Origin of the sequence: Rhodobacter ferrooxidans, from assembly GCF_000176015.1 — a bacterium.
GTDB classification, from domain to species: Bacteria; Pseudomonadota; Alphaproteobacteria; order Rhodobacterales; family Rhodobacteraceae; genus Pseudorhodobacter_B; species Pseudorhodobacter_B ferrooxidans.
In genome coordinates this window covers 1-53,420 of the sequence record NZ_ACYY01000014.1, presented here as the reverse complement: position 1 = coordinate 53,420, position 53,420 = coordinate 1, and the positions used below count along the sequence as shown (strand labels likewise).

Below are 53,420 nucleotides of genomic sequence, written 5' to 3'. Positions count from 1 at the left end.
CTGCGGGTGCTGAACAAGACCATCCCCGAAACCGCCAAGGGCTTTGCCGCGATTTCGGCGGGGGTGAAGGCGGGTGGCGCGCTGGATCTGAAGGCGCTGGAGTTCGTGGCGCTGGGCATCGCCATATCGCAATGCTGCGAGCCTTGTATCGGCCTGCATGTCGAGGCGCTGATGAAGGCCGGTGCGACGCGGGCGGAAATGGCCGACGTGGCGGCGATGGCGGTGCAGATGGGCGGTGGCCCGGCGCTGATGTATGGCGCCAAGGCGCTGGCCGCCTGGGACGAATTCGCCGCCCCTGCCGCCTGACATTTTTTTCGCGAAAATCTGGAGGCCCGCGACGGAAACTGCGGGCCTTCAGCGTTAGAAATACATGCTGGAAATGGAATTTGAGAGGAAAGATCATGAAAACCACTGCATCCCTGACCGCCGCCCTGTGCCTGATCGGCGGCATGGCCATGGCGCAAGACGTCGTTCCGGGCGAGACCTTCATTCTGAACTGGGATCTGGACAGTGACGGCATCGTCACTCTGGCCGAGGCCACCGAGCGGCGCGGCGACATCTTCACCACCTTCGACGCCAATGAAGACGGCACGCTGGACGCCACGGAATTTGTCGCACTCGACGAGATGCGCGCGATGGACATGGAAGCCAACGGCATGCAGCAGGGCATGGGCATGGGCCGCATGAAAGGCCGTGGCATGGGGCAAGGCATGGGCCAGGGTCACGGGCGCGGTCGTGGCATGAGCATGGGTTTCGGCCCCGACGACAAAGGCATGCAGCGCGGCTTTGTCGATGGCAATGGCGACGGCAATGTCACCCGTGAAGAATTTGTCGGCATGGCCGAGACCTGGCTGGGCCGGATGGACCGCAACAGCGATGGCAAGGTGACGATCGCGGACTTCCAACGCTGATCTGTTGAACGCGCCCGGCGGATCCCCTGCCGGGCGCGGTTTTGCCTGAAGCGTGGTTTCGGGGGTGACAACGGCTTGCGCATTGCGCAACGTGGCGCAAACCAAAGGTGCCCCGGATGCGTTCTGCGCTGTTGCCGATCCTGCTGCTTGCCAGCCTTGCCGCCTGCGGCAGCCCCGCCCCGCGCGATCAGGCGGCGCCGTCCGTTTCGGTGCAGCCCGCCGATTTCGGTGACGTTGACCCGACCGACTGGCAGGGCAACGGGCCATCCGGCCACCCGGTGCACGGCATTGACATCTCGCGCTGGCAGGGGGCGGTGGATTGGCCCACGGCCCGCGCTGCCGGGGTGAACTTTGCCTACATGAAAGCCACCGAGGGCGGCGACGGGCTGGACCCGATGTTCAAGGAAAACTGGCGAGCGGCGGCACGGGCCGGGGTGCCGCGCGGCGCCTACCACTTCTTCTACCATTGCCGCCCGGGCGTCGAGCAGGCCCGCTGGTTCATCCGCAACGTGCCGCGCAGCGCCGGTGCCCTGCCGCCAGTGCTGGACATCGAATGGACGCCGTTCTCGCCCACCTGCACCCGCCGCCCGCCTGCCGCCGAAGTGCGCGCCGAGGCCGAGGCCTTCATGACGGCGCTTGAACGCCACTACGGTCAGGCGCCGCTGATCTACACAACCCCGGATTTCTATCAGGAAAACGAGCTGTGGCGGCTGCGGGGCCATGAATTCTGGCTGCGCTCGGTGGCGGCGCATCCGTCGGAAACCTACGCCGGGCAGCACTGGACCTTCTGGCAATACACCGGCACCGGCACCGTGCCCGGCATTGTCGGCAAGACCGATATCAACGTCTTTGCCGGAACCGCGCCAGCGTGGGGCGAATGGCTTGCCGCCCGGGCGCAATAGATCGCCTTGACCTGCGCGCACCGGCGGCCAGGGTCAGGCAGACGGGCTGCGCGCACTGGCAGATCGGGCCGATGACCTGCGATTGCGGCCCCAATGTCCTGGCCAGGGTCCTAGACTGCCAGCGCCGTGGTCTTGAACACTGTCCGCAGCGCGAAGCTGGAATGCATCTGCGCCACGCCGGGCAGCCGGGTCAGATACTGCCGGTGGATGCGGGCGAAATCTTCGGTGTCTTGCGCCACCACTTTCAACAGGTAATCCGCCGTTCCCGCCATCAGGTGACATTCCAGAATATCCGGCACCCGCGCCACCTCGCGTTCAAAGGCGTCCAGCACCTCGTCGGCCTGGCCTTGCAGGGTGATTTCCACGAAAACCACGGTCGGCCGACCCAGGCGGCGGGCGTCCAGCAGGGCGACATAGGCCGCGATGAACCCCTCCTCCTCCAGCCGCTGCACCCGGCGGTGACAGGCGGAAGGCGACAGGTTCACCAACTCCGAAAGCTCGGCATTGGTGATGCGGCCCTGCTTTTGCAGCACGTTCAGGATACGGCGGTCTGTCGCGTCAAGGTCCATGGATACGGTGACTTCTTCGAAGATTTATCCGAAACTGCGAAGAACCTACCACATATCCCAGCATTGGCACGCCATTATTCAAAACAATTGCACCAGTTCTGCGACACTCTGAAAGGATAAGGCAAAATGCCGCAGCCAACGGGAGATATGCATGAAAATCGGTTGCCCAAAGGAAATCAAGCCGCAGGAATTCCGCGTCGGCATCACGCCGAACGCCGCCCGCGAGGCCGTGGCGCATGGCCATGACGTGCTGATCGAAACCAATGCGGGCGTCGGTTCGGGCTTTGCCGATGCCGATTACATCGCTGCCGGTGCCAAGATCATCGCCACCGCCGAAGAGGTGTTCGCCAAGGCCGAGATGATCGTCAAGGTCAAGGAGCCGCAAGCGATCGAACGCGCCCGGCTGCGCAAGGGGCAACTGCTGTTCACCTACCTGCACCTGGCCCCCGACCCGGAGCAGACCGCCGACCTTTTGAAAAGCGGCGTCACCGCGATTGCCTATGAAACCGTGACCGACGACCGGGGCGGCCTGCCACTGCTGGCACCGATGTCCGAGGTCGCCGGACGGCTGGCACCGCAGGTTGGCGCCTGGACCTTGCAGAAGGCCAATGGTGGCCGCGGCGTGCTGCTGGGCGGCGTGCCGGGGGTTGCTCCGGCCAAGGTGCTGGTGCTGGGTGGCGGCGTTGTCGGCACTCATGCGGCCAAGGTTGCGGCGGGCATGGGGGCGGATGTGACAGTGCTGGACCGCTCCATCCCGCGGCTGCGCTATCTGGATGACGTGTTCGGCGGCAGCTTCAAGAACGGCTTTGCCAGCGCCGGTGCCACGATGGAGCTGGCCCGCCATGCCGATCTGATCATCGGTGCCGTGCTGGTGCCGGGGGCCGCGGCGCCCAAGCTGATCAGCCGGGCGCAGTTGAAGGAGTTGAAGCCCGGTGCGGCGCTGGTGGACGTGGCCATCGACCAGGGCGGCTGTTTCGAGACCAGCCACGCCACCACGCATCAGGACCCGATCTACGAGGTTGATGGCATCCTGCACTATTGCGTCGCCAACATGCCGGGCGCCGTGGCCCGCACCTCGACGCTCGCTTTGGGCAATGCCACCATGCCGTTCATGCTGGCCTTGGCCGACAAGGGCTGGCGGCTGGCCTGCGCCGAGGACAAGCACCTGCTGGCGGGGCTGAACACCCATGCCGGTCACCTGACCTATGCCGCCGTGGGCGCTGCCCTTGGCCTGCCTGTGATCGACGCGGCTGCTGCGCTGAACATGTGACGCAAAAGAAAATGGCCCCCCGGATCGGAGGGCCATTTCCGCTTTTCCTTGAAAAGCTTCAGGTGCGGGCCTTCAGCAGGTCGCGGATGTCGGCCAGCAGTTGTTCCTGCGTCGGGCCGGCCGGTGCGGCCACTGCGGCCTTTTCCTTGGCAATCGCCGCGTCTTTCACCCGGTTGACCATTTTCACCAGGATGAACACCACGAATGCGATGATCAGGAAGTTGATCACCGCCATCACGAACGAGCCATAGGCGAACACCGCCGCCCCGCCGTCGCGCGCCGCCTGCAGGCCGGTGCCATCGGCCACCGTGCCCTTCAGCACCACATACATGTTGGAGAAATCAATCCCGCCGATGATCAGGCCGATGATCGGGTTGATCAGATCACCCACAAGTGATGTCACGATCGCGGTGAAGGCCGCGCCGATGATGATGCCGACAGCCATGTCCATGACATTGCCCTTGGCGATGAAAGATTTGAACTCGTTGAGCATTTTTCGTATCCCTTGATGGCTGGCCGCCCCCGGGGCTGGCCACTTCCTGTATTCCGTGCACAGGCACGGCGAGATCATTGCACATGTTAGCATCTTTTTGGATGGGAATTTAGCGCCTGGCTTCCCTGACAGCATGAAAGGACCCACAATGACCACGCTTGCCGATTTTCCGATCACCCGCCGCTGGCCGCCGCGCCACCCGCAAGCGATCCAGCTTTATTCGCTGACCACCCCGAACGGCGTGAAAGTGTCGATCGCGCTGGAGGAGATGGGTCTGGCCTATGACGCGCATCTGGTGGATTTCGCCAGCAACGACCAGATGACGCCGGAGTTCCTGTCGCTGAACCCCAACAACAAGATCCCCGCCATCATCGACCCGCAGGGGCCGGGGGACGTGCCACTGGCGCTGTTCGAATCCGGGGCGATCCTGATCTATCTGGCCGAGAAGTCGGGAAAGTTGCTGCCCGCGTCCAACCGTTATCAAGTGCTGCAATGGCTGATGTTCCAGATGGGCGGCATCGGCCCGATGTTCGGGCAACTGGGCTATTTCCACCACTTCGCCGGCAAGGAAATCGAAGACCCGCGCCCCAAGGAACGCTATCGCGCCGAGGCCGCCCGGCTGCTGAAAGTGCTGGAGGGTGCCTTGACCGGGCGTGACTGGATCGCCGGTGACTATTCCATCGCAGATATTGCCATCGGCCCCTGGCTGCGCGTCCTGCGCGACTACTACAAGGCCGCCGATATCGCCGGTTGGGCCGATCTGCACGCGGTGCCGGCCTATCTGGACCGTTTCCTCGCCCGCCCCGCTGTCCAGCGCGGCCTGCTGATCCCGGCCCGGACCTGAGGCTTTCATCCGAGCCCAGATATCCCCCGCGGAGCGTCGGTGCCGACAGCGGAAGCCTCCGGCGGGGATATTTGAGAACAGATGAAAGCCGAAAGATCAGGTGCGCGGGGCGGCTGCGCGGCGCAGGCGGTCGTTGATGGCGCGGCCAAGGCCGGTTTCCGGCACCGGGGCAAAGGCGATGGCACCATTCGGCCCGGCCAGTGCATCGGCGCGGCGCAGGATGTGGAACAGGGCGGCGGCGGCTTCCACCAGATCGCCGTTGGGCGAAAGGGTCAGGGCGGCGCCGGGGCAAGCAGGGCCGAAGCCGACCCAGACCTCGTCCGGCAGCGGGCTTGTCACATTCAGCCGCACCGCTGCCGAAGGGGCGTAATGCGAGGCTAGCTGGCCGGGGGCGGTGATCTTGGCAGGGTCAGCCGCGGTCACCAGACGACTGCCCAGCGCCGCCTCCAGTGCCTCCAGCGGGATGCCGCCGGGGCGCAGCAGGGTGGCGGGGCCGGTCAGGCCGACGATCGAGGATTCGACGCCCACTTCACAGGCGCCGCCGTCGAGGATGGCGTCGATCCTGCCGCCGAGGCCGTCGCGCACATGCGCCGACGTGGTCGGGCTGACCCGGCCCGAAGGGTTGGCCGAAGGGGCGGCCAAAGGCCCGCCGAAGGCCGCCAGCAACGCCCGTGCCACCGGATGCGCGGGCAACCGGAGCGCCACCGACGCCAATCCGGCGCTGACCAGCGGCGACAGCCCGGCATCGGCCCGCCGCGGCAGCACCAGCGTCAGCGGCCCGGGCCAGAACGCCTGTGCCAGCGCCTCGGCCCTTGCGTCAAACACTGCCAACTCCCGCGCCTGCGCCAGGTTTTCCAGATGCACGATCAACGGGTTGAAGCCGGGCCGCCCCTTGGCCGCGAAGATCCGCGCCACCGTGGCATCCAGCCGGGCATCGCCCGCCAGCCCATAGACCGTTTCGGTTGGCATCGCCACCAGCCCACCACCGCGCAGGATGGCGGCGGCGCGGGCAATGCCCGCAGGCGTGGCAAAAAGCGCTTCGGTGTTCATCATCGGTGACGCAGCGTTGGCCTTGAAGGGGCATGCCCTTGCGTTACCCTTGCGGCAACACCGCCCACATAGCCGCGCGCCCAGGCTTTGCCAAGCGCGCCGAGGAGGATTGATGCCCTACCGCGCCCCGGTTCGCGAGTTCCGCTTTCTGTTCGACCATGTGGTCGGGCTTCCGCAGGTGGCCGCCACCGACCGCTTTGCCGAGGCCACGCCGGAAACCGTCGATGCCATCCTGACCGAGGCCGCGCGGCTGTCGGAAACCGAGCTGGCGCCGTTGCAGCGCGCGGGCGACACCCATCCGGCGCGGCTGGAGGCTGGCCGCGTCATCGCCTCGCCCGGCTTTGCCGAAGGCTATCGTGGCATTGCGGCGGGTGGCTGGGTCGGCATTGCCGCCAGCCCGGAGTTTGGCGGCATGGGTCTGCCAATGGCGCTGACCTCGGCGGTGAACGAGATGATGGGCTCGGCCTGCCTGGCGCTGCATCTGAACCCCTTGCTGACCCAAGGCCAGATCGAGGCGCTGGAGCATCACGCCAGCCCCGAGATCAAGGCGCTTTACCTGCCGAAGCTGATTTCCGGCGACTGGTGCGGCACGATGAACCTGACGGAATCGCAGGCGGGCAGCGATGTCGGTGCCTTGCGCGCCAAGGCCGAGCCGAACGCCGATGGCACTTATGCGGTGACCGGGCAGAAGATCTTCATCTCTTGGGCCGATGCCGATTTTGCCGCCAATATCTGCCATCTGGTGCTGGCCCGGTTGCCCGATGCCGCCCCCGGCACGCGGGGTATCAGCCTGTTTCTGGTGCCGAAATTCATCCCCGATGCTGCCGGCAACCCCGGCGCGCGCAACAGCCTGTCGGTGGTCAGTCTGGAGCACAAGATGGGCCTGCACGGCAGCCCGACGGCGGTGATGCAATACGATGCCGCGAAGGGCTGGCTGATCGGCGCGCCGCACAAGGGCATGGCGGCGATGTTCACCATGATGAACAACGCCCGCCTCGGCGTCGGCGTGCAGGGGATTGCGGCGGCCGAGGGGGCCTATCAACTGGCACTCGATTACGCGATGGACCGCAAGCAGGGCAAGACTCCGGTGCCCGGTGCCGGGGCGATCATCGACCATGCCGATGTGCGCCGCATGCTGGTGCAGATGCGGGCCGAGATTTTCGCCGCCCGCGCCATCGCGCTGTCTTGCGCCGTGGCCACCGACATGGCCCGCGCCACCGGCAGCGCCGACTGGCAGGCCCGCGCCGCCCTGCTGACACCGATCGCCAAGGCCTGCGGCACCGATACCGGCGTCAATGTGGCCAGCCTGGGCGTGCAGGTGCATGGCGGCATGGGCTTCATCGAGGAAACCGGTGCGGCGCAATATCTGCGCGACGTGCGGGTGACGGCGATCTACGAGGGCACCAACGGTATTCAGGCGATGGATCTGGTGGGCCGCAAGCTGGCTGATGGCGGCGAGGCGGCGTTCCGGCTGCTGGAGGAGGTCGAGGCCCAGGCCGAAGCCGCGCGGGGGGCTTTCCCGAACATGGCCACCGCGGTGTGGAACGCCGCCGAGACGCTGCGCGAGACCACGGAATGGTTGCTGGTGCAAGAGATGAACCAGCGCTTTGCCGGGGCGGTGCCTTATCTGCGGGCCTTTGCCCTGGTGCTGGGGGCGCATTTCCAGTTGCGGGCGGCGCTGGCCGATGCCGGGCGGGTGGCGCTGGCACGGGTGGCGATCAAGCGGCTGTTGCCGGAACATGCGGCGCTGCTGGCCGAGGTGCGCTGTTCGGTGGACGAGCTTTACGCCGTGACGCCCGAGGATCTGCGGGCGTGACCCACGCGCCTCTGCACATGCCGTTCGCGCCCCCTGCCGAGGGCGAAGCCGTTGAAATTGCAAGCGGCGTGCTGTGGCTGCGGCTGCCGTTGCCGCCACCCTTGGGCCATATCAACGTCTATGCGCTGGACGATGGCGATGGCTGGACGGTGATCGACACCGGGCTGGACAGCCGCCGTGGCCGGGCGATCTGGCAGGCGCTTCTGGCGGGGCCTTTGCAGGGTCGGCCGGTGAAGCGGGTGGTGGTGACGCATCATCACCCCGATCATGTTGGCCTGGCCGGTTGGTTTCAGGAGATGGGGGCCGAACTGGTGACCACCCGCACCGCCTGGCTTTACGCGCGGATGCTGCGGCTGGACGAACAGCCGCTGCCGGTGCCGGAAACCCTGGCGTTCTGGCGCGGGGCCGGGATGGATGCCGACCTTTACGCCCGTCGCGCCACCGAACGCCCGTTCAACTTCTGCGACGTGGTGGCACCGATGCCGCTGGGCTTTACCCGCATTGCCGAAGGCTGTCAGATCACCATGGCCGGGCGGCGCTGGCAGGTGCGGATGGGCGACGGCCACGCCGCCGAACACGCGACGTTCTGGAGCATGGAGGACAATCTGGTGCTGGCGGGCGACCAGCTTTTGCCGACCATCTCGGCCAATATCGGGGTTTACCCGTCGGAACCCGATGCCGACCCGCTGGAAGACTGGCTGCAAAGCTGCCGCAGCTTTCAGACCCACGCGCGGGAAGATCATCTGGTTCTGCCCGGCCACAAGCTGCCGTTCACCGGCCTGCCGGGGCGGCTGCGCCAGATGATTTCGGACCACGAAACCGCGCTTGACCGGCTGCGTGACCACCTCAAAACCCCCCACACCGCCACCGGCTGCTTTGCCGCACTTTACCGCCGCCCGATCAGGGACGGCGAATACGGGCTGGCGCTGGCCGAGGCGGTGGCGCATCTGAACCACCTTTTGCGCAGCGGAGTGGTGCAGCGTTGCATGGGTGCCGACGGCGCGTGGCTGTGGCAGGCGCTGCCCGCGTGACAGCCGCCGGAATCTCGGCTATGGCGGCGGAAAGACGCGCATCCCCGGCGATTGCGCAGGATTGAGTGCGCTTTGCACTGCCTGCCTTTTGGCGGAAATTCAGCGTTTGCCCACAGTCTGACCTTTGAAGGATCGCCGATGCGTCGCCTGTTTCTGAGCCTTGCAATCGTGTCAACGCTTGGTGCCTGTGGTGCCGACCCGGTCTGGGCGCCCGACGCCGATGTTGCCGCCGCCCGCTATGTCTCGGAGGCGCCGCCCAGCGTTACCCTGTTCACCGTGCTCAGGGTGAACGGCGACAGCGGTGCACATTCCGGCCTGATGATCAACGGCAGCCAGCGGGTGATGTTCGATCCGGCCGGCACCTGGCACCACCCCAGATTGCCCGAACGCAACGACGTGCATTTCGGCATCACCGACAAGATGGTGAACTTCTACATCGACTACCATGCCCGCGAAACCTACTATGTCGTTGAACAGACGCTGCCGGTTTCGCCGCAAGTCGCTGATCTGGTGATGCAACGGGCGCTGTCGCATGGCGCGGTGGCCAAGGCGATGTGTTCGAATTCCGTGACCGACGTGCTGCGTGGCGTGCCGGGGTTCGAGGCCATCCCTGCCACCTGGTTTCCGCGCAACCTGATGAAGGCGTTCGGCGAATTGCCCGGCGTGACCAGCCGCACCATCACCGACGATGACGCCGACGACAACCATGGCGTGCTGATGGTGCAGATGGGCGACCCGCGGGCGCAGTAAGTATTTGCCGAGCGGCAGCCCGAACGGCCCGATCACCACCTTGAGGCGTGCCGAGGCCAGCACCCCGCGCCAGAAGGTGCGGCGACGGCTGGGCAACAGATCCGATATCGCTTGGGCCTTTCCCGGCTGCGGCCTTTACGCACCATCGCGCAGGGCTTAGGCAATCGTTGCGGGCGATGCAATTTGCGGCAGAGGCGAGGTTTGCGGATTTTCGGGGTAATCCTGGCCGGCGGGCAAGGGCGGCGGATGGGCGGGGCCTGCAAGGCGCTGCTGCCGCTGGCCGGGGTGCCGCTGCTGGCGCATGCCGTCGCAAGGCTGGAGCCGCAGGTCGAGCGGCTGGCGCTGTCCGCAAATGGCGATCCGGCGCGCTTTGCCCGCTTTGGCCTGCCGGTGCTGGCGGATGCTGACCCGCTGGGGCCGCTGTCGGGCGTGTTGGCAGCGCTGGATTGGGCGGTGGCGCTGGGGGCGGATGCGGTGGTCAGCGTGGCGGTGGATACGCCGTTCTTTCCCTGCGATCTGGTGCCACGGCTGCACCTTGCCGCCGAAACCGCGCCGGAAGGTCTGGCCATCGCCAGCCATGCCGGGCGGGCGCATCCGACCTTCGGGCTGTGGCCGGTGGCCCTGCGCGCCGATCTGCGCGCCACGCTGGCCCGGGGCGATGCGCGGGTGATGGGCTTTGCCACAAGCCACGCCGCCGCCGAGGCGGTGTTTGCCCCACAGACCCCGGACCCCTTCGCCAACCTCAACACCCCCGAAGACCTGGCCTGCGCCGAGGCGCATCTGGCGGGCCAGCCATGAGCCCGCGGTTCGACACCGTGGTGGTGGTGGATTGGTCAGCCGCCGCCACCCCCTCGCCCGCCAGCCCATCAGCCAACGCGATCTGGATCGGCACGGCGGGGGCTGGCGCGACCCAGCCGCTGTATTGCCGCACCAGAGCCAGCGCCGAAGCCGCCCTGACCGCCCTGCTGGATGCCGAAGCGACCATGGGGCGGCGGGTGCTGGCGGGCTTCGATTTCCCTTTGGGCTACCCGCAGGGCTTTGCCAGGGCGCTGACCGGGCAGGCCAGCGCGCGCGCGGTCTGGAACTGGCTGGCAAATGCCGTGCAGGACGGCCCGGCCAATGCCAACGCCCGCTTCGCGCTGGCGCAGGATATCAACCGCCGCTTTGCCGCCCCCGGCCCGTTCTGGGGCCGCCCGGCAAGCCTGAACCTGCCCGATCTTCCGCTGACCAAGGCGGTGGACTACCCCGCCCTCGGCCTTGCCGAACGCCGCCGGGTCGAATTGCTGGTGCCAAGGGCGCAATCGGTGTGGAAGCTTTTCACCACAGGTGCTGTGGGTTCGCAGGCGCTGATGGGTCTGCCGATGCTGGCCCGGCTGGCCGCCCGCCCCGGCACCGCGGTCTGGCCGTTTGATGCACCCGATACCGCTTTGGTGCTGGCCGAGGTTTACCCAAGCCTGATCGACCCCGCCGTGGCCCGTGCCGTTGCGGGCGGCGCGATCAAGGATGCGGCGCAGGTCAGCCTGCTGGCGCAAGCCCTGTGGCGGCTGTCGCAATCCGGCGACCTTGGCGCGTTGCTGGACGCCGTGCCCGACTGGCCCGGCCAGGCGGAGGAGGGCTGGATACTCGGCGCCACCGCCGGTGCCACCCTGCTGGCGGCGCTGGCATGAACGTGCAGATCCAGCATGGCCTGCCGCTGCACCTGCGCAAGGACGCGGCGGTGATCTACTGGCAGGCCTTCGGGGAAAAGCTGGGCCGGGTGATGGGGCCGCCCCCGCGGGCGCTGGCGTTTCTGGACCGGGTGATCCGCGCCGACCATTGCATTGCCGCCCTTGATGCCAAAGGCACCCTGCTGGGCATCGCCGGATTCAAGACCCCCTACGGCGCCTTTGCCGACGGCGACCCGCAAGACCTGCGCGCGGTCTATGGCCGGTTTGGCGCGGGCTGGCGTGGCGGCGTGCTGCGGCTGCTGCAAAGCGAGGTCGATAACCTGCGGTTTCTGGTCGATGGCATCTGCGTCGCCCCGGAAGCGCGCGGCCATGGCATCGGCACGCTGCTGATCGACGCCCTGTGCGACGAAGGCCGCAGCCGCGGCTATGGCGCGATCAGGCTGGATGTGATCGACAGCAACCAACGCGCCCGCGCCCTGTATGAGCGGCTGGGGTTCGAGGCCACAGGCACCGCCACCATTGGTCCACTGCGCCACGTCTTCGGCTTTGCCGCCGCCACCACCATGGTGAAGGCACTGGACTGAGGCTTTCATCTGTTTTCAAATATCCCCGCCGGAGGCTCTCGCTGCCAGCACCGACGCTCCGCGGGGGATATTTTCGCAAAGGAGAAAGCCTTAGTCGAAGGTTCCCGTCACCCGGCCGAACAGCATGAAGGCGCGGGCGGTGCGGGTTTCCGACAGGTCGGAAAGCTCGGCGTCGCTGGCGCTTTTTTCGAACTCGGCAAAGATCTTGTCGAAGGTGCGCAAAAAATGGTGGGCGGCGTCGCGGAACACCGGGTCTTCGCGCATCCGGCTGGCGGTCAGCGCCAGGCTGGAGCGGTCGCGGATGCCGCCAAGCCCGGCCACAGCCCGTCCCCGCTCGCCGGTGGCAAAGCGGCGCCAGATTTCCGGGCGGGCGCGGTCGGGTTTCAGGTCATCCATATAGATGCCCTCCTGCGCCAGCAGCGTCAGCACGTCTTGCGCCGAGCGGATCAGCTTGGCGACGTTGCGATCCTCCAGCGCCAGCCGCAGCGCGCGAAAGCCGTCCTTGTCATCGGGGTTTTCGGGGAATTGCAGCGCGCGGATGAAATCGGTCACCGACAGCGGCGCGCGCATGTCCTCGGCGGGGGTGCCCAGCGCCAAAGCGGGTTGTTCATCGGTCTGGGTAGCACGAGACGGGACCAGCGCCGCCTTGCGATCGGCGGAAGGCACGCTGAGCGCGCCATCGCGGCGGGTGCTGAAGCGGGCCAGCGCGGTTTCGGTCTGCCGTTGCGCTGCGGCAATCTCGTCCAGCTTCTTTTCGACCGAGGGTTTCAGGCCGCCCGCCCCGCCCTGCTGGCCCGCGACATAGGCGTGGCGCATCGCCTCGACCGCCGCCTGCAACCGCGCCGCCTCGGCCCGCAAGCCGTGCACCGTGCGCAGCGTCGTCACCGCCACCCAGATCAGCGCCAGCGGCAGGAACACCACCAGAAGCGCCATCACCAGCCCCAGCACGCCCTCGCCCTCGGCGCGCGGCGACAGCAGCACATAGGCGATCACCGCCACCACCCAGATCAGGCTGAGCAGCGCCGCCACCAGTTCTGTGGCACCAAAACCGCTGTCGGGCTTCGGCGTCAGGACAAGCGGTTTGACCTTCGGTTTCTCGGACGGCTCGGCCATCGGCTTACCTGCTGCTTTCCGCATTCATCAGACGAAGCGGATGCTCAGCACCTCGTAGCTGCGCTGACCGCCCGGTGTTTTCACATCGACACTGTCGCCTTCGGCCTTGCCGATCAGCGCCCGTGCCAGCGGCGAGCGGATGTTCAGGAAACCGCCCTCGATATTGGCCTCGGGTTCACCGACGATCTGGTAGGTGCGTTCCTCGTTGGTGTCCTCGTCCACCAGCGTCACCGTGGCGCCGAACTTGATGGCGCCCGACAGCTTGGCGGGGTCGATCACCTCGGCACGCGAGATGATGGCCTCCAGTTCCTTGATCCGGCCTTCGATGAAGCTCTGCTTTTCGCGGGCGGCGTGGTATTCGGCGTTTTCCGACAGATCGCCATGCGCCCGCGCCTCGGCAATCGCCCGGATCACCGCCGGACGTTCCACCGATTTCAGCAGCTTCAACTCGTCATCCAGGGCGACAAAGCCGCCACGGGTCATCGGAATTTTTTCCATCAGCCTCTGCACCAAATAACAAAGCCACGGCCATTGCCAGCCATGACCTTCCGTAGGGATCCATATCCGCACCTGAACCGACAGCGGCGCCAAATGCAAGAGCCACGCAACCGCACCGTGCGGAAAGCCGCAAAGGCTGGCGCAATGGCCGCCGCCGCAATGCCGCATTGCGGATGCGCAACCATGCGTTACGATTGCTCAGAGGACTGTGTTGCGATAACTCAGGGCGCGGGCGGAACAGGGGAAGAGAAGACATGACCGATGTGATCCGGGAATCCATGGATTTTGATGTCGTGATCGTCGGTGCGGGGCCATCGGGGCTTTCCGCCGCGATCCGGCTGAAACAGCTTGATCCCGATCTGTCGGTGGTGGTGCTGGAGAAGGGCTCCGAGGTGGGTGCCCATATCCTGTCCGGCGCGGTGCTGGACCCGGTCGGCCTTGATGCGCTGATGCCCGACTGGCGCAAGCGCGGTGCGCCGATCACGACCGCGGTCGCCAAGGACAACTTCTACATGCTGGGGCCGGCGGGGCAGCTTCGCATCCCCAACTGGCCGATGCCGCCGCTGATGAACAACCACGGCGCCTTTATCGTGTCGATGGGCAATGTCTGCCGCTGGATGGCCAGCCAGGCCGAGGCGATGGGGGTCGAGATTTTCCCCGGCATGGCGGCATCCGAGCTGATCTTTGGCGAGGCGGGCGAAGTGCTGGGCGTGGTGGCGGGCGAGTTCGGCAAGCTGGCCGACGGCACGCCGGGGCCGGCCTACGAGCCGGGGATGGAGTTGCGCGGCAAATACGTCATGCTGGCCGAAGGCGTGCGCGGCAGTCTGGCCAAACAGGTTATCGAAAAGTTCAAGCTGGCGCAGGGCAAGGGGCCGCAGAAATTCGGCCTCGGCATGAAGGAAATCTGGCAGATCGACCCGGCCAAGCACCGGCTGGGCACCGTGACACACACCATGGGCTGGCCCTTGGGCAAGAACGCCGGCGGCGGCTCGTTCATCTATCACGCCGAGGACAATCAGGTGTTCATCGGCTTTGTGGTGCATTTGAACTACAAGAACCCGCATGTCTCGCCCTATCAGGAGTTCCAGCGCTTCAAGCATCACCCGATGATTGCCGACCTGCTGGCGGGCGGCAAGCGGGTGGCCTATGGCGCGCGGGCGATCAGCGAGGGGGGCTTGCAGGCAATGCCGCGGCTGGCCTTCCCCGGTGGCGCGCTGCTGGGCTGTTCGGGGGGCATGGTCAACGTGCCGCGCATCAAGGGCAACCACAACGCCATGTTGTCGGGCAAGGCTGCCGCCGAGGCTGCCCATGCCGCCATCAAGGCCGGGCGCACCTCCGATGTGCTGGACGGCTATGACACCGCAGTGCGCAAGGGACCGATCGGCGACGACCTGTGGAAGGTGCGCAACGTCAAGCCGCTGTGGTCGAAATACGGCATGATGGTTTCGCTGGCGGCGGGCGGCCTCGACATGTGGACCAACAGCCTGTTCAAATTCTCGCTGTTCGGCACGCTGAAACATGGCGCCTCGGATGCCGAGAGCACCGGTCGCGCCTCGGCCTATGCGCCGATTGCCTATCCCAAGGCCGATGGCGTGCTGTCGTTCGACCGGCTGACCAATGTGGCGTTTTCCTTCACCAACCACGAGGAAAGCCAGCCCTGCCACCTGCAGCTGGCCGACCCTGCGGTGCCGATCACGGTCAACCTGCCGAACTTTGCCGAACCCGCGCAGCGCTACTGCCCGGCGGGGGTTTACGAGGTGGTGGCCGAGCCGGGCAAAGACCCGCGCTTCGTGATCAACTTCCAGAACTGCCTGCATTGCAAGACCTGCGACATCAAGGATCCCAGCCAGAACATCACCTGGACCACGCCGCAGGGTGGCGACGGGCCGAATTATCCCAACATGTGACCGCCCGATTGCGACGGGGACGGCGGATGACATTTGCGCGATGTGTCGCAGGCGGCGGCGCGAACTGGGGTGGGCTGCATTGCTTTGTGCGCGGCACGGCCCTAGGTTGACCGCCACCTGACCGGAGATCGCGCATGACCGCTTCGTTGCACCGCCCGTTTCTTGCCCTGGCTTTGGCCGGGATGCTGGCCGCCACTGCCGCCCCGGCGCAAGACGCTGCTGCCGAAGCCATGACCGAATCACCGATGGATTCAGGTGCCTATCTGGCGGCACGTGTGGCCGGTATGCAGGGCGACTATCGTGCCGCGGCCAGTTGGTTCACCCGCACGCTTTTGACAGACCCGACCAATCCCGGCCTGCTGGAAGGCGCCATCGTCGCCAATATCGGTCTGGGCGAGTTTGGCGCCGCCGTCACCATCGCGCGGCAGATGCAGAAGTCGGGCATCGTGAACGGCTCGGCCGATCTGGTTCTGCTGGCCGATCAGGCCAAAACCGGCGATTTTGCCGGAATCCTTGCAGCCGCCGCCGAGGGTCGCAATCTTGGGCCGCTGCTGGACGGGCTGGTGCTGGCCTGGGCCGAACTGGGCAATGGCCGGATGTCCGAGGCGCTGGCCGCCTTTGACACCGTGGCCAAGACCGAGGGCATGCAGGCGTTCGGGCTTTATCACAAGGCGTTGGCGCTGGCCTCGGTCGGGGATTTCGAAGGCGCCGACGATATCCTTTCGGGGCGCGCCTCTGGCACCCTGCAGGCCACCCGGCGCAGTCTGGTGGCCTTTGCCGAAGTTCTGAGCCAGCTGGAGCGCAACGCCGACGCCATCGAATTGCTGACCAAGGCCTTCGAGGCCGGTCAAGACCCGGCAATCGACGCCATGGTGGCACGGCTGACCGCGGGCGAAACCCTGCCGTTCGATGTGGCGCGCAACGCCACCGACGGCATTGCCGAAGTGTTCTTTTCGGTGGCCGCCGCCATGCAGGGTCAGGCCGACCCGGCCTTTGTGTTGCTGCACACCCGCGTTGCCGGTGAGTTGCGCCCCGATCATACCGAGGCGTTGCTGCTGACCGCCGGGTTGCTGGAGGAACAGGGACAGCACGATCTGGCCACCGAAACCTTCGCGCAGGTACCAGCCACCGACCCCGCTTTCTATGTGGCCGAGATGGGCCGCGCCGCCGCCCTGTATTCCGCCGACAAGAAAGACGCCGCCATCGAGGTGTTGCAAGCCCTCAGCCGCAGCAACGCCCAGATCATCGCCGTGCAATCGACGCTGGGTGACATGCTGCGCCGCGAGGACCGGTTCGAGGAGGCAGGCAAGGCCTATGACGCCGCCATCGCGCTGATCACCAAGCCCGAGGCGCAGCACTGGGTGCTGTATTACGCCCGCGGCATCTGCCACGAGCGGCAGAAACGCTGGGAACTGGCCGAACCCGACCTGCGCCGCGCGCTGGAGCTTTCGCCGGAGCAGCCGCTGGTGATGAACTACCTGGGCTATTCCTTCGTCGAGATGAACCAGAACCTTGACGAGGCGTTGACGCTGATCGAACGCGCGGCAAGCCTGCAACCCGACAGCGGCGCCATCACCGACAGTCTGGCCTGGGCGCTGTTCCGGCTGGGCCGCTATGATCAGGCGCTGGAACCGATGGAGAAGGCCTCGCTGCTGGAGCCGGTCGATCCGGTGGTCACCGACCATCTGGGCGACGTTTACTGGGCGGTCGGGCGCAAGCTGGAGGCGCGGTTCCAGTGGCGGCGGGCGCTGTCGTTCGATCCGGTGGAAAAGGATGCGGTCCGTATCCGCCAGAAGCTGGAACAGGGGCTGGACGCAGTGCTGGCCGCCGAAGGGGCGGCACCGTTGCCGACGCAAACCGCCGATGGCAACTGAGTTCGCGGCCGCCAAGATCAACCTGACGCTGCATGTCACCGGCCAGCGGGCCGATGGCTATCACCTGCTGGACAGTCTGGTAGTGTTCGCTGATGTCGGTGACCGGATCAGCGTGGCGGCGGGCGATGCGCTGTCGCTGCGGATCACCGGGCCAATGGCCGGGGCCTTGCCGGTCAGCGACGACAATCTGGTGCTGCGCGCCGCGCGGGCGTTTGGTGCCGCGCAAGGCGTTGAAATCACGCTGGAAAAGCATCTGCCTGTGGCCTCGGGCATCGGTGGCGGTTCTGCCGATGCGGCGGCGACCTTGCGGGCGCTGGCGGCGCTGTGGCACCTGCCGTTGCCCGATGCCGCAGCGGTGCTGAAGCTGGGCGCCGATGTGCCGGTCTGCCTGACAGGCCGGGCGGTGCGGATGGAAGGGGTGGGCGAGGCGATCACGCCCCTGGCGCATCGCTTGCCCGCGGGCTGGCTGGTGCTGGCCAACCCGAATGTCGGCGTGGCCACCCCGGCGGTGTTCCGCGCCCTGACCCGGCGCGACCATCCGGCGATGCCGCGCGAGTTGCCAAAGCTGGCCGATGCGGCCGAACTCGCCGCTTTCCTGCAGATGATGCGCAACGATCTGGAAGCCCCTGCGATCCAGTTGGCGCCGGTGATTGCCACAGTGAAGGCCGGGCTGTCGGCGCAGCCGGGTTGCCTGATCGCGCGGATGTCGGGATCGGGGGCCACCTGTTTCGGCCTGTTCGCCGACCCGCTTGCCGCCAGCGCCGCCGCCCGTGCGCTGCAAGCCGCGCAGCCGGGTTGGTGGGTCGCCGCGGCCGAGATGCGCGGCTAGCGGATACGCTCCACCACGAAATCGGCCAGGTCTTCCAGCATGGTGCGCAACGGATGCGCGGGCAGCACGGCCAACGCATCGCGTGCGGTGGCCGCCCAATGCAGCGCATCGACCCTTGCCGCCTGCAACGCGCCGTGGCGGGCCAGCAGAGCCTGCGCCTGCTCCAGATCGCCCTCGGCCTGATGGCCCTTCTCGATCACCCGCACCCAGAAGGCGCGCTCCTCGGCATCGGCTTTCGCCACCGCCTTGATCACCGGCAGCGTCAGCTTGCGCTCGCGGAAATCGTCACCGACATCCTTGCCGATGGTCGCCGCCACGCCGCCGTAATCCAACAGGTCATCGACGATCTGGAACGCCACGCCCAAGGCATCGCCATAGGTGAAAAGCGCCTTCACCTGATCGGCAGGTGCCCCGGCAATCACCCCGCCCACCTCGGTCGCCGCCGAAAACAGCGCCGCGGTCTTGCCGCGCACCACTTGCAGATAGATCGCCTCGGTGGTCGCCAGATCCTGCGCCGCGGTCAGTTGCAAAACCTCGCCCTCTGCGATCGAGGCGGAGGCATTGGCCAGAATGTCCAGCACCCGCAGGTTGCCCGGCTCGACCATCAACTGAAAGCTGCGGGCAAACAGATAGTCGCCCACCAGCACCGAAGATTTGTTGTCCCACAATAGGTTGGCGGTCGGCCGCCCACGACGGCGCGATGATTCGTCCACCACATCGTCATGCAGCAACGTGGCGGTGTGAATGAATTCCACCGTCGCCGCCAGATGTACATGGAAAGGGCCGCCATAGCCGCACAGCCGCGCCGCCGCCAGCGTCAGCAAGGGCCGCAACCGCTTGCCGCCAGCCTCGACCAGATGGGCGGTCACCTGCGGGATGCGCGGCGCGTGTTCCGAGGCCATGCGTTCCCGGATCAGCACGTTCACCGCCAGCATGTCTGCCGCCAGAAAGGCAGCCAGACGGTCATGCGGCTGTTGCGAAACCTCGTCCAAACCCATCACTTCCCCGTCACTGCCCTCGACAGACCGCCGGCCAGCCGATTATCTCGTTGCCATGAAAGAACTTCTGCGCAGCGCTGACCCCACGATCATCGCCTTTGCCTCGGCCCTGCTTCAGGGCGAGGATATAGCGGTGTTTGTGCTGGACGTCCACATGAGCATCCTGGACGGCAGCCTTGGCATATTGCCGCGCAGATTGATGGTGGCCGACCCTGATCTGTGGCGGGCGCGGATCGTGCTGGCCGACAACGATATCGCGACGGGGCTGTAGGTGTTTGCCGAAACCGACCTCAGCGATGATGCCTTTCTGGGGGGTCGTCTGCATCTGTTGCAACCGCGGCGGGGCTATCGCGCGGCCTCGGACCCGGTGCTGCTGGCGGCTTGTGTGGGGGCCAGTGCGGGGCAGTCGGTGCTGGATCTGGGCTGCGGCGCGGGCACGGCGGTGTTGTGCCTTGGCGCCCGGGTGCCGGGGTTGGCGCTGGCCGGGCTGGAATTGCAGGCCGATTATGCCGATCTGGCCCGCCGTAACGCCGCCCGCAACGGGTTGGCGCTGGAGGTGGTGGAGGGCGATCTGGCGCAGATGCCCGGCGTGTTGCTGCGCGATTTCGACCATGTGATCGCCAATCCGCCGTATTACCCGACCACCGGCAGCGCCTCGCCCGACGCCGGCCGCGACATGGCGCTGCGCACATCGCAACCGCTGGCGCTGTGGATCGAGTCCGCCACCCGCAGGCTGGCCCCCGGCGGCTGGCTGACGCTGATCCTGGGCACCGACCGGCTGCCCGAGGCGCTGGCGGCGATGGATGCGCGTCTGGGATCGGTCGCCGTGCTGCCGCTTGCCCCGCGCGAAGGCCGCCCGGCGCTGCGGGTGATTGTGCAAGCCCGCAAGGGAGGGCGCGCCGCCTTCCGGTTGCTGCCGCCGTTCATCATGCACGCAGGGGTGGCGCATGACATCGACCGCGACAGCCACAGCCCACAGGCCCGCGCCGTGCTGCGCGATGGTGCCGACCTTTGCGACCTCTGGCGCTGATTTCACCATCGGAGGCGTCATTTTATGCGACGGTCTCGTGACAAGGTTCGGGATATGTGATGGAATGACGGGGAACGGACCAATCTCAGGAGGATGAACATGACCGTCGCCGCACATCTGGCTGAACTTCGGCGCAAGCATGAGGCCCTCTCGGAACAGGTAGAGAAAATCCAGCGCAGCCCGGGTTCGGACGATCTTGAAATCGCCGAACTCAAGAAGCAAAAGCTGAAGATCAAGGAAGAGATCGAACGGCTGGCGCAGGTCTAAGCTGTTCAGTTTGCATCAGGATTGCGCGATGCTGCACTGGCGCGAGCCGCCAGTGCAGCGCCTGCGGTAATCATGACCGCGGCGATGGCGATGCTGCGCGACGCCTGCGCGTTGCCCGAAAGCACCAACGCCAGCGTTGACAGCAGCGGCGCAGCATAAGACGCCACCCCAAGCATCTGGATGTCGCCGCGCTTCATGCCGATGTCCCAAGTGAAGAACGCGATGCCGACCGGGCCAACGCCCAACGCCAGAACCGAACCCCAGCCCAGGGCCCCCACTGGCCAAACGGTGGTTTCCAGCGCCAGATGGGCGACCAAAGACAGCGCTGCGGTGGCCAGACAGAACACCGCCACCGCCTCGGTCGGCACGGCGCCCAGCCGACGTGAGGCCACCGAATAAACCGCCCAGGTGATGGCGCACAAGAACGCCAACCCCAGCCCCGCCGCCGCACCTGCCGGAAACGCAGCGCCGCCGCGCAGCACGATCAGCGCCACCCCGGCGAAGGCCAGCAGCGCACCAAGGATGTGCTGTGCCGTCAACCGCTCGCCCGGCAGCAGGCCCGACAGCAGCACGATGAACAAGGGCCAAAGATAGGAAACCAGACCGGCCTCGGCGGCGGGCGCCATCCGCAAGGCACTGAAATACAGGAAGTGATAACCGAACAGACCGGCGGTGCCGAAGGCATAGACCTTCCACGACACGCCGCGCAGCACGCCGATGCCTGCGCCGGACAGCATCCAGAGCAGGCCGATACTGCCGCCGATGCCGAAACACAGCGCGTTCAAAAGGAACGGCGGCACCGGGGCCGAGCCGACGGTGAACAGCGCCAGGAGCGACCACAGCAGGATCGCGGAAAAACCGATGAGCGTGGCACGGGCGCGGGTCATGGCGGCAAGCCATGGCCCGAAACGCGCCGCTCTTCAAGCCTTGGCGGCTTTCATCGCTGATCCACCGATGCGCGCCCGCAAGGAAGCAAAGAGGGCGCGCGCCGCTTTGTCAGACCACGAACTGCCCGCCGTTGGCCGAAATCGTCGAGCCGGTGATGAAGCCCGCGTCATCCGAGGCCAGGAACACCACGCAGCGCGCGATTTCCGTCGCCTCGCCCAGACGCCCGACCGGGATCTGCGCGATGATCGATTCGCGCACCTTTTCCGGCACCGCCATCACCATCTCGGTGCCGATATAGCCCGGGCAAATGGCATTCACGGTGATGCCAGCGCGGGCACCTTCCTGCGCCAAGGCCTTGGTGAAGCCCAGATCGCCCGCCTTGGCCGCCGAATAGTTGGCCTGCCCGGCCTGCCCCTTCTGGCCGTTGATCGAAGAAATATTGATCACCCGGCCGAACTTGCGGTCGCGCATGCCGGTCCACAGCGGATGGGTCATGTTGAACAAGCCGTTCAGGTTGGTGTCCATCACCTCTTGCCACTGCTGGCGGGTCATGCGGTGGAACATCGCATCGCGGGTGATACCGGCGTTGTTGACCAGCACCGACACCGGCCCCAGATCGGCCTCGACCTGGGCAATCCCGGCGGCGCAGGCGTCATAATCGGCCACCGACCATTTGTAGGTCTTGATCCCGGTCTCGGCGGTGAACTTGGCCGCGGCCTCGTCGTTGCCGGCATAGTTGGCGGCCACGGTATAGCCCGCCTCCTTCAGCGCGACCGAGATCGCCGCCCCGATTCCACGCGACCCGCCGGTGACCAAAGCAATTTTCGACATGATTCCTCCCTAAGGCAATACTGTTGAAATGCTGTTACCCAAAATGAAACCGGGGCGCAACATTGTTGCGTCCCGGTTTTTGCATTTGCAGAAATAATCGCGGATTACGGCCGCTCGAGGCAGAGCGCCACACCCATGCCGCCGCCGATGCACAGCGTCGCAAGACCCTTCTTGGCGTCGCGGCGACCCATTTCGTGCAGCAGCGTGTTCAGGATGCGGCAGCCCGAAGCGCCGATCGGGTGGCCGATGGCAATCGCGCCGCCGTTGACGTTAACGATATCCGGGTTCCAGCCCATGTCCTTGTTCACGGCGCAGGCCTGGGCGGCAAACGCCTCGTTGGCCTCGACCAGATCCAGATCGGCAACGCTCCAGCCGGCCTTGGCAAGCGCCTTGCGGCTGGCCGGAATCGGCCCCGAGCCCATCAGCGCCGGGTCCACCCCCGCCGTCGCCCACGACGCAATCCGCGCCAGCGGCGTCAGCCCGCGCCGCAGCGCCTCGGCTTCCGACATCAACAGCACCATCGCCGCACCATCGTTCAGCCCCGAGGCGTTGCCCGCGGTCACCGTGCCATCCTTGGCGAAGGCCGGGCGCAGCTTGGCCATCGCATCCAGCGTGGCGCCGTGGCGGATGTATTCATCCTGATCCACCGTCACATCGCCCTTGCGGGTCTTGATCACGAACGGCACGATTTCGGCGGCGAACTTGCCGGCGTTCTGTGCCGCTTCGGCCTTGTTCTGGCTGGCCACGGCGAAAGCATCCTGCTGTTCGCGGGTGATCTGCCACTTGGAGGCGACGTTTTCCGCCGTAACCCCCATGTGATAGCCGTTGAACGCATCCCACAGCCCGTCGCGGATCATGCTGTCGATGAAGTTCAGATCGCCCATCTTCTGGCCGGCGCGCAGATGCGCCACATGGGTGGACAGCGACATGCTTTCCTGACCGCCTGCAACCACCACATCGGCGTCGCCCAGCATGATGTGCTGCGCGCCCAAGGCCACCGTCCGCAGGCCCGAGCCGCAGACCTGGTTGATGGTCCAGGCCGAGGATTCGATCGGCAGACCGGCGCGGATATGCGCCTGACGCGCCGGGTTCTGGCCCTGACCCGCGGTCAGCACCTGGCCCAGAATGGTTTCGGACACTTCGGCCTTGTCCACCCCGGCCCGCTCCAGCACCGCCGAGATCACCGCAGCGCCAAGTTCGTGCGCAGGCGTGGCGGCAAACGCGCCGTTGAAACTGCCGACGGCGGTGCGCCCCGCCGAAACGATCACGACATTGGTCATTTGTGGTCCTCTCCCTTGGTCGAAGCTGCGCGAAGGCCGCCTTCGCCGCTTTGCAGCATGGCTAAGCATCCTTGGCCGCAAACGCAAGGATTTTGCACGCAATCGCGCCGCTGGAACGGCAATTTGCGCGAGGCTCCGCCGGCTTAGCCGGTGCGCTGTCCATCCTTGGCGTCGATGGCAAAACCCGGGCTGGCGGTGGGCGCTCCGAAAAGATAGCCCTGCAGGCAATCAATCCCGACAGACCGCAGGTATTCGGCATCCTCGACCGTTTCCACCGATTCAGCCACGGTGAACATGTCGAACTGCCGCGCAATCTGCGCCAGCGCCGCTGTCAGCACCTGATTGTCGCGGTCGCGGTGGATTCCACGAATGAACTGGCCATCTATCTTGATGATATCAAAGAAAAAGTCCTTCAGATGACGAAAGGCAGTGAAGCCCGCGCCAAAATCGTCCAGGGCAAAGGCGATGCCCTCGCGCTGCAGGTCGTCCATGAAGGCCATCACCAGTTCCGGCACCAGCATGGCCGAGCTTTCGGTGATCTCCAGGATCAGCCGCTCGCCGATGGTGGGCGACAGTTGCAGCCCGCGTTTCAGCGTTTTCATCCACCGCGGATAGCCGATGGAGCGCGCCGACATGTTGATGGCCAGCCGGATATCGGTCTGCCGTGCCAAGGTCGAAAGCCCCATTTCCAGCGCGGCACAGTCGATCAGACGGCCCAGTTCCTGCGTTTCGATCGCCCCCATGAAGTCGCGTGCCGGAATCACCCGGCCGGTCACGTCAAGCACCCGGATGAAGCCTTCGTAGAACGCCACCTTGTCGGGGTCGGCGGCCAATACCACCGGCTGGAATGCCAGCCGCAGCCGCCTGGTTTCCAGCGCCGCCTGCACCATGGCAAGGGTTTCGGCGTCGTTCTGCGAAATGACGTAAGCCAGCGGGTTGGCGTCGCCCGCCGCCACCGCCAGCCGCTGCTTGCGCTCTGGTGCTTTCATCGCCGACCCTTCCCGGATGCCCCTGAAACCATCGACATATTGCCGCCGCAGAGGTAAATTCCGGGTGAAATTCGGCATTTTCCATCAATTGTCCGCACAAAGAAGGCCGCCGCGATGCAAGACGCCAAAACCCGCTGCCCCTGGTGCGGCACCGACCCGCTGTATGTGGCCTATCACGATCGTGAATGGGGCGTGCCGGAACACGACAGCCGGGCGCTGTGGGAAAAGCTGATCCTCGACGGTTTTCAGGCGGGGCTTGCCTGGATCACCATCCTGCGCAAGCGCGAGGCCTTTCGCGCCGCCTTTGACGGCTTTCACCCCGAAACCATCGCCCGCTGGGGTGATGCGGAAGTCACGCGCTTGCTGGCCGACCCCGGCATCGTGCGTCACCGCGGCAAGATCGAGGCCGCCATCGCCTCGGCCCGCGCCTATCTGGCGGTGCAGGAACGGATGCCCTTCGCTGATTACCTCTGGCGCCACCTCGATGGCCAACCGTTGCAGAACAACTTCGCCACCCTCGGCGAAATCCCGACGGAAACCGAGCTTTCCCGCCGCATCTCGCGCGATCTGAAATCCGATGGCTTCAAGTTCTGCGGCCCCACCATCACCTATGCCTTCCTGCAAGCCACCGGTCTGGTCAACGACCACCTGACCAGTTGCCACCGCCACAAGGCCCTCTCCCCGCCCCCCTGATTTCTTCTCTGCACAAATATCCTCGGGTGGTTGGGGGCAGACAGCCCCCCGCTCTGCCCCCAACCACCCCTTGCAGTCCCCCGCCAATCGCGGCACTCTGCCCGCAGGGTCAGCAGTTCACCCAGGCGTCACCGGTCCGCAAGGACAGCTAAACCTGCCACGGACGCGCATACCTCTTTCCCATCGCGTGCCTGTTCGCAAGCCGGTGACCAGCGACCCCGCCCGGCACGCCATGAGGACAAGATGACCCGGACCCTGCATCCCTTTCAGGTCGATGACCTGTCGGCCCTGACCCGATCACTGCACCAGCAACTGCAGCACGCCGAAACCCTGCCCGGCCACCTTGGGCTGATGAACATGCTGGCGCGCGGCGCGGGCTTTCGCAATCTTCAGCACCTGCAAGCCTCGGCCCGGGCGGGCGACCGGCTGGCCACCCCTGCGCCCGCATCTGCCGACATGACCCGCGTGGCGCAGGTGCTGCGGTATTTCGACGGCCAGGGCCGCCTGCAAAGCTGGCCTGCCCGCACCTCGCAGCAGCAACTGGCGCTGTGGGCACTGTGGGCCCGCCTGCCGCCGCGCGAAAGCATGACCGAGCGCCAGATCAGCGCCCGCCTGAACGATCTGCATTGCTTCGGAGATGCCGCCATCCTGCGCCGCACCCTGTGGCAGATGAAACTGATCAGCCGCACCGAGGATTGCCGCGACTACCGCCGGATCGAGCAACGCCCGACGCCCGAGGCTGCGGCGCTGATCCGCCACCTGAACAGCGGCTGATCAGCCCCCGGTCAGCGCCGTCAACACGGCCCTTGCATTGTCGCTGTCCCAGTCGGCCTCGCCCAGCATCCGGCCGACCTCGCGGCCTTCGGGGTCAAGGATCACCGTCACCGGCAAGCCCATCACCGCCATGGCCCGCCCCAGTTCCGACTTGGGGTCGCGCAGTGCGGTCAGATGCGTCACACCGACCTCTGCCAGGAATTTCTGAATGGCAGGCAGCGGGTTGCGCCCCGTCGCCACCGTCACCACCTGCAACCGCTCGTTGCCCATCGCCGCCTGCAACCGCTCCAGCCCCGGCATTTCGGCGCGGCATGGCGGGCACCAGGTGGCCCAGAAGTTCAGCACCACCCATTTGCCGCGAAACTCGGCCAGCGTCCGCGGCGCATCGTCCAGCCCCAGCAGCCCGACCGCGGGCAGCGGCTTGGCCTCGGGGCTGAACACCAGCTTGCGCATGTCGCCCTCGCGCAGCGCATCGGCCAGGGCGATATCCGCCGCCACGGGATTTGCACCAAACAGCAAGGCCGTATAGAGAACAGCAAATCCGAACCGCACCATCATTCCTCCAAAGGCCAGCGCATGACCCGTTCCGTTTCCCAAACCGCCCCCCAGACGGCCAATGCCATGTGGGGCGGCCGCTTTGCCGCCGGGCCGGACGCGATCATGCAGGCGATCAACGCCTCGATCGGTTTCGACCGCAGGCTGGCCGCGCAAGACATCGCAGGCTCGCGCGCCCATGCCGCCATGCTGGCCGCCACCGGTATCCTTTCCAATACGGATGCCGAGGCCATCGGGGAAGGCCTGCTCACGGTGTTGTCAGAAATCGAGACCGGAAGTTTCACCTTCCGCACCGATCTGGAAGACATTCACATGAATGTGGAAAACCGGCTGAAGGAAATCATCGGCGAACCGGCGGGGCGACTGCACACGGCGCGGTCGCGCAATGATCAGGTGGCGGTGGATTTCCGGCTGTGGGTGCGTGATCAGTGCGATGCGGCGATTGCGGGGATCGAGGCGCTGATGCGCGCGTTTCTGGCGCAGGCCGAGGCGGGTGCCGATTGGGTGATGCCCGGCTTCACCCATCTGCAAACCGCGCAACCCGTCACCTGGGGCCATCACATGCTGGCCTATGTGGAAATGCTGGCCCGCGACGCCTCGCGCTTTGCCGATGCCCGCGCCCGGATGAACGAATGTCCGCTGGGGGCGGCGGCGCTGGCGGGCACCTCGTTCCCCATCGACCGCGCGATGACCGCTGCGGCGCTGGGCTTTGCCCGCCCCACCGCCAACAGCCTCGATTCGGTCAGTGACCGCGATTTCGCGCTGGAGTTCCTGTCGGCCTCCAGCATCTGCGCCATGCACCTGTCGCGCTTTGCCGAAGAGCTGGTGATCTGGTCCTCGGCGCAGTTCCGCTTCGTGCGGCTGTCGGACCGCTGGACCACCGGCTCGTCGATCATGCCGCAGAAAAAGAACCCCGATGCCGCCGAGTTGCTGCGCGCCAAGCTGGGCCGCATCCTTGGCGCCACTGTGGCGCTGTTCACCGTGATGAAGGGCCTGCCGCTGACCTATTCCAAGGACATGCAAGAGGACAAGGAACAGGTGTTCGACGCCGCCGACACGCTGATGCTGGGGCTGGCCGCGATGACCGGCATGGTGGGCGACATGACGGCGCTGCGCGAAAACCTCGCCGCCGCCGCCGCCTCGGGCTTTTCCACCGCCACCGATCTTGCCGACTGGCTGGTGCGCGCGCTTGGCCTGCCGTTCCGCGAGGCGCATCATGTGACCGGAACGCTGGTGGCGCTGGCGGAACAGCAAGGCGTCGATCTGCCCGACCTGACGCTGGATCAGATGCAATCGGTCCACCCCGGCATCCGCGCAGAGGTTTTCGCCGTGCTCGGGGTGGAAAATTCGGTGCGCAGCCGCACCTCCTATGGCGGCACCGCCCCCGATCAGGTGCGCGCCCAGATCACCCGCTGGAAGGAGAGACTCTGATGCCCAAAATCCTGCTGATATCCGCCCTGCTGCTGGCCGCCTGCGGCGTTGACGGTGCGCCCGAACCCGCCCCGGCCCCCGGCCTGAGCGTCACCGGCGAAGCGACATTCGGGCTGGAGTTGTGATGATCTCGCCGCTGCGGCTGCTTTACCTCGCCCTTGCCACCTGGGGCGCCATCCACCCGATGTATTACTTCCTGCGCTACATGCGGGAAAACGACGGCGGCTTCGGTGCGATGATCGACGCGTGGTATGTCAACGCCTCCACCACCGGTCTGACCTGGGATCTGACGATTGCCGCCATCAGCCTGACCGTCTGGATCGTCGCCGAAACCACGGTGCGCAAGAACTGGCTGGCGCTGATCGCCATCCCGGCCACCTTTGGCATCGGCGTCTCTTGCGGCCTGCCGCTCTATCTGTTCCTGCGCAGTCGCCCCGTCACCTGATCCACCTTTCATCTGTTCTCAAATATCCCGGGGGTCCGGGGGCTGGCCCCCGGCTCCTCCCCCGCAACGAAAGCCCGGCCATGGACCATTTCCTTTACCGCAACGGCAGCCTGCACGCCGAAGACGTGGCCCTGACCGAGATCGCGGCCAGCGTCGGCACGCCGTTCTATTGCTATTCCGCCGCCACCCTGACCCGGCACTACGCCCTGTTCACCGAGGCGCTGAACCCCCTGCCGCACCTGGTATGCTTTGCCATCAAGTCGCTGTCCAACCTTGCCGTGCTGAAACTGCTGGGCGATCTGGGCGCCGGGATGGATGTGGTCTCGGGCGGTGAATACCGGCGGGCGCGGGCTGCGGGGGTGCCGGGCGACCGCATCGTGTTTTCCGGCGTTGGCAAGACCCGCGACGAGATGCGTCTGGCCCTTCAGGGCGGCATCCGCCAGTTCAACGTCGAATCCGAGCCCGAACTGCGGGCGCTGTCGCAGGTGGCGACCGAGCTTGGCCTGACCGCCCCGATCGCCCTGCGCGTCAACCCCGATGTCGATGCCCGCACGCATGAGAAAATCGCCACCGGCAAGAAGGAAAACAAGTTCGGCATCCCGATCAGCCGCGCGCCGCAGGTCTATGCCGAAGCTGCCCGCCTGCCCGGTCTGCAGGTGGTCGGCATCGACGTGCATATCGGCAGCCAACTCACCGAGCTTGAACCCTTCGAGCAGGCGTTCCAGAAGATCGCAGACCTGACACAAACCCTGCGCGCCCAAGGCCATGACATCCGCCGTCTTGATCTGGGTGGCGGCCTTGGCATCCCCTACACCCGCTCCAACGAGGCCCCGCCCTTGCCGCTGGACTATGGCGCGATGATCCAGCGCACGCTGGGCCATCTGGGCTGCGAGATCGAGATCGAGCCGGGACGGCTGATTTCCGGCAACGCAGGCGTGCTGGTGGCCGGGGTGATCTATGTCAAGCAGGGCGAGGACCGCGATTTCCTGATCCTTGATGCGGCGATGAACGACCTGGCCCGCCCGTCGATGTATGGCGCGCATCACGATATCCTGCCGGTGACCGAAGCCCCGCCCGGCACCGAGATGCAGCCCTATGACGTGGTCGGCCCGGTCTGCGAAACCGGCGACAGCTTCGCCAAGGGCCGCGCCCTGCCCCCCTTGGCCGAGGGCGACCTGGTGGCCTTCCGCTCGGCCGGGGCTTACGGTGCGGTGATGGCGTCGGAATACAACTCGCGGCCGCTGATCCCCGAGGTGCTGGTGCAGGGCGATCACTATGCCGTCATCCGCGCGCGTCCGACGTTTGACGAAATCCTGAACCGCGATACCATCCCGGAATGGCTGTGATCCCGCAGCGCCCCGCAGCCTGGCGGAGGGTATGACCGAATACGACGCCCAAATGGCGCTGGCGCGCCTGACGGTCCCGCTGCGGCTGACGCTGGCGGGGCTTTGGGCCGAGCGGCTGGTGCGGGCGTTCTGGCCCTTGTGGACGCTGCTGATTGCCGTGCTGGCCGCCCTGGCTTTCGGGGTGCAGGACCACCTGCCGCTGACGGCGGTCTGGGGCGGGCTGGGCATGGCGGCGGTGGCCGGGTTTGCAGCACTTTTCAAGGGCTTTGGCGCTTTCAAACGGCCGCTGCGGGCCGAGGCTTTGGCCCGGCTGGATGCCACCCTGCCGGGCCAGCCGATTGCGGCGCTGACCGATGTGCAGGCGATTGGCTCGCATGATCCGGCCTCGATTGCGGTCTGGCAGGCGCATCGGGCGCGGATGGCGGCGCGGGCGGCGCAGGCGCAGCCGGTCAGCCCCGACCTGCGGCTGTCCAGCCGTGACCCCTTTGCGCTGCGCTATGTGGCGCTGACCGCACTGGTGATGGCGCTGGCGTTCGGCTCGTTGTGGCGGGTGGCCTCGGTCACCGGGCTTTCCCCCGCCGGTGACGCCGCCGCCATGGCCGCCGGACCAAGCTGGGAGGCCTGGGCCAAGCCGCCCGCCCATACCGGCAAGCCCGCCCTTTACCTCAACGACATCACCGCCGAGGCGCTGGCCCTGCCGCAGGGCAGCTGGGTGCAGGTTCGGCTTTACGGCGAGGCGGGGGCGCTGTCGCTGCTGGAAACCGTCTCGGGCAACTCTGCTGTGACCAAACCCGCCGACCCTGCCGCACCGCTGGATTTCACCGTGCAGCAAAGCGGTTCCATCGCCATCGACGGCGCAGGTGGCCGCGCCTGGGTGATCACCGCCCTGCCCGATACCGCCCCCACCATCCGCACCTCGGGCGAGATCAGCCGCGAGGCGGACGGCAGCATGAACCTGCCGTTTTCCGCCAGCGATGATTACGGCATCGCCAGCGGTCAGGCCACCATCACCCTGAACCTCGCCGCCATCGACCGCATCTATGGCCTGACCGTCGACCCCGAACCGCGGCCGCCGGTCATTCTGGACCTGCCGCTGCCGATCTCGGGCGACCGGGCGACGTTTGACGAAAACCTGATCGACGACCTGTCGGAACATGCCTTTGCCAACCTGCCGGTGATGATCACCCTGCAGGTCACCGACGCCATGGGCCAGACCGGCCAGACCCCGCCGGTCTCGCTGATCCTGCCCGGCAAGCGGTTCTTCGACCCCCTCGCCGCTGCGATCATCGAGATGCGGCGCGATCTTCTGTGGGCGCGCAGCAATGCCCCGCGCGCGTCGCAAATCCTGAAAGCCGTCACCCATCAGCCCGAAGACCTGATCCGCAACGACCGCGCCTATCTGCTGTTGCGGGTGGCGATGCGGCGGCTGGAGGCCGAGGCGGACCGCCTGACGCCGCAGGTGCGCGACGAGTTGGCCGAGGCGTTGTGGAAAGTGGCTCTGCTGGTGGAAGAGGGCGATCTGGCCTCGGCGCAACAACGGTTGCAGCGGGCGCAGGACCGGCTGGACGAGGCCATCCGCAACGGCGCCGATCAGGCCGAAATCGACCAGCTCATGCAGGAAATGCGCGAGGCGCTGGCCGACTATATGAACCAGCTGGCCGAGGAGGCGCTGCGCAACCCCGACAGCCAGATGTCGGAAAACCAGAACAGCATGGAAATGACCGGCGACCAGTTGCAGCAGTTGCTGGACGAGTTGCAGAAGGCCATCGAGGAAGGCCGCACCGCCGATGCCGCCCGGATGATGGAAATGCTGCGGCAGTTGATGGAAAACATGCAGGTGACGCAGGGGCCGGGCGGTCAGGGTGGCCCCGGCCAGCAGGCGATGCGCGATCTGCAAGACACCCTGCGCGGCCAGCAGGACCTGTCGGACGACGCCTTCCGCGACCTGCAGGACAAGGTCAATCCGCCGCAGCCCGGCCAAGGCCAGCCCGGCCAACAGCCCGGTGAAGGCCAGCAGGGCCAGGATGGCGAGGGGCAGGATGGTGTGGGGCAAGGCGAAACCGGCGACCCGCGCAGCCTTGCCGAACGCCAGCGCGATCTGCGCAACCGGCTGGACGGGCTGAACGGCAACCGCCTGCCCGGCCCCGGCACCGATCCGGGCGAGGCCGGGCGGCAGGCGCTGGACGAGGCCGGACGGGCGATGAACGACGCCGAAAAGGCGCTGCGCGACGGCGATCTTTCAGGCGCGCTGGACCGGCAGGCCGACGCCATGGAAGCCATGCGCGAGGGGATGCGGCAGTTGGGCGAAGCGCAGGCCGAAGCGCAACGCCAGCAGAACGGCGACCAGCGTCAGGCCACCAACCGCGCCGATCCAGGTGGCGCGCTGGACCCGCTGGGCCGCGAGCAGGGCAATGCAGCGCGTCTGGGGTCGGACCGCAACCTGTTGCAGGGGCAGGATGTTTACCGGCGGGCGCAGAACCTGCTGGAAGAGATCAGGCGCCGCTCGGGCGATCTGGCGCGGCCAAGCGGCGAGCGCGACTACCTGCGCCGCCTGCTGGACATGTTCTGAAAGTCGCAAAGCGTCGGTTCAGCCGCCAGCTTTTTCGTCGCCAGCCTTTTGATCGCCGGTGATGGCACCGGTGGCCTGCTGCATCAACCCGTCCAGAAACAGACGCCCCTTGTCCACCGCCGCCACATAGGCGCTCAGCGCCGCAGCACTGCCGGGGATCTGGGCCGAGATTTTCGGCGCGGCCACATAGGCCAGCGTTGCCAGCACCGCCAGAATCATCATCAGCACGAAACCGCTGCGGAAACCGCTACGCCCGATGCTGCGTCCGGTCTGCGGTTCAAAGCCGCCGTCGCCATCCTGCCGCCGGTCGGAACTGGCGCGCAGGGTGGAATTGATTTCCTCGATATCAGGCAGCAACTCGCGCCGCATCGCCGGTTTGGCCGGTTCGGCGGCAACACCCTTCATCTGGGCAATGCGCCGGGCCACCGGGCTGTCGGCCACTTCGGGCTCGGCAGGTTGCAGGCCCAGATCAGGCTGGGTTTCCAGAGGTTGCACCACTTCGGTGCGGCGGGCGGCGGCCTCGCGCTCGGCCTCTTCGCGCAGCACCGCCATCAGGCTTTCGTCGATCGAGCGGCGCTGCAACGGGGCCGGGCTTTCGAAATGCGGTTCTGACTCGGGTTCCGGTTCCGGTTCTGGGGCTGCCGCGCGTGGCGGTTCAGGTTCGGCGGCCACCGGCGACGTGGCGATTTCGGCGGCAACGGTTGCGGTTGCGGCGGCGGCGGTTGCTTCGGCGGCTGCGGTTGCGGCGGTTTCGATGCCAGCGGGCGCATCGACTTCCGGTGCAGCGAACAGATCCTCCTCTGCCGCCTGAGCCGCCTCGACCTCGGGCGATACCTGAAACCAGGCATGGCCGCAGCTTGAACACTGCACGTCGCGGCCCTGTTCGGGGATCGCGTCATCGCTGACTTCGTATTGCGCATCGCAATTCGGGCAAACCAGCCGCATTCGTTCTGTCCCTGCCTGCACCTGCCACACCACTGTCGCTGTTGTAGCAACGATACTTCTGATATCCAAGCCTTAGGTTAACGCGAAACGGCGCAGGGCGATTGAAACCGGCGCGCCACTGGGCAATGGTGCAGGTCAGCCGCCCGCGCCCTCGCCCGCATGGAGACGCCTTGTGATTTCCTTCGACAATGCCGCCTACAGCTATGGCGGTGCCGAGCTTCTGACCGAGATCACCCTGCGGCTGGTGCCCGGGTCGTTTCATTTCCTGACCGGGCCTTCGGGGGCCGGAAAATCGACGTTTCTGAAGCTGTGTTATGCCGAACTTCTGCCCACCGCAGGCCGGGTAACGCTGTTCGACCGCGAAGTGCGCAGCCTGGGCCGGGATGACGTGGCGCGGATGCGCCGGCGTATCGGCGTGGTGCATCAGGATTGCCAGTTCATCGACCATCTGCCGCTGGCCGCCAACGTGACGCTGCCGCTGACGGTTTCCGGGCGCGACGGCGATCCGCAGGATCTTTCCGATCTGCTGGGCTGGGTGGGGCTTGGCGCGCTGGCCGATGCGCTGCCGCCACAGCTTTCGGGCGGCGAGCGGCAACGTGCCGCAGTCGCCCGCGCGGTGATCATGGGGCCGGATGTGGTGCTGGCCGACGAACCGACCGGCAACCTGGATTGGGAAATGTCGTTGCGGTTGCTGACGCTGCTGGTCGAGCTGAACAAGATGGGCAAGACCATTCTGGTGGCGACGCATGACCTGAACCTGATCCGCACCGCCAAGGCGCAGGTGGCGGCACGGGTGCTGCGCATCAAGAACCGCCGCATCCAGCTTGCGGGGGCCGACCTGTGATCCGCGCCGCCCTTGCCCGCATCGCCCGCCGTGACCGCGCCGCCGACCGCGTGGTGCCGACCTCTGGCCCCACCGCCTGGCTGACCAGCTTTACCGCAGGCGCAATGACCTTCCTTGCAGTGTTCGCGCTGGCGCTTTCGCTGGCCTCGGGGCGGCTGGCCGACCGGTGGTCCGAGGCGCTGGCCCGCACCGCCACTATCCGCATTTCCGCCCCCACCGACCAGATCGCGCCGCAGACTCAGGCCGTGCTGGACCTTCTGGCCACCACGCCGGGCATCGCCAGCGCCCGCGCCATGACCGACGACGAACAGCGCGCCTTGCTGGAGCCGTGGTTCGGCCCCGACCTGCCGCTGGACGCGCTGCCGATCCCGCGGCTGATCGAGATCACCGAGGCCGACCCCGGCTTTGACGCCGAAGGCCTGCGCCAGCGGCTGTCGGCCGAGGCGCCCGGCGCGGTGCTGGACGATCACACCCGCTGGCGTCAGCCGCTGGTGGTGGCCGCCGGGCGGTTGCGGCTGCTGGCAGGGGTTTCCATCGTGCTGATCCTGGGCACCATGGCCGCGATGATCACCCTGGCCGCCAACGCCTCGCTGGCCGCCAATGCGCAGGTGATCCGGGTGCTGCGGCTGGTGGGGGCGCGCGACAGCTACATCGCCCGCGCTTTCGTGCGCCGCTTTACCCTGCGCGCCCTTGCCGGCGCTGCCGTGGGGGCGCTGGCGGGGATGATCGGCATCGCCTTCCTGCCCGCCGCCGATGCCGCCGGCGGCTTTCTGACCGGGCTTGGCTTTCAGGGCGCGGGCTGGCTGCTGCCGCTGGCGCTGCCGCTGCTGGCAGCAACGATCGCCTTTGTCGCCACCCGCATTGCCGCATTCCGCAAACTGAAAGAGCTGACCTGATGAGACATGCCCTGCAATGGCTGCTGTCACTGCTGTTCGTGATCCAGATGTATGTGGCCATCATCGTGCTGATGGTGGGCTATGTGCCGCTGGCGCTGTTCACCCGCACCGCCTCGCTGCGCTGGATGCAGCTTTATGGCCGCTGGGTGCGGTTTACCGCCGAACATATGGTGGGTCTGCGCACCGAAATACGCGGCCCGATCCCGACCGGGGCAGTGCTGGTGGCCTCGAAACACCAGTCGTTCCTGGATTCGGTGGTGCTGGTCAGCACCTTGCCGGCACCGCGCTTCATCATGAAGAAGGAATTGACCTGGGTGCCGGTGGCGGGCTGGCACGCGCTGCGGGCGGGCTTTGTGCCGGTGGACCGTGGCAAGCGCGGCTCGGCGATCAAGCAGATGCTGGCCGATGTGGAAAAGGGCGCGCTGCGTCCGGGGCAGATCATCATCTATCCGCAAGGCACCCGGGTCGCCGCCGGGGCGCAGATGCCCTACAAGTCCGGCTCGGCGGCGCTTTATGCGCAACTGAAACAGCCCTGTATTCCGGTGGCCACCAATGTTGGCGTGTTCTGGCCCCGGCACGGTATCTATCGCAAGCCCGGCGTGGCGGTGATCGAGTTTCTGCCCGCCATCCCCGCCGGCATGCGCGGGGCGGCCTTCATGCAAGTGCTGGAGGAAACCATCGAAACCGCCTCCAACCGGCTGATGCGCGAAGCGGGGTTCAACGTCTGAGCATGGCCACCGATGCCGATACCGCCAGATATATCCTTGAACAGATGCAGGGGGCGGGGAATGTCGCCATCCGGCCAATGTTTGGCGAATACGCGGTCTATTGCGATGGCAAGGTGGTGGGGCTGATCTGCGACAACCAGTTGACGCTGAAACCGACGCCCGGCCTGCGCGCGCTGCTGCCCGATGCGGTGCTGGGCGAACCCTATCCCGGCGTCAAGCCGCAGATCGTCATCGACGAAGCTTTGGACGATCCGGCGTTGCTGGCCCGGCTGGTGACGCAAGTGGCCGCCGACCTGCCGCCGCCAAAACCGAAAAAACCGAAGCCGGGCGCTCATCGGCCCTGACAGGCCTCTTCGCTGCAATGCCCGCGCGGAGCGCTGCGCCAGCAAGCGACAAGCAAGCGCCTCAGGCCAGCTTCAGTGCCACGATCCCCGCCAGAATCAGCCCGATCCCGGCCAGCCGCAGCACCGTCACCGGCTCGCCGAACAGGAACACCGCCAGGATTGCGGTGCCCAAAGTGCCGATGCCGGTCCAAACTGCATAAGCCGTGCCCACGGGCAGGGTTTTCATCGCCTGCGCCAACAGCAGGACGCTGATCACCATCGCCACCAGCGTCAGCACCGAGGGCCATAAACGGCTGAAGCCATCGGTGTATTTCAACCCGATGGCCCAGACCATTTCGAAGATTCCGGCAAGAATCAGAACAACCCAAGGGTTGCTCATCAGGCCGCCAGACCGCGCGCGCCCATATCGAGGAACTTCTTGCGCCGCTCGGCGATCAGCGCCGCCGGTTCCTTGCCCGACAACTCGCCCAGCATGGTCTCGATCGCCTTGCCCACCGCCTCGATCGCCTCGCGCTTGCCGCGTTGCGCGCCGCCGGTCGGTTCCTTGATGATGCGGTCCACCACGCCCAGCTTTTGCAGATCCTGCGCCGTCAGCCGCAACGCCTCGGCGGCTTCGCGCATCTTTTCGGCGTCTTTCCACAGGATGCTGGCGCAGCCTTCCGGCGAGATCACCGAATAGACCGAATGTTCCAGCATCGCCACGCGGTTGGCGGTGGCAAAGGCCACGGCGCCGCCCGAACCACCCTCGCCGATGATCACCGAGATCAGCGGCACGCCGATCTCAAGGCATTTCTGGGTGCTGCGGGCAATGGCTTCGGCCTGACCGCGCTCTTCGGCGCCTTTGCCGGGGAAGGCGCCGGGGGTATCGACCAGCGTGATCACCGGCAGGTTGAACCGCGCCGCCATGTCCATCAGCCGGATCGCCTTGCGATAGCCCTCGGGCCGCGCCATGCCGAAATTCCGCTCGATCCGGGTCTTGGTGTCATTGCCCTTCTCGTGGCCGATCACCATCACCGGCACATCGCCAAAGCGGGCCAGCCCACCCATCACCGCATGGTCATCGGCAAAGTTGCGATCCCCTGCCAGCGGCGTGAACTCGACGAACAGGCCTTCGATATAGTCCTTGCAGTGCGGGCGGTCGGGGTGGCGGGCCACCTGGCATTTGCGCCAGGCCGAAAGGTCCTTGTAGATGTCGCGCAGCATGGTCTCGGCCTTGCGGTCAAGGGCGGCGGCTTCGCGTTCCACGTCCATCCCGCGGTTGCCCCGCGCCAGCGCGCGCAGCTCTTCGGCCTTGCCTTCGATTTCGGCCAGGGTCTTTTCAAACTCGAGATAGTTCATGGCGCGCGCTCCAGGTAACCGCTGCGGGATCATTCATGCGGTTGTATGCTCTGGAGGGACAATCTTTGCAACTCGGCAAGATTTGTGCGGCGACTCTGTGCCAATGCTGGGATGCGCGGCAAAACGGGGCCAAAGATGGCAAATCACAGTGAAAATCGGTGTTTGCGGGTGCTGGACTATATCCACGACCACCCGGCGGGTGATCTTTCGCTGGATGCGCTGGCCGATGTTGCGGCAATGAGTCGCTTCCACTGGCACCGGGTTTTCCGCGCCATCACCGGCGAAACCGCGGCAGGGGCGGTGCGCCGAATCCGGCTGGGCCTTGCTGCCACAGCACTGGTGCAGACCGATACCGCCATCGACCGGATTGCCCGCGATGTGGGCTATCCCAACCTTGCCAGCTTTCGCCGTGCCTTCAAGGAAGCCTTTCTTGTCACCCCCGCCGCCTTTCGCCAGCGCGGCGAGTTGCGCCCCTTCCTCATCGCCAGACCGGAGGTCCGCCTGATGTTTCCCGTCGAAATTCGCAATGAGCCCGCCCGCCGCCTTGCCGCCATGCCGCACCGCGGCCCCTACCCCGAGATCAACCGCGCCTTTGCCAAGCTGGGGGCGGTGATCGGGGCGCGCGGGCTTTATCCGCAGACCGGCGCCATGCTGGGGGTGTATTATGACGACCCTGCCGCCATCGCCGCCGCCGATTTGCGCAGCCATGCCGGGCTGGAGGTGGGTGCCGACACGGTGCTGGAACCGCCGCTTGAACAGGTATTGCTGGCGCCCGGTCGCCATGGCGTGCTGACCCATACCGGCCCCTATGCCGGGCTGTCCGCCGCCTATGACCAGCTTTACAGCCTGTGGCTTCCGCAATCGGGCGAGGAACCCGCCGACCGCCCGGTGTTCGAGATCTACCGCAACACGCCGCAGGACACAGCCCCCGAAGACCTGATCACCGAGCTGTGTCTGCCGTTGAAATGACTTGGAAAAACAGCAGCGCCCCGAAGTCCTGCTTCGGGGCGCTGCATCCTCCCCTGTTGCGGCGCCGGGCCTCCCAACCCTTGCCGCACGGGTGTCGTGAAGCGTGTCAGGCAAAAGTGGACACCGGTTTTGCCGCCTGACACGCGAAAATCAAAAGTCTAATAGGCCGCGATCATCTCGGACTGTTTCACGATGACCTCGGCCTGCTTGATGCTGGCAATATCGACCAGACGGCCCTTGTAGACCGTGGCCCCCTCGCCGCGTTCCTTGGCAGCGGCCATGGCGGCCAGAATCTCGCGGGCTTCGGCCACGGCAGCTTCCGACGGGGTAAAGACCTCGTTGGCCAGCGCCACCTGCTTGGGATGGATCGCCCATTTGCCGACCATACCCAACGTCGCCGACCGCCGCGCCTGTGCCCGGAAGCCCTCGTCATCGCTGAAATCGCCGAACGGGCCATCGACCGGCAGGATGCCATGGGTGCGGCAGGCAGCCACGATATTGGCCTGCGCCCAGTGCCAGGGGTCGGACCAGTATTTGGCGCCCTCGCGGATCATGTAATAGTTTTCCTGCGTGCCGCCGATGCCGGTGGTCTGCATGCCCATGCTGGCCGCGAAATCGGCAGCGCCCAGGCTCATCGCCTGCAGGCGCGGGCTGGAGGCGGCAATCTCCTCGACATGGGAAATCCCGGCGGCCGATTCGATGATCACCTCGAAGCTGATGGGTTTGCTGCGGCCCTTGGCACGTTCGATCGCCGTCACCAGCGCATCGACGGCATAGACATCCGCCGCACAGCCGACCTTGGGGATCATGATCTGGTCCAGCCGGTCGCCGCCCAGTTCCAGCAGGTCGACCACGTCGCGATACCACCACGGGCTGTCCAGGCCGTTGATCCGCACCGACAGCGTCTTGTTGCCCCAGTTCACCGCACTGATCGCCGCAATGACGTTGGAGCGGGCCGAATCCTTGTCGGACGGCGCCACCGAATCTTCCAGATCAAGGTTGATCACATCCGCCGCCGATGCCGCCATCTTGTCGAACAGCGCCGGACGCGAGCCGGGGCCGAACAACTGGCAGCGGTTCGGACGGGCGGGGGGGCGGGTTGCAGGCGAAAGCTCATCGGCAGGGCCTCGTGGCAAGTATGTTTCGTGAATTGCTGCCGTTGCGATAGATTATTGCGCAATCTGCCGCAAGTGTATTCTGCATCCGCAGCATTGGCATCATGGGGCCGCTTATCAAGCCTTGCGGCTTTCTGCGCTGAACGCCATCCTGCCCAAACCAGCGAAGAAAGCGGTCACGCTTGATGAGCGCCGCAACCAAGGCCGCCCGATGATCACCGTTACCCCCGACAGTTTCCGCCTGACCGAGGTGTTCACCATCTCGCGCGGCTCCAAGACCCATGCCCATGTGCTGACCGTGCGTGTCAGCCGCGGTGGCATCACCGGCTGGGCCGAATGTGTGCCTTACGCCCGCTATGGCGAAAGCCTCGCCTCGGTCACGGCGCAGATTGCCAGCCTGCCGCCCGGCATCAGCCGCGGCGACCTGCAAACCGCCCTGCCGCCCGGCGCCGCCCGCAACGCGGTGGATTGCGCGTTGTGGGACCATGCCGCGAAAGCCGCGGGCCAGCGGGTCTGGCTGCTGGCGGGCCTGCCCAGCCCGCGCCCGGTGCTGACCGCCTTCACCCTGTCGCTGGATACGCCCGAAGCCATGCGCGCCGCCGCCGCCCGCCATGCCCATCGCCCGATCCTGAAGATCAAGCTGGGCACCGAGGCCGACATGCCGCGGCTGGAGGCGGTGCGCGCCGGGGCGCCGCGCAGCACCATCATCATCGACGCCAACGAGGGCTGGAGCGCCGAGGTTTACTCAGCCCTCGCCCCGCACCTTCTGCGGCTTGGCGTGGCGATGGTGGAACAGCCGCTGCCCGCCGGGGCCGATGATCTGCTGGCCGAGATCGCCCGACCCGTGCCCGTCTGCGCCGACGAATCCTGCCACGACCGTGCCTCCCTGCCCGGCTTGCGCGGCAAATACGACATGGTCAACATCAAGCTCGACAAGACCGGCGGGCTGACCGAGGCGCTGGCCCTGAAGGCGCAGGCGCAGGCCGAGGGTTACGGCGTGATGATCGGCTGCATGGTCGGATCGTCGCTTGCCATGGCCCCTGCGACGCTGCTGGCGCAATCTGCGGCCTATGTGGACCTTGACGGGCCGCTGCTTCTGGCAGAAGACCGCGACAATCCGCTTCGGTATGACGACGCCGGGGTTCATCCACCCACACCAGCCCTATGGGGATAATGCCATGGCCCGCACCGTCTATGTGAACGGCGACTACCTGCCGGAAACCGAAGCCCGCGTGTCGATCTTCGACCGCGGCTTCCTGATGGCCGACGGGGTCTATGAGGTCACTTCGGTTCTGGATGGCAAGCTGATCGACTTTGCCGGCCATGCCGCCCGCCTGACCCGCAGCCTGGCCGAGCTGGACATGGCCGCGCCGGTAACGATGGACGAATTGCTGACGATCCACCGCGAGCTTGTGGCCCGCAACGGCATCAATGAGGGCATGGTCTATCTGCAAGTCACCCGCGGCAACCCCGGCGACCGCGATTTCGCCTTTCCTGACCCGGCGAAAACCCCCTCGACGCTGGTGCTGTTCACGCAAGACAAACCCGGCCTTGCCGCCAACCCGCAGGCCAAGATCGGCCTGAAGGTCATCAGCATCGACGACATCCGCTGGGGTCGGCGCGACATCAAGACGGTGCAACTCTTGTATCCGTCGATGGGCAAGATGATGGCCAAGAAAGCCGGCGTCGATGATGCCTGGTTCGTCGAGGATGGCTTCGTGACCGAGGGCACCTCGAACAACGCCTATATCGTCAAGGGCAACCGCATCATCACCCGCAATCTGGGCAACGAGATCCTGCATGGCATCACCCGCGCCGCCGTGCTGCGTTTTGCGCGTGAGGCGCAGATGGAGGTCGAGGAGCGCGCCTTCACCCTAGCCGAAGCGGCAACGGCGGACGAGGCCTTCATCACCTCGGCCTCGGCCTTCGTGATGCCGGTGGTGCAGATCGACGGCACGGCCATCGGCACGGGCAAGCCCGGCCCGGTCGCCAGCCGCTTGCGCGAGATCTATCTGGACGAGATGCGCAAGGCCGCGGTCTAGGCGGCGGATTCGAACTGCAGGTCGGCGGGATCCACGCCCGCCGCCGCGATGCCCGCAATCCGCAGGTAATCCAGCCCGGCAATCCGCACCAGCGTATCGACGCCGCCGGTGGCATTGGCCACCTCGACCAGCGTGACCGGGTCGGCGGCCTGCGGGTTGTCGATCGGAAAGACGTAGGTATCCTGACCTGCGACATAATCGGTGACGGTCGGGAATGCGCCGCCGTCCCGCATGGCCACCACCGCGTCGGCACCGCTGCCGGTCGAGAAGGTGGCGCCTCCGGACACCTCCAGCAGGTCATCGCCTGCCCCGGCGACCAGCGTATCGAAGCTCGCCCCCACCAACGTGTCGCGGCCTTCGTCGCCGTTCAGCATGTCGGCCCCCGGACCACCGATCAGCAGATCGTCACCGGCACCGCCCCACAGGCTGTCGTCGCCAATGCCGCCCCACAGGCTGTCGTCGCCGTCGCCGCCTTCCAGGAAATCATTGCCATAGCCGCCGTAGACCTGATCGTCGCCACCGCCTGCACCGATCAGATCGTCGCCGCTGTCACCCCGAAGCGTGTCGTTGCCCATGCCGGTGAACAGCGCATCCCGCCCCGCGCCGGCCCGGACGAACAGATTGCCATCGGCCCCCACGGCAAAGGCACTCAGATAATCGCGACCAGCGCCAAGGAATATCTGGTCGTCACCGCCACCTGGCCCGGCGCCAAGATCGGCCACGGTATCGTCGCCGATGCCGCCAAACAACTTGTCGTGCCCGGAGCCGCCGATCAGATAATCGTCGCCAAGGCTGCCGACCAACGTATCTTCACCAATGCCGCCCGATAGCCGGTCGTCGCCCGCATCACCCGACAGCAGATCATCGCCGCGCCAGCCGTTGATTGTGTCATTGCCGCCCGCACCCGCCAGCGCATCATCGCCGGAACCGCCGTTCAGCAGGTCGTCGCCACCGGTCGCCGAAGCAGAGCCTGCCACGGCAAGACGCATTTCGGTTGGATCAGCGGCTGGTTCGGGGGCGGGATCGGCGCTTGCATCATCGTTTGACGCTGCATCCAGCCCAAGGCCCAGACCCATCATCACCGGCAGCGCCAGCAACAGCAGAAAAAGCTCCATCAGCGGCGCGAGGAAGCCGCTGCTTGCACAGGACGCATGCGCAGACGCGTTACCCCAAGCAGCGAAACGCTGCACACCACCACAGACAGCATCAGAATCAGCGACATGCGATCTCTCCTGATCACGCTTACCCGGTTAAGAAACGGCGATTTCCGCCGTCTGGCAAGCACAAACGCATAATCTTGTCACAATGGCGCCACATTCGGGCCAATTCACCGCACGCCGCCGCATTGCACCGCAGGCAGGGTCATATCCCGGCCAGCACCTGCTGCAGGATCGGTGCCAGCCGGTCGGCCCACGCGGCCCGCCCCTGCGGCGTGGCGATCAGGTCGTTGCGCACCTCGATCAGCGTGTTCAGCCGACCGGGTTGCAAGGCATGGCGGTCGATGGCGTCGCCCGGCAGATGCCCGGCATAGGGCTGGTTGTCGCCCACGCACAGGTCGGCCTCGGCGGCAAGCCGGGCGATCAGCGGGCGGCTGAGGCGTTCGTCCAGATGCGAATACAGCACCCCCACCTGCCAGGGCCGCGGGCTGCGCCCCTGCAGACAGGGGGTGAAGGAATGGATGGCCAGGATCACCGTATCATCCCGCCGCGCCGCCAGTTGCGCATAGGCGGCGTGATAGGGGTGATAGAGGCTGTCCAGCCGCCGCTGCACCTCGGCGGCACTGATGCCACGATTGGCCGGAATGATGGTGCCATCGTAAAGCTGCATCACCAGCGTCGGGTCGTCGGTGCCGCGGTTGGGGTCGATCACCAGACGGCTGAAATCCGACAGGATCGCCGGGCTGTCCAGCCGCTGCGCCAAAGCCTCGGCCAGCCCCGCCGCGCCCACGTCCCAGGCGATGTGGCGGGCCATGTCGGCATCGGCAATCCCCAGTGCGCCGCCACCGACGTCAGGCGGCACCCGGTTGCTGGCATGATCACAGGTCACCAGCCAGCGACCGGGGCGCTGCGGTCCGATGATCCGGTATGGGGGCACGACAATTCTCCGCAAACGGGGGGTGTTGGCAAAGCTTTAGGTCATGCGCGGCAGAAGGGGAATCGCTATCCGAAATCCTGCGGCATTTCAGCAATTTGTTACCGCTATCAAATCCGCCAGTTGCCCCAGATTCCGATTTCCGCCATAACTCGCGCGGCACAGGGAAAAAACGCGACAAGAAAAGGGCCGAGGCATGAACAGACGCCACCGCAACGTGAAAATCGTGGCCACGCTCGGCCCGGCCTCCAGCGATTACAAGACCATCCGGGCGCTGTTCGAAGCGGGGGCCGACGTGTTCCGGCTGAACATGAGCCATGGTGTGCATGAAGACACCCGCGCCCGCCACGCCATCATCCGGCAGATCGAGGTCGATACCGGTCGCCCGATCGCCATTCTGGCCGACCTGCAAGGGCCGAAACTGCGCGTCGGCACCTTTGCCGCCGGGGCGGCCGAACTGAACGAGGGCGAGCCGTTCCGCATGGACCTGGATGCCACGCCCGGCGACGCCCATCGCGTGCAGCTGCCGCATCCCGAGATTTTTGCCGCCCTGGAACCCGGCACCTCGCTGCTGGTCAACGACGGCAAGATCCGGCTGCATGTCGAAAGCTGCGGTCCGGATTTCGCCAATTGCACGGTGATCGTCGGTGGCACCATCTCCAACCGCAAGGGCGTGAACGTGCCCGACGTGGTGCTGCCGGTGGCGGCGCTGTCGGAAAAGGACCGCATCGACCTGGAATTTGCCTGCGAGCTGGGCGTGGACTGGCTGGCGCTTTCCTTCGTGCAGCGCCCCGAAGACGTGCTGGAAGCCCGCGCTCTGGCCAAGGGTCGCGCCGCCATCCTGTCGAAGATCGAGAAACCGGCGGCGGTGAAGGTTTACGACGCGATTCTGGCGGTGTCGGATGGCATCATGGTGGCGCGCGGCGATCTGGGGGTGGAATTGCCGGTGCACTCGGTGCCGCCGATCCAGAAGCGGCTGGTTCGCGGTGCCCGTGCGGCGGCCAAGCCGGTGATCGTGGCGACGCAGATGCTGGAATCGATGATCGAAAGCCCGATGCCGACGCGGGCCGAAGTGTCGGACGTGGCAACGGCGATCTACGAAGGCGCCGATGCGATCATGCTGTCGGCGGAAAGCGCCGCCGGGCAGTATCCGATCGAGGCGGTGACCACGATGAGCAACGTGGCCCTGTCGGTGGAAAGCGATCCGACCTACCGCGACATCATCGAAAGCTCGCGCAAGGCCAATCGCACCACCGTGGCCGACTCCATCGTGGCGGCGGCACGCGAGATTGCCGAAACCACCGACATCAAGGCGATCTGCTGTTTCACGCAAACCGGCAAGACCGTCGGTCTGGTGGCGCGCGAACGGCCGAAGGTGCCGATCATCGCGCTGACGCCGCTGGTGGGCACCGCGCGACGGCTGTGCCTGACCTGGGGCACCCATTGCGTGATGACCGAGCCGCAGGAGCGTTTCAAGGGCGCGGTGATCTCGGCGGTGCGGGCGGCGCTTGAAGACGGCTTCGCGCAGGAACACGAACAGATCGTGGTTGTGGCTGGTGTGCCGTTCAACGTGCAGGGCACAACCAACATCCTGCGTGTCGCACCCTGTGATGAACGGTTGATTTATAGCGCCGACCCTGAATAATCGCCCGAGTGTTGCCTGTGGGAGTGGTGGATGAATACCGATCTGTATCTGGTCATCGGGCTGACTTTGGGGGCGCTGGCGATACCGTCGCTGCTGGCGGCCTATTCCGAAGGCCGCGCCCCGCGCATCGGCGCCATCCTGGTGCTGATCTCGGGGGTGCTGCTGGCGCTGGCGATCTCGCGCAAGCCCGGCGGTTATGAGATTGCCGATATTCCGCAGGCCTTCATGCGGGTGATCGGCAGCTTCCTGAACTGAGGCAAAAGCGGCAGAATCCGCTTGCACCGCCTCCCGGCCCTGCCTATACGGCAGCCTTCGAACCCCCGCGCGTCCGGCCAAAGTGGCATGCCGAGTCGCGCGATCACCACTCGAAAGAGGAGATGGAAATGCCCAAGATGAAGACCAAGTCTGCGGCCAAGAAGCGTTTCAGCTTCACCGCAACCGGACGTGTGAAGGCCGGCCCCGCCGGCAAGCGCCACGGCATGATCAAACGCACGACGAAATTCATTCGCGATGTCACCGGGACCATGATCCTGTCGCCATCCGACGCGAAGATCGTCAAGAAATACATGCCCTACGACCGGTAAGGAGAACAGCAGATGTCCCGTGTAAAATCCGGCGTTGTCACCCACGCCCGCCACCGCAAGGTGATCAAGGCCGCGGCTGGCTATTATGCCGCCCGCTCGACCAACTTCCGCACCGCGACGCAGGCGGTGGACAAGGCCAATCAATACGCCACCCGCGACCGCAAGACCCGCAAGCGCAACTTCCGCGCCCTGTGGATCCAGCGCATCAACGCCGCCGTGCGGCTGTTCGACCCGGCGCTGACCTATTCGCGCTTCATCAACGGTCTGGCGCTGGCCGGGATCGAGGTGGACCGCAAGGTTCTGGCCGATCTGGCCGTGCATGAGCCCGAAGCGTTCAACGCCATCGCAGCCCAGGCGAAAGCCGCCATCCCGGCCTGATTTCCGGCCCCTGGCAGATTTGACCCCCCGCGAGCCCGCCTCGCGGGGTTTTTCATTGCGCCGCCGCTCATCCGCCCTGTCAGGCGTCTTCGCTGAACTGCCGTCGGATCAAAGCGAAGACGCCTGACAGGGCGGATGAGCGGCGCCCTTGCAATCCGCGCCCCCGCTCGCTAGCAAGCCTGCGCAACCCGGAGGCTTCCATGACCGATCTCGCCACTCTGCGCGGCAAGTATATCGCCGCAATCTCTGCCTCCAAGGACGAGGCGGCGCTGGAGGACGTGCGGCTGGCGGCCCTTGGCAAGAAGGGCGAGATCAGCCTGAAGATGCGCGAACTGGGGCAGATGGCGCCCGAGGATCGGCAATCCTTCGGTGCCGCGCTGAACGTGCTGAAAGACGAGATCGACGCCGCCCTGCGCGCCGCGAAGGCGGGGCTTGCCGATGCCGCGCTGAACGAACGGCTGAAGACCGAATGGCTGGATGTCACCCTGCCCGGTCGGCCCCGCCGCATGGGCACCATCCACCCGGTGTCCCAGGTGATGGACGAGCTGACCGCGATCTTTGCCGACATCGGTTTTGCCGTGGCCGAGGGGCCGCAGGTCGAATCCGACTGGTTCAACTTCGACGCGCTGAACATCCCGCCCGAGCATCCGGCCCGGCAGGAGCATGACACCTTCTTCATGAACCGCGCCCCCGGCGATGCCCGCCCGCCGCATGTGCTGCGCACCCACACCAGCCCGGTGCAGATCCGCGCCATGGCCGCGCAGGGCGCGCCGATCCGGGTCATCGCCCCCGGCCGGGTTTACCGGATGGACATGGACCAGACCCACACTCCGATGTTCCACCAGGTCGAGGGGCTGTGCATCGACCGCGATATTTCCATGGCCAACCTGAAATGGACGCTGGAGGAATTCTGCCGCGCCTTCTTCGAGGTGCCCTCGGTCGAACTGCGCTTCCGCGCCAGCCATTTCCCCTTCACCGAGCCGTCGGCCGAGGTGGACATCCGCTATTCCAACGTCGGCGGCCAGTTGAAGATCGGCGAGGGCGACAAGTGGATGGAGATCCTCGGCTCGGGCATGGTCCACCCCAAGGTGCTGACCGCCGCCGGGGTTGACCCGAACGAATGGCAGGGTTTCGCCTTCGGCATGGGCATCGACCGGCTGGCGATGCTGAAATACGGCATCCCGGACCTGCGGGCGTTCTTCGAGAGCGATTTGCGCTGGCTGCGGCATTATGGGTTTGCGGCGCTGGACATGCCGGATTTGGCGGGGGGGTTGAGCGGGTGAAATCGCTTGACCGTCGTCGCATGAGCATTCTGAGGAAAGTTGAAGAAGCTGACAACGACGTCAAGTTTCAAGAATTCTCAGTACACTCAGTTGGTGGTTTCGAGGTTATTGAGATACCCGGTTGGACACGCGAAGAAGGCTACGAAATCGAACAACTGCTTCAGCGCGGATTCCTCGCTAAATCCGAAACCAACGGTGATGAGCCTTGGCTAAATGAACCTGGGCCTGACTCTATTCACAAAGTGACTTACGTGTCTCTGACACCGGCAGGGCATGATTTCTTAGAGAACTCTAACTGGCTGCGATACGGGTGGCTGAACATAAAACGGAACTGGCCCACCGTAATAGTTGGGCTCGGTTTGTCGATATTGACCGCGGTTTCTGTTAGTTGGGCTCAATTCTACTGGGGTGCACCGCAATGAAACCCGCCCTCACCTAACAAGCCGTAGGGTGGGGTTCCACCCCACCTTTTCCTTCCCGCCCCGGCCGCGCGCCACCGCGCTGTGAACCATAGTTCACACCCCCTTGCCAAACCCGCCTATGTGAACTACATTTCACACATGTTCGAGGTTCGCCAAACCGAGACCTTCCAAGACTGGCTGGCCTCGCTGCGGGATCAGCGTGCGCGGGTCAAGGTGGCCATCCGCATCTCGCGGCTGCAATCGGGTCTGATCGGGGATGCCAAGTTTTTCGACGGCATTGGCGAGTTACGCATCGACCATGGCCCGGGCTACCGGGTCTATTTTACCCGGCGCGGCAACGTGGTGATCATCCTGCTGTGCGGCGGCGACAAATCCAGCCAGCCGCGCGACATCGCCCGCGCGAAAACCATGGCAAGCGAGGTCTGACATGCTGAAAACCCTGCCCTTCGATCCCGCGGACCACCTGACCACGGTCGAGTCTCAGGAAATGCTGCTGGAGGACGCCTTCGCCTCGGGCGATGCCACCTACATCACCAACGCGCTGGGCATCGTGGCGCGGGCGCGGGGGATGTCGCAGGTGGCGCGCGATGCCGGGGTGACGCGCGAGGCGCTTTACAAGGCGCTGACCGCCAGCGGCGACCCCAAGCTGACGACGCTGTTGGGGGTGGCCAAGGCGCTGGGGTTCCGCCTCAGCCTGACTCCGAACTGAGGCTTACCCCCGCAACGCGCCCCCGGTAGCCTTGCACACCTTCTCGACGATCCGGGCCGACACGGCTTCGATCTCCGCTTCGGTCAGGGTCTTTTCCTGCGGTTGCAGGCGCACGGAAATCGCTAGGGACTTCTTGCCGGCGCCCATCTGCGCCTCGGCCTTGTCGCCGGTGAACTGGTCGAACACCTGCACCGCCCCGATCAGCACCTTGTCGGCACCGATGGCGGCGTTGACCAGGGTCAGGGCCTCGACCCCCTTGTCCACCACGAAGGCGAAGTCGCGTTCCACCGCTTGCAGGTCGTTGATCGCCAGCGCCGGGCGGGTGGGGGTTTTCACCTTGGGCAGCGGCACGTTGCCGATCAATAGGGTGAATGCCACCACCGGGCCTTTCACATCAAGGGCTTGCAGCACGCGCGGGTGCAACTCGCCAAAGGTTGCCAGCACGTTCGGCCCCAGCCCGATCACGCCGGACCGCCCCGGATGCCACCAGTCGGCAACCTTGCGGGTGATCTGCACGCGCGGCGGGGCACCGATGGCGGCCAGCACCGCCTCGACATCGGCCTTGGCGTCGTAAAGGTCGGACGGGCGGCGCGCCCCATGCGGGTTGCGGGTGACATTGGCGCCGACCAGCAGCCCGCAGGCTTGCAGATGCTGCTCGCCGGGTTCGCCGCCGTGGAAGGCGGGGCCGACCTCGAACAGCGCCATGTCCATGAAGCCGCGGGCCTGGTTGCGGGCGGCGGCGCGCAGCAGGCCGGGCAGCAGGTCGGGGCGCAGGTGGCTCATTTCCGACGAGATCGGGTTATCCACCTTTACCGCATCGCTGCCGCCGCCGAACAGGCTGGAGGCCTGCTTGTCGATGAAGCTGTAGGTGACACATTCGTTGTAACCCAAGCCCGCCAGCGCCCGCCGCGCCGCCTTTTCGCGCGACTGCATTGGGGTCAGGATGGGCCGCGGCACGCCGGGCTGCACGCGGCGCAGCGGCTTGCCGACCAGTTTCGACAGGCTGGCCACGCGGGCCACTTCTTCCACCAGATCGGCCTCGCCCAGCACATCGGGGCGCCAGCTTGGCGGTGTGGCCTGATCGCCGCGCAACGAAAACCCCAGCGCCGTCAGGGTCTGGCGTTGTTCGGCCTCGGAGATTTCCATGCCGACCAGCGACACCACCCGCGCAGGGTCAAGCTTGTAGCTGCGTTTGGTATCGGGCACCGCGCCATCGACCACCACGGTCGAAGCCTCGCCGCCGCACAGATCGAGGATCATCTGCGTCGCCAGTTCCAGCCCCGGCAGGGTGAAAGCCGGATCGACGCCGCGTTCAAAGCGGTAGCGGGCGTCCGAGTTGATCTTCAGCGCCCGACCGGTGGTGGCGACGGTGATCGGATCCCAATAGGCGGATTCCAGGAACACATCGGTGGTTTCCGGCGAACAGCCCGATGCCTCGCCGCCCATGATACCGGCCAGCGATTCCGGGCCATTGTCGTCGGAAATCACCATCATGCCGGGGCGCAGGCTGTAGGTCTTGCCATCCAGCGCCAGCAGTTCCTCGCCACCCGCCGCCGGGTGGATGCGCAAATCGCCCCGCACCTTGGCCACGTCGAACACATGCAGGGGGCGGTTCAGCCCGAAGGTGAAATAGTTGGTGATATCGACCAGCGCCGAAATGGGGCGCAGCCCGATGGCCTTCAGCCGCGCCGCCAGCCAGTCGGGCGAGGCGCCATTCTTGACGCCGCGAATGGTGCGGCCGGCGAACAGCGGGCAGCCCTTGGCCTTCAAGGCGGGGTCGATATGCACGCCGATCGGGCTGGGGAAGTGCCCCTCCACCGGGTGAATTTCCAAGGGTTTCAGCGTGCCAAGCCCACGCGCCGCCAGATCGCGGGCAAGGCCGCGCACCCCCAGCCCATCGGGCCGGTTCGGGGTGATCTTGACGTAGATCATCGGGTCGTTGACGCCCTTGTAGTCGATGAAGCGCACACCCAGCGGCGCGTCAGCGGGCAGGTCGATGATGCCATCGTGGTTGTCCGACAGCATCAGCTCGCGTTCCGAACACAGCATGCCGTTGGATTCCACACCGCGGATCACCCCCGGTTTCACATCGACCCCGGTGCCCGGCACATGGGTGCCCACCGGCGCGAACACGCCAATCAGCCCGGTGCGGGCATTGGGCGCGCCGCAAACCACCTGCACCTCTTGACTGCCACCCTGCGGGCCATCGGGCCAGGTTTCCACCCGGCACAGCCGCAAGCGGTCGGCATTGGGATGCGGCACCGCCTCGATCACCCGGCAGATGCGAAAGGCGCCCAGAGTATCCTCGGGATTCTCGACGCCTTCAACCTCGTGGCCAAGGTCGGTCAGGGCGTAAAGAATGGCGTCCAAGGGGGCGCTGGTTTCAAGGTGATCCTTCAGCCAGGACAGGGTGAATTTCATCGGGTTCCCCATGGAAAATCTGCGCCTTGGCCTTAGCGCAAAGCGGCGGCAAGGGGAAGGGCGGCTGCATCCGGGTTTCTAGGCGGGAAACGGCTTGTCGCTGCAAAACCGGGCGGCGCGCCTTATTTGCGCGGGGAAGATGGTGTAAAAGTGACAAATGGATGACCTGCTTCACATACCCAAGGACCGCCCGAAACCCCGCCCGGTCAGGCTTAGCCTGCTGCTGGGGTTGACGCTGCTGTTGCTGTTCGCCATCAGCCAGGCGGGCGCGCAGATCATGGCCGCGATCTGAGCCTTAGCAGATCACCTCGATCAGCATCGGCCCCTTTTGCGCCATGGCGGCGGCAAACGCGTCACTGAACTGGTCCAGATCGGTGACCCGCACCCCCGCCACGCCATGCCCCTTGGCAAGCGCCACCCAATCAAGGCTGGGCTCCACCACGTCGAACATCCGCACCGCATTGCGGCCCACCTCGGTGACGCCGACATTGGCCAATTCGCCGCGCAATATCTGATAGCCGCGGTTCGAAAACACCACCACCGTCACGTCCAGCCCTTCGCGCGCCATGGTCCACAGCGCCTGTAGGGTGTACATGCCCGAGCCGTCCCCCTCCAGCACCACCACCTTGCGGTCGGGGCAGGCCACCGCTGCACCAAGGGCGGCAGGCTGGCCAAAGCCGATGGCACCGCCGGTCACTGCCAGCCAGTCGTGGCCACGCGCCGAAACGGTGGGGGCGGCCAGAAAGCGCGAGTTGGTAATGGCCTCGTCCACCACGATGGCATCTTGCGGCAGCAGGGCTGCAAGCGCCTGACCGATGCCGTCAAGACTCATGGGCCCATGGGGAAGGTTCGGTAAATCAATCCCTTGCAGGGCATCTGGCGGCAATGGATCGGCACCCAGCACCTTGGCGAGCGCGTCAAGCGTGGCTTCATAATCCATGTCGCTGCTGCACAGCTCCAGCACGCAGGCATCGGCGGGGGCCGGCAGGCTGACCTTGCCCGGATAGGCGAAAAAGCTGGTGGGGCGCTGGGTGCCACACAGCACCAGATGGGTGATGCCCGCCAGCGCCGCCACGTTTTCTTCCACCACATAGGCCAGCCGTTCAAACCGCACCGCGCCCTCACCCCGGCGGATGCGGGCCGGCAGGCAGGGCGCCAGCAACCGGCAGCCGGTTTTTGCGGCGATGCTGGCGGCAACCTGCCCCGCCGCGCCCCACAGCGCCGCGCCATCGACCAGCAGCGCCGCACCCGGTTGGCACAGCGCCCTGGCCGCCGCGTCGATCTCGGCATCCGACGGGCGGAGCAAGGCGGGCGGTGCGGCGCTGACCTCGCGCCCGACCGCCGCTTCCCAGGCGGTATTGGCGGGCAGGATCAGCGTGGCAATCTGCCCGCCCCTGGCCCGTGCCGCCTGCACCGCCGCCGCCCCATCGGCAGCCACCGATCGCGCATCCTGCGACACCCGAGTCCAATGCGACACCGCCTGGCTGATGCCCGAGGTATCGCCCTTCAGCGGCGATTCGTGGCGCAGGTGGTAACTGGCATGATCGCCCATGATGTTCAGCACGCCGCTCTGCGCCTTGCGGGCATTGTGCAGATTGGCAAAGCCGTTGCCGAACCCCGGCGCCAGATGCAAAAGCGTCGCCGCCACCTTGCCGGTCATGCGGAAATAGCCATCCGCCGCCCCGGTCGCCCCGCCCTCGAACAGGCAAAGGATGCAGCGCATTTCGGGGTGGGTGTCCAATGCGGCCACAAAATGCATCTCGGAGGTGCCGGGATTGGCAAAACACACGTCCACCCCACTGGCCAGCAGCGTCTTTACCAGCGTTTCAGCCCCGTTCATCAGTGTATTCCTGTTCATTGTCCGTCACCTGTTACCCGAAGTCTAACGGGAATCCGGGTGGCGATATAGCGCCGGTCTGCAAACAGAGATCAGTAAATCCGGCGCAAAGCTGTGGTATCGTGTGCAAACGGCAGCATTTGCCGTCAACGCAGGAGGTTTGACCATGAAAAGAATTGCTCTGATGCTGTCGGTTGTCGCGCTGGTTTCGGCCTGCCAGACTCAGGAAGAACAGATGGTTGGCGGGGCGGCAGCAGGTGCTGCGGTTGGCGCGCTGGTGACGCCGGGCAACCCGGTCAAAGGCGCGCTGATCGGTGGCGCGGTTGGCCTTGCGGCGGGCACGCTGCTGGGGCGCGACCAGTATGGCCGCTGCGTCTATCAACGCCGCGACGGCAGCCGCTACACCGCCGCCTGCTGATCGCCCGACCCAAGCCCTCCGCGCCACGGTGCGGAGGGCATATCGGCTTAATACACCACGACCGACCGGATGGATTCGCCGGAATGCATCAGGTCGAACCCCTTGTTGATGTCGTCCAGCGTCAGGATATGGGTGATCATCGGGTCGATCTGGATCTTGCCGTCCATGTACCAATCCACGATCTTCGGCACATCGGTGCGACCCCGC

Annotated in this window: 59 protein-coding genes and 2 pseudogenes (1 of these 61 running past the window's edge); 41 read left to right on the top strand and 20 right to left on the bottom strand. The window is 66.1% G+C overall.

Translation table 11 applies throughout. The annotated features are described in order from the left end of the window. The 3 genes from RSW2DRAFT_RS11195 to RSW2DRAFT_RS11185 all read left to right on the top strand — a co-directional run. On the top strand, positions 1–306 hold the 3' portion of the coding sequence (locus RSW2DRAFT_RS11195; protein WP_008031009.1) for a carboxymuconolactone decarboxylase family protein. 39 nt of this gene lie to the left of the window's left edge; 306 of the gene's 345 nt are visible here — the last part of the coding sequence; the start codon falls outside the window, past its left edge; it ends in the stop codon at positions 304–306. Between the two features lie 95 nt (positions 307–401). Then, positions 402–911 carry an EF-hand domain-containing protein gene (locus tag RSW2DRAFT_RS11190; protein WP_008031007.1) on the top strand — a complete coding sequence of 170 codons (510 nt, stop codon included), beginning with the start codon at positions 402–404 and terminating at the stop codon, positions 909–911. 116 nt (positions 912–1,027) lie between these two features. Next, positions 1,028–1,813, top strand: a complete 786-nt coding sequence (locus RSW2DRAFT_RS11185; protein WP_008031006.1) for a glycoside hydrolase family 25 protein — start codon at positions 1,028–1,030, stop codon at positions 1,811–1,813. A gap of 110 nt (positions 1,814–1,923) precedes the next feature. Here the strand turns inward: RSW2DRAFT_RS11185 and RSW2DRAFT_RS11180 are convergent, their stop codons facing one another. Further along, a complete protein-coding gene (locus tag RSW2DRAFT_RS11180; RefSeq protein WP_008031005.1) occupies positions 1,924–2,382 on the bottom strand; it encodes an Lrp/AsnC family transcriptional regulator in 459 nt (152 codons plus the stop codon). Positions 2,383–2,533: 151 nt separating this feature from the next. On the opposite strand from RSW2DRAFT_RS11180, the gene ald reads away from it, so the two are divergent. Continuing rightward, positions 2,534–3,652, top strand: a complete 1,119-nt coding sequence (gene ald, locus RSW2DRAFT_RS11175; RefSeq protein WP_008031004.1) for an alanine dehydrogenase — start codon at positions 2,534–2,536, stop codon at positions 3,650–3,652. A 58-nt stretch (positions 3,653–3,710) separates the two neighbouring features. On the opposite strand, the gene mscL is transcribed toward ald, so the two are convergent. Beyond that, positions 3,711–4,145: a large conductance mechanosensitive channel protein MscL gene (gene mscL, locus RSW2DRAFT_RS11170; RefSeq protein ID WP_008031003.1), complete on the bottom strand. Its 435-nt coding sequence runs from the start codon at positions 4,143–4,145 to the stop codon at positions 3,711–3,713. Positions 4,146–4,293: 148 nt separating this feature from the next. Here mscL and RSW2DRAFT_RS11165 point away from each other — a divergent pair, with 148 nt between their 5' ends. Beyond that, positions 4,294–4,989 carry a glutathione S-transferase N-terminal domain-containing protein gene (locus RSW2DRAFT_RS11165; protein WP_008031002.1) on the top strand — a complete coding sequence of 232 codons (696 nt, stop codon included), beginning with the start codon at positions 4,294–4,296 and terminating at the stop codon, positions 4,987–4,989. Between the two features lie 96 nt (positions 4,990–5,085). Here the strand turns inward: RSW2DRAFT_RS11165 and RSW2DRAFT_RS11160 are convergent, their stop codons facing one another. Further along, complete coding sequence (locus RSW2DRAFT_RS11160) at positions 5,086–6,042, bottom strand: L-threonylcarbamoyladenylate synthase (RefSeq protein WP_008030999.1); 957 nt, start codon at positions 6,040–6,042, stop codon at positions 5,086–5,088. Positions 6,043–6,151: 109 nt separating this feature from the next. On the opposite strand from RSW2DRAFT_RS11160, the gene RSW2DRAFT_RS11155 reads away from it, so the two are divergent. The 6 genes from RSW2DRAFT_RS11155 to RSW2DRAFT_RS11130 all read left to right on the top strand — a co-directional run bounded on the left by RSW2DRAFT_RS11155 (position 6,152) and on the right by RSW2DRAFT_RS11130 (position 11,887). After that, positions 6,152–7,855 (top strand): acyl-CoA dehydrogenase, encoded by a 1,704-nt coding sequence (locus RSW2DRAFT_RS11155; protein ID WP_008030996.1) that lies wholly within the window; start codon positions 6,152–6,154, stop codon positions 7,853–7,855. 17 nt (positions 7,856–7,872) lie between these two features. Beyond that, a complete protein-coding gene (locus RSW2DRAFT_RS11150; protein WP_040672063.1) occupies positions 7,873–8,886 on the top strand; it encodes an MBL fold metallo-hydrolase in 1,014 nt (337 codons plus the stop codon). Positions 8,887–9,024: 138 nt separating this feature from the next. After that, complete coding sequence (locus RSW2DRAFT_RS11145; RefSeq protein ID WP_008030994.1) at positions 9,025–9,636, top strand: hypothetical protein; 612 nt, start codon at positions 9,025–9,027, stop codon at positions 9,634–9,636. A gap of 201 nt (positions 9,637–9,837) precedes the next feature. Next, positions 9,838–10,434: a molybdenum cofactor guanylyltransferase MobA gene (gene mobA / locus RSW2DRAFT_RS11140; protein WP_040672061.1), complete on the top strand. Its 597-nt coding sequence runs from the start codon at positions 9,838–9,840 to the stop codon at positions 10,432–10,434. Beyond that, on the top strand, positions 10,431–11,303 hold the full coding sequence (locus RSW2DRAFT_RS11135; protein ID WP_008030990.1) for a hypothetical protein: 873 nt from the start codon (positions 10,431–10,433) through the stop codon (positions 11,301–11,303). Before mobA ends, RSW2DRAFT_RS11135 begins: the two co-directional genes overlap by 4 nt. Next, positions 11,300–11,887, top strand: a complete 588-nt coding sequence (locus tag RSW2DRAFT_RS11130) for a GNAT family N-acetyltransferase (RefSeq protein WP_008030989.1) — start codon at positions 11,300–11,302, stop codon at positions 11,885–11,887. Before RSW2DRAFT_RS11135 ends, RSW2DRAFT_RS11130 begins: the two co-directional genes overlap by 4 nt. A 90-nt stretch (positions 11,888–11,977) precedes the next feature. Here the strand turns inward: RSW2DRAFT_RS11130 and RSW2DRAFT_RS11125 are convergent, their stop codons facing one another. Both RSW2DRAFT_RS11125 and greA read right to left on the bottom strand, forming a co-directional pair. After that, on the bottom strand, positions 11,978–13,000 hold the full coding sequence (locus RSW2DRAFT_RS11125) for a hypothetical protein (RefSeq protein WP_008030987.1): 1,023 nt from the start codon (positions 12,998–13,000) through the stop codon (positions 11,978–11,980). Between the two features lie 27 nt (positions 13,001–13,027). Further along, positions 13,028–13,498: a transcription elongation factor GreA gene (greA, locus tag RSW2DRAFT_RS11120; RefSeq protein WP_040672076.1), complete on the bottom strand. Its 471-nt coding sequence runs from the start codon at positions 13,496–13,498 to the stop codon at positions 13,028–13,030. A gap of 254 nt (positions 13,499–13,752) precedes the next feature. On the opposite strand from greA, the gene RSW2DRAFT_RS11115 reads away from it, so the two are divergent. The 3 genes from RSW2DRAFT_RS11115 to RSW2DRAFT_RS11105 all read left to right on the top strand — a co-directional run bounded on the left by RSW2DRAFT_RS11115 (position 13,753) and on the right by RSW2DRAFT_RS11105 (position 18,108). Beyond that, complete coding sequence (locus RSW2DRAFT_RS11115) at positions 13,753–15,405, top strand: electron transfer flavoprotein-ubiquinone oxidoreductase (RefSeq protein WP_008030984.1); 1,653 nt, start codon at positions 13,753–13,755, stop codon at positions 15,403–15,405. 134 nt (positions 15,406–15,539) lie between these two features. Beyond that, a complete protein-coding gene (locus RSW2DRAFT_RS11110) occupies positions 15,540–17,279 on the top strand; it encodes a tetratricopeptide repeat protein (RefSeq protein ID WP_008030982.1) in 1,740 nt (579 codons plus the stop codon). Next, positions 17,269–18,108 carry a 4-(cytidine 5'-diphospho)-2-C-methyl-D-erythritol kinase gene (locus RSW2DRAFT_RS11105; protein ID WP_008030981.1) on the top strand — a complete coding sequence of 280 codons (840 nt, stop codon included), beginning with the start codon at positions 17,269–17,271 and terminating at the stop codon, positions 18,106–18,108. Before RSW2DRAFT_RS11110 ends, RSW2DRAFT_RS11105 begins: the two co-directional genes overlap by 11 nt. Here the strand turns inward: RSW2DRAFT_RS11105 and RSW2DRAFT_RS11100 are convergent. Continuing rightward, the gene (locus RSW2DRAFT_RS11100; RefSeq protein WP_008030979.1) at positions 18,105–19,106 is read right to left on the bottom strand and encodes a polyprenyl synthetase family protein; all 1,002 of its coding nucleotides are present in this window, start codon (positions 19,104–19,106) and stop codon (positions 18,105–18,107) included. The two genes, RSW2DRAFT_RS11105 and RSW2DRAFT_RS11100, sit on opposite strands and share 4 nt — an antisense overlap. Before the next feature lie 55 nt (positions 19,107–19,161). On the opposite strand from RSW2DRAFT_RS11100, the gene RSW2DRAFT_RS11095 reads away from it, so the two are divergent. The 3 genes from RSW2DRAFT_RS11095 to RSW2DRAFT_RS17480 all read left to right on the top strand — a co-directional run bounded on the left by RSW2DRAFT_RS11095 (position 19,162) and on the right by RSW2DRAFT_RS17480 (position 20,403). Continuing rightward, positions 19,162–19,377 carry a putative signal transducing protein gene (locus RSW2DRAFT_RS11095; RefSeq protein ID WP_008030977.1) on the top strand — a complete coding sequence of 72 codons (216 nt, stop codon included), beginning with the start codon at positions 19,162–19,164 and terminating at the stop codon, positions 19,375–19,377. After that, positions 19,378–20,136: a tRNA1(Val) (adenine(37)-N6)-methyltransferase gene (locus tag RSW2DRAFT_RS11090; protein WP_008030974.1), complete on the top strand. Its 759-nt coding sequence runs from the start codon at positions 19,378–19,380 to the stop codon at positions 20,134–20,136. A 99-nt stretch (positions 20,137–20,235) separates the two neighbouring features. Beyond that, the gene (locus RSW2DRAFT_RS17480; protein ID WP_008030973.1) at positions 20,236–20,403 is read left to right on the top strand and encodes a YdcH family protein; all 168 of its coding nucleotides are present in this window, start codon (positions 20,236–20,238) and stop codon (positions 20,401–20,403) included. A gap of 5 nt (positions 20,404–20,408) precedes the next feature. On the opposite strand, the gene yddG is transcribed toward RSW2DRAFT_RS17480, so the two are convergent. The 4 genes from yddG to RSW2DRAFT_RS11070 all read right to left on the bottom strand — a co-directional run bounded on the left by yddG (position 20,409) and on the right by RSW2DRAFT_RS11070 (position 24,391). Beyond that, positions 20,409–21,290: an aromatic amino acid exporter YddG gene (yddG, locus tag RSW2DRAFT_RS11085; RefSeq protein WP_008030972.1), complete on the bottom strand. Its 882-nt coding sequence runs from the start codon at positions 21,288–21,290 to the stop codon at positions 20,409–20,411. A 109-nt stretch (positions 21,291–21,399) separates the two neighbouring features. Beyond that, a complete protein-coding gene (gene phbB / locus RSW2DRAFT_RS11080) occupies positions 21,400–22,122 on the bottom strand; it encodes an acetoacetyl-CoA reductase (protein WP_008030971.1) in 723 nt (240 codons plus the stop codon). Positions 22,123–22,226: 104 nt separating this feature from the next. Further along, a complete protein-coding gene (locus RSW2DRAFT_RS11075; protein ID WP_008030970.1) occupies positions 22,227–23,402 on the bottom strand; it encodes an acetyl-CoA C-acetyltransferase in 1,176 nt (391 codons plus the stop codon). Between the two features lie 143 nt (positions 23,403–23,545). Beyond that, positions 23,546–24,391 (bottom strand): EAL domain-containing protein, encoded by an 846-nt coding sequence (locus RSW2DRAFT_RS11070; RefSeq protein ID WP_008030969.1) that lies wholly within the window; start codon positions 24,389–24,391, stop codon positions 23,546–23,548. Between the two features lie 114 nt (positions 24,392–24,505). Between RSW2DRAFT_RS11070 and RSW2DRAFT_RS11065 the strand changes: the two genes are divergently transcribed. Together RSW2DRAFT_RS11065 and RSW2DRAFT_RS11060 are read left to right on the top strand one after the other, a co-directional pair. Beyond that, complete coding sequence (locus tag RSW2DRAFT_RS11065) at positions 24,506–25,084, top strand: DNA-3-methyladenine glycosylase I (protein ID WP_008030968.1); 579 nt, start codon at positions 24,506–24,508, stop codon at positions 25,082–25,084. Positions 25,085–25,327: 243 nt separating this feature from the next. Continuing rightward, a complete protein-coding gene (locus RSW2DRAFT_RS11060; protein ID WP_008030967.1) occupies positions 25,328–25,858 on the top strand; it encodes a DUF2087 domain-containing protein in 531 nt (176 codons plus the stop codon). Here the strand turns inward: RSW2DRAFT_RS11060 and RSW2DRAFT_RS11055 are convergent, their stop codons facing one another. Further along, positions 25,859–26,413: a TlpA family protein disulfide reductase gene (locus RSW2DRAFT_RS11055; RefSeq protein WP_008030966.1), complete on the bottom strand. Its 555-nt coding sequence runs from the start codon at positions 26,411–26,413 to the stop codon at positions 25,859–25,861. It lies immediately after the preceding gene. A gap of 21 nt (positions 26,414–26,434) precedes the next feature. Here RSW2DRAFT_RS11055 and argH point away from each other — a divergent pair, with 21 nt between their 5' ends. From argH to RSW2DRAFT_RS11035, 5 genes are all read left to right on the top strand, one after another. Continuing rightward, on the top strand, positions 26,435–27,844 hold the full coding sequence (argH, locus tag RSW2DRAFT_RS11050; protein WP_008030965.1) for an argininosuccinate lyase: 1,410 nt from the start codon (positions 26,435–26,437) through the stop codon (positions 27,842–27,844). Continuing rightward, positions 27,844–27,969 carry a hypothetical protein gene (locus tag RSW2DRAFT_RS18710; RefSeq protein ID WP_008030964.1) on the top strand — a complete coding sequence of 42 codons (126 nt, stop codon included), beginning with the start codon at positions 27,844–27,846 and terminating at the stop codon, positions 27,967–27,969. The genes argH and RSW2DRAFT_RS18710 overlap by 1 nt, the downstream gene beginning before the upstream one ends. Positions 27,970–27,971: 2 nt before the next feature. After that, positions 27,972–28,289, top strand: coding sequence for a DUF2834 domain-containing protein (locus tag RSW2DRAFT_RS11045; RefSeq protein WP_040672075.1), 318 nt, complete (start codon positions 27,972–27,974; stop codon positions 28,287–28,289). Positions 28,290–28,369: 80 nt separating this feature from the next. Further along, a complete protein-coding gene (lysA, locus tag RSW2DRAFT_RS11040) occupies positions 28,370–29,635 on the top strand; it encodes a diaminopimelate decarboxylase (protein WP_008030962.1) in 1,266 nt (421 codons plus the stop codon). Positions 29,636–29,666: 31 nt separating this feature from the next. Beyond that, entirely contained in the window at positions 29,667–32,204 is a 2,538-nt protein-coding gene (locus tag RSW2DRAFT_RS11035; protein WP_008030960.1) for a TIGR02302 family protein, read from the top strand. Positions 32,205–32,222: 18 nt separating this feature from the next. On the opposite strand, the gene RSW2DRAFT_RS11030 is transcribed toward RSW2DRAFT_RS11035, so the two are convergent. After that, positions 32,223–33,149 carry a zinc-ribbon domain-containing protein gene (locus RSW2DRAFT_RS11030; protein WP_008030959.1) on the bottom strand — a complete coding sequence of 309 codons (927 nt, stop codon included), beginning with the start codon at positions 33,147–33,149 and terminating at the stop codon, positions 32,223–32,225. A 172-nt stretch (positions 33,150–33,321) separates the two neighbouring features. Between RSW2DRAFT_RS11030 and RSW2DRAFT_RS11025 the strand changes: the two genes are divergently transcribed. Genes RSW2DRAFT_RS11025 through RSW2DRAFT_RS11010 form a run of 4 tightly spaced genes read left to right on the top strand, consistent with a single transcriptional unit; the run spans position 33,322 to position 35,961 of the window. Beyond that, entirely contained in the window at positions 33,322–33,993 is a 672-nt protein-coding gene (locus RSW2DRAFT_RS11025) for a cell division ATP-binding protein FtsE (protein WP_008030956.1), read from the top strand. Further along, positions 33,990–34,889 (top strand): cell division protein FtsX, encoded by a 900-nt coding sequence (locus tag RSW2DRAFT_RS11020; protein ID WP_008030954.1) that lies wholly within the window; start codon positions 33,990–33,992, stop codon positions 34,887–34,889. The genes RSW2DRAFT_RS11025 and RSW2DRAFT_RS11020 overlap by 4 nt, the downstream gene beginning before the upstream one ends. Then, positions 34,889–35,617, top strand: a complete 729-nt coding sequence (locus RSW2DRAFT_RS11015) for a lysophospholipid acyltransferase family protein (protein ID WP_008030952.1) — start codon at positions 34,889–34,891, stop codon at positions 35,615–35,617. Before RSW2DRAFT_RS11020 ends, RSW2DRAFT_RS11015 begins: the two co-directional genes overlap by 1 nt. 2 nt (positions 35,618–35,619) lie before the next feature. Next, a complete protein-coding gene (locus RSW2DRAFT_RS11010) occupies positions 35,620–35,961 on the top strand; it encodes a TfoX/Sxy family protein (RefSeq protein WP_008030950.1) in 342 nt (113 codons plus the stop codon). A gap of 61 nt (positions 35,962–36,022) precedes the next feature. Here the strand turns inward: RSW2DRAFT_RS11010 and sugE are convergent, their stop codons facing one another. Next, on the bottom strand, positions 36,023–36,340 hold the full coding sequence (sugE, locus tag RSW2DRAFT_RS11005) for a quaternary ammonium compound efflux SMR transporter SugE (RefSeq protein WP_008030947.1): 318 nt from the start codon (positions 36,338–36,340) through the stop codon (positions 36,023–36,025). After that, entirely contained in the window at positions 36,340–37,299 is a 960-nt protein-coding gene (locus RSW2DRAFT_RS11000; protein WP_008030946.1) for an acetyl-CoA carboxylase carboxyltransferase subunit alpha, read from the bottom strand. The genes sugE and RSW2DRAFT_RS11000 overlap by 1 nt, the downstream gene beginning before the upstream one ends. 135 nt (positions 37,300–37,434) lie before the next feature. On the opposite strand from RSW2DRAFT_RS11000, the gene RSW2DRAFT_RS10995 reads away from it, so the two are divergent. Next, positions 37,435–38,268, top strand: a complete 834-nt coding sequence (locus tag RSW2DRAFT_RS10995; RefSeq protein WP_008030945.1) for an AraC family transcriptional regulator — start codon at positions 37,435–37,437, stop codon at positions 38,266–38,268. A 158-nt stretch (positions 38,269–38,426) separates the two neighbouring features. Here the strand turns inward: RSW2DRAFT_RS10995 and RSW2DRAFT_RS10990 are convergent. Beyond that, positions 38,427–39,385, bottom strand: a pseudogene (locus RSW2DRAFT_RS10990) (L-malyl-CoA/beta-methylmalyl-CoA lyase). Positions 39,386–39,594: 209 nt separating this feature from the next. Between RSW2DRAFT_RS10990 and dgcA the strand changes: the two are divergent. Further along, positions 39,595–40,557: an N-acetyl-D-Glu racemase DgcA gene (dgcA, locus tag RSW2DRAFT_RS10985; protein ID WP_008030940.1), complete on the top strand. Its 963-nt coding sequence runs from the start codon at positions 39,595–39,597 to the stop codon at positions 40,555–40,557. A gap of 4 nt (positions 40,558–40,561) precedes the next feature. Then, the gene (locus tag RSW2DRAFT_RS10980; protein ID WP_008030938.1) at positions 40,562–41,425 is read left to right on the top strand and encodes a D-amino-acid transaminase; all 864 of its coding nucleotides are present in this window, start codon (positions 40,562–40,564) and stop codon (positions 41,423–41,425) included. Here the strand turns inward: RSW2DRAFT_RS10980 and RSW2DRAFT_RS10975 are convergent. Together RSW2DRAFT_RS10975 and RSW2DRAFT_RS10970 are read right to left on the bottom strand one after the other, a co-directional pair. After that, positions 41,422–42,540, bottom strand: a complete 1,119-nt coding sequence (locus RSW2DRAFT_RS10975; protein WP_008030935.1) for a calcium-binding protein — start codon at positions 42,538–42,540, stop codon at positions 41,422–41,424. The two genes, RSW2DRAFT_RS10980 and RSW2DRAFT_RS10975, sit on opposite strands and share 4 nt — an antisense overlap. 247 nt (positions 42,541–42,787) lie before the next feature. Then, positions 42,788–43,519 carry an N-formylglutamate amidohydrolase gene (locus RSW2DRAFT_RS10970; protein ID WP_008030931.1) on the bottom strand — a complete coding sequence of 244 codons (732 nt, stop codon included), beginning with the start codon at positions 43,517–43,519 and terminating at the stop codon, positions 42,788–42,790. Positions 43,520–43,712: 193 nt separating this feature from the next. Between RSW2DRAFT_RS10970 and pyk the strand changes: the two genes are divergently transcribed. The 8 genes from pyk (at position 43,713) to RSW2DRAFT_RS10935 (ending at position 48,537) form a co-directional block, all read left to right on the top strand. Further along, the gene (gene pyk / locus RSW2DRAFT_RS10965) at positions 43,713–45,161 is read left to right on the top strand and encodes a pyruvate kinase (protein WP_008030928.1); all 1,449 of its coding nucleotides are present in this window, start codon (positions 43,713–43,715) and stop codon (positions 45,159–45,161) included. A 30-nt stretch (positions 45,162–45,191) separates the two neighbouring features. Further along, entirely contained in the window at positions 45,192–45,416 is a 225-nt protein-coding gene (locus RSW2DRAFT_RS10960; protein ID WP_008030927.1) for a hypothetical protein, read from the top strand. 128 nt (positions 45,417–45,544) lie between these two features. After that, complete coding sequence (rpmI, locus tag RSW2DRAFT_RS10955; protein WP_008030925.1) at positions 45,545–45,745, top strand: 50S ribosomal protein L35; 201 nt, start codon at positions 45,545–45,547, stop codon at positions 45,743–45,745. Between the two features lie 12 nt (positions 45,746–45,757). Continuing rightward, on the top strand, positions 45,758–46,123 hold the full coding sequence (gene rplT, locus RSW2DRAFT_RS10950) for a 50S ribosomal protein L20 (protein WP_008030923.1): 366 nt from the start codon (positions 45,758–45,760) through the stop codon (positions 46,121–46,123). A gap of 200 nt (positions 46,124–46,323) precedes the next feature. Beyond that, complete coding sequence (gene pheS, locus RSW2DRAFT_RS10945; RefSeq protein WP_008030921.1) at positions 46,324–47,406, top strand: phenylalanine--tRNA ligase subunit alpha; 1,083 nt, start codon at positions 46,324–46,326, stop codon at positions 47,404–47,406. Further along, positions 47,403–47,828 carry a hypothetical protein gene (locus RSW2DRAFT_RS17960; protein WP_156790701.1) on the top strand — a complete coding sequence of 142 codons (426 nt, stop codon included), beginning with the start codon at positions 47,403–47,405 and terminating at the stop codon, positions 47,826–47,828. The genes pheS and RSW2DRAFT_RS17960 overlap by 4 nt, the downstream gene beginning before the upstream one ends. 138 nt (positions 47,829–47,966) lie before the next feature. Further along, positions 47,967–48,254, top strand: coding sequence for a type II toxin-antitoxin system RelE/ParE family toxin (locus RSW2DRAFT_RS10940; protein WP_008030919.1), 288 nt, complete (start codon positions 47,967–47,969; stop codon positions 48,252–48,254). 1 nt (position 48,255) lies between these two features. Beyond that, positions 48,256–48,537, top strand: coding sequence for an addiction module antidote protein (locus RSW2DRAFT_RS10935; RefSeq protein WP_008030917.1), 282 nt, complete (start codon positions 48,256–48,258; stop codon positions 48,535–48,537). Positions 48,538–48,540: 3 nt separating this feature from the next. Here RSW2DRAFT_RS10935 and pheT read toward each other — a convergent pair whose 3' ends face one another. Beyond that, positions 48,541–50,958, bottom strand: a complete 2,418-nt coding sequence (gene pheT, locus RSW2DRAFT_RS10930) for a phenylalanine--tRNA ligase subunit beta (RefSeq protein WP_008030916.1) — start codon at positions 50,956–50,958, stop codon at positions 48,541–48,543. Positions 50,959–51,115: 157 nt separating this feature from the next. On the opposite strand from pheT, the gene RSW2DRAFT_RS18705 reads away from it, so the two are divergent. Beyond that, a complete protein-coding gene (locus tag RSW2DRAFT_RS18705; RefSeq protein WP_008030914.1) occupies positions 51,116–51,250 on the top strand; it encodes a hypothetical protein in 135 nt (44 codons plus the stop codon). 3 nt (positions 51,251–51,253) lie between these two features. Here the strand turns inward: RSW2DRAFT_RS18705 and RSW2DRAFT_RS10925 are convergent, their stop codons facing one another. Next, positions 51,254–52,798, bottom strand: coding sequence for an acetolactate synthase large subunit (locus RSW2DRAFT_RS10925; protein WP_008030913.1), 1,545 nt, complete (start codon positions 52,796–52,798; stop codon positions 51,254–51,256). Between the two features lie 163 nt (positions 52,799–52,961). On the opposite strand from RSW2DRAFT_RS10925, the gene RSW2DRAFT_RS10920 reads away from it, so the two are divergent. Next, the gene (locus RSW2DRAFT_RS10920) at positions 52,962–53,213 is read left to right on the top strand and encodes a YMGG-like glycine zipper-containing protein (protein WP_008030912.1); all 252 of its coding nucleotides are present in this window, start codon (positions 52,962–52,964) and stop codon (positions 53,211–53,213) included. 47 nt (positions 53,214–53,260) lie between these two features. Here RSW2DRAFT_RS10920 and RSW2DRAFT_RS17475 read toward each other — a convergent pair. Next, a pseudogene (locus RSW2DRAFT_RS17475) lies at positions 53,261–53,420 on the bottom strand (S-(hydroxymethyl)glutathione dehydrogenase); the annotation flags it as partial.

Excerpts from the sequence above, each read along its gene's own strand:
- RSW2DRAFT_RS11190 (WP_008031007.1), top strand. The coding sequence starts at position 402 with ATGAAAACCACTGCATCCCTGACCGCCGCCCTGTGCCTGATCGGCGGC.
- RSW2DRAFT_RS11185 (WP_008031006.1), top strand. The coding sequence starts at position 1,028 with ATGCGTTCTGCGCTGTTGCCGATCCTGCTGCTTGCCAGCCTTGCCGCC.
- RSW2DRAFT_RS11180 (WP_008031005.1), bottom strand. The coding sequence starts at position 2,382 with ATGGACCTTGACGCGACAGACCGCCGTATCCTGAACGTGCTGCAAAAG.
- ald (WP_008031004.1), top strand. The coding sequence starts at position 2,534 with ATGAAAATCGGTTGCCCAAAGGAAATCAAGCCGCAGGAATTCCGCGTC.
- mscL (WP_008031003.1), bottom strand. The coding sequence starts at position 4,145 with ATGCTCAACGAGTTCAAATCTTTCATCGCCAAGGGCAATGTCATGGAC.
- RSW2DRAFT_RS11165 (WP_008031002.1), top strand. The coding sequence starts at position 4,294 with ATGACCACGCTTGCCGATTTTCCGATCACCCGCCGCTGGCCGCCGCGC.
- RSW2DRAFT_RS11160 (WP_008030999.1), bottom strand. The coding sequence starts at position 6,042 with ATGATGAACACCGAAGCGCTTTTTGCCACGCCTGCGGGCATTGCCCGC.
- RSW2DRAFT_RS11155 (WP_008030996.1), top strand. The coding sequence starts at position 6,152 with ATGCCCTACCGCGCCCCGGTTCGCGAGTTCCGCTTTCTGTTCGACCAT.
- RSW2DRAFT_RS11150 (WP_040672063.1), top strand. The coding sequence starts at position 7,873 with ATGCCGTTCGCGCCCCCTGCCGAGGGCGAAGCCGTTGAAATTGCAAGC.
- RSW2DRAFT_RS11145 (WP_008030994.1), top strand. The coding sequence starts at position 9,025 with ATGCGTCGCCTGTTTCTGAGCCTTGCAATCGTGTCAACGCTTGGTGCC.
- RSW2DRAFT_RS11135 (WP_008030990.1), top strand. The coding sequence starts at position 10,431 with ATGAGCCCGCGGTTCGACACCGTGGTGGTGGTGGATTGGTCAGCCGCC.
- RSW2DRAFT_RS11130 (WP_008030989.1), top strand. The coding sequence starts at position 11,300 with ATGAACGTGCAGATCCAGCATGGCCTGCCGCTGCACCTGCGCAAGGAC.
- RSW2DRAFT_RS11125 (WP_008030987.1), bottom strand. The coding sequence starts at position 13,000 with ATGGCCGAGCCGTCCGAGAAACCGAAGGTCAAACCGCTTGTCCTGACG.
- greA (WP_040672076.1), bottom strand. The coding sequence starts at position 13,498 with ATGGAAAAAATTCCGATGACCCGTGGCGGCTTTGTCGCCCTGGATGAC.
- RSW2DRAFT_RS11115 (WP_008030984.1), top strand. The coding sequence starts at position 13,753 with ATGACCGATGTGATCCGGGAATCCATGGATTTTGATGTCGTGATCGTC.
- RSW2DRAFT_RS11110 (WP_008030982.1), top strand. The coding sequence starts at position 15,540 with ATGACCGCTTCGTTGCACCGCCCGTTTCTTGCCCTGGCTTTGGCCGGG.
- RSW2DRAFT_RS11105 (WP_008030981.1), top strand. The coding sequence starts at position 17,269 with ATGGCAACTGAGTTCGCGGCCGCCAAGATCAACCTGACGCTGCATGTC.
- RSW2DRAFT_RS11100 (WP_008030979.1), bottom strand. The coding sequence starts at position 19,106 with ATGGGTTTGGACGAGGTTTCGCAACAGCCGCATGACCGTCTGGCTGCC.
- RSW2DRAFT_RS11095 (WP_008030977.1), top strand. The coding sequence starts at position 19,162 with ATGAAAGAACTTCTGCGCAGCGCTGACCCCACGATCATCGCCTTTGCC.
- RSW2DRAFT_RS17480 (WP_008030973.1), top strand. The coding sequence starts at position 20,236 with ATGACCGTCGCCGCACATCTGGCTGAACTTCGGCGCAAGCATGAGGCC.
- yddG (WP_008030972.1), bottom strand. The coding sequence starts at position 21,290 with ATGACCCGCGCCCGTGCCACGCTCATCGGTTTTTCCGCGATCCTGCTG.
- phbB (WP_008030971.1), bottom strand. The coding sequence starts at position 22,122 with ATGTCGAAAATTGCTTTGGTCACCGGCGGGTCGCGTGGAATCGGGGCG.
- RSW2DRAFT_RS11075 (WP_008030970.1), bottom strand. The coding sequence starts at position 23,402 with ATGACCAATGTCGTGATCGTTTCGGCGGGGCGCACCGCCGTCGGCAGT.
- RSW2DRAFT_RS11070 (WP_008030969.1), bottom strand. The coding sequence starts at position 24,391 with ATGAAAGCACCAGAGCGCAAGCAGCGGCTGGCGGTGGCGGCGGGCGAC.
- RSW2DRAFT_RS11065 (WP_008030968.1), top strand. The coding sequence starts at position 24,506 with ATGCAAGACGCCAAAACCCGCTGCCCCTGGTGCGGCACCGACCCGCTG.
- RSW2DRAFT_RS11060 (WP_008030967.1), top strand. The coding sequence starts at position 25,328 with ATGACCCGGACCCTGCATCCCTTTCAGGTCGATGACCTGTCGGCCCTG.
- RSW2DRAFT_RS11055 (WP_008030966.1), bottom strand. The coding sequence starts at position 26,413 with ATGGTGCGGTTCGGATTTGCTGTTCTCTATACGGCCTTGCTGTTTGGT.
- argH (WP_008030965.1), top strand. The coding sequence starts at position 26,435 with ATGACCCGTTCCGTTTCCCAAACCGCCCCCCAGACGGCCAATGCCATG.
- RSW2DRAFT_RS18710 (WP_008030964.1), top strand. The coding sequence starts at position 27,844 with ATGCCCAAAATCCTGCTGATATCCGCCCTGCTGCTGGCCGCCTGCGGC.
- lysA (WP_008030962.1), top strand. The coding sequence starts at position 28,370 with ATGGACCATTTCCTTTACCGCAACGGCAGCCTGCACGCCGAAGACGTG.
- RSW2DRAFT_RS11035 (WP_008030960.1), top strand. The coding sequence starts at position 29,667 with ATGACCGAATACGACGCCCAAATGGCGCTGGCGCGCCTGACGGTCCCG.
- RSW2DRAFT_RS11030 (WP_008030959.1), bottom strand. The coding sequence starts at position 33,149 with ATGCGGCTGGTTTGCCCGAATTGCGATGCGCAATACGAAGTCAGCGAT.
- RSW2DRAFT_RS11015 (WP_008030952.1), top strand. The coding sequence starts at position 34,889 with ATGAGACATGCCCTGCAATGGCTGCTGTCACTGCTGTTCGTGATCCAG.
- RSW2DRAFT_RS11010 (WP_008030950.1), top strand. The coding sequence starts at position 35,620 with ATGGCCACCGATGCCGATACCGCCAGATATATCCTTGAACAGATGCAG.
- sugE (WP_008030947.1), bottom strand. The coding sequence starts at position 36,340 with ATGAGCAACCCTTGGGTTGTTCTGATTCTTGCCGGAATCTTCGAAATG.
- RSW2DRAFT_RS11000 (WP_008030946.1), bottom strand. The coding sequence starts at position 37,299 with ATGAACTATCTCGAGTTTGAAAAGACCCTGGCCGAAATCGAAGGCAAG.
- RSW2DRAFT_RS10995 (WP_008030945.1), top strand. The coding sequence starts at position 37,435 with ATGGCAAATCACAGTGAAAATCGGTGTTTGCGGGTGCTGGACTATATC.
- dgcA (WP_008030940.1), top strand. The coding sequence starts at position 39,595 with ATGATCACCGTTACCCCCGACAGTTTCCGCCTGACCGAGGTGTTCACC.
- RSW2DRAFT_RS10980 (WP_008030938.1), top strand. The coding sequence starts at position 40,562 with ATGGCCCGCACCGTCTATGTGAACGGCGACTACCTGCCGGAAACCGAA.
- RSW2DRAFT_RS10975 (WP_008030935.1), bottom strand. The coding sequence starts at position 42,540 with ATGGAGCTTTTTCTGCTGTTGCTGGCGCTGCCGGTGATGATGGGTCTG.
- pyk (WP_008030928.1), top strand. The coding sequence starts at position 43,713 with ATGAACAGACGCCACCGCAACGTGAAAATCGTGGCCACGCTCGGCCCG.
- RSW2DRAFT_RS10960 (WP_008030927.1), top strand. The coding sequence starts at position 45,192 with ATGAATACCGATCTGTATCTGGTCATCGGGCTGACTTTGGGGGCGCTG.
- rpmI (WP_008030925.1), top strand. The coding sequence starts at position 45,545 with ATGCCCAAGATGAAGACCAAGTCTGCGGCCAAGAAGCGTTTCAGCTTC.
- rplT (WP_008030923.1), top strand. The coding sequence starts at position 45,758 with ATGTCCCGTGTAAAATCCGGCGTTGTCACCCACGCCCGCCACCGCAAG.
- pheS (WP_008030921.1), top strand. The coding sequence starts at position 46,324 with ATGACCGATCTCGCCACTCTGCGCGGCAAGTATATCGCCGCAATCTCT.
- RSW2DRAFT_RS10940 (WP_008030919.1), top strand. The coding sequence starts at position 47,967 with ATGTTCGAGGTTCGCCAAACCGAGACCTTCCAAGACTGGCTGGCCTCG.
- RSW2DRAFT_RS10935 (WP_008030917.1), top strand. The coding sequence starts at position 48,256 with ATGCTGAAAACCCTGCCCTTCGATCCCGCGGACCACCTGACCACGGTC.
- pheT (WP_008030916.1), bottom strand. The coding sequence starts at position 50,958 with ATGAAATTCACCCTGTCCTGGCTGAAGGATCACCTTGAAACCAGCGCC.
- RSW2DRAFT_RS18705 (WP_008030914.1), top strand. The coding sequence starts at position 51,116 with ATGGATGACCTGCTTCACATACCCAAGGACCGCCCGAAACCCCGCCCG.
- RSW2DRAFT_RS10925 (WP_008030913.1), bottom strand. The coding sequence starts at position 52,798 with ATGAACGGGGCTGAAACGCTGGTAAAGACGCTGCTGGCCAGTGGGGTG.
- RSW2DRAFT_RS10920 (WP_008030912.1), top strand. The coding sequence starts at position 52,962 with ATGAAAAGAATTGCTCTGATGCTGTCGGTTGTCGCGCTGGTTTCGGCC.